Source organism: Xanthomonas vasicola, from assembly GCF_000772705.2.
Classification (GTDB): Bacteria; Pseudomonadota; Gammaproteobacteria; order Xanthomonadales; family Xanthomonadaceae; genus Xanthomonas; species Xanthomonas vasicola.
Map to the genome: position 1 here is coordinate 114931 of NZ_JSBW02000002.1, position 53855 is coordinate 168785.

General features: G+C 63.6%; 64 protein-coding genes and 2 other RNA genes (2 of these 66 only partly in view). 25 read left to right on the top strand and 41 right to left on the bottom strand.

Annotated features, from left to right (window positions below):
- From NX05_RS00595 to NX05_RS00665, 16 genes are all read right to left on the bottom strand, one after another.
- Window positions 1–1447 carry the 5' portion of a phage tail length tape measure family protein gene (locus NX05_RS00595; RefSeq protein WP_039437109.1) on the bottom strand. Its footprint begins 1232 nt before the window's first position, so only the first 1447 of its 2679 coding nucleotides appear in the window; it begins with the start codon at window positions 1445–1447; its stop codon lies off the left edge, out of view.
- On the bottom strand, window positions 1448–1612 hold the full coding sequence (locus NX05_RS24310; RefSeq protein ID WP_164520521.1) for a hypothetical protein: 165 nt from the start codon (window positions 1610–1612) through the stop codon (window positions 1448–1450).
- Window positions 1609–2082: a hypothetical protein gene (locus tag NX05_RS00600; RefSeq protein ID WP_039437112.1), complete on the bottom strand. Its 474-nt coding sequence runs from the start codon at window positions 2080–2082 to the stop codon at window positions 1609–1611. Before NX05_RS00600 ends, NX05_RS24310 begins: the two co-directional genes overlap by 4 nt.
- A complete protein-coding gene (locus NX05_RS00605) occupies window positions 2082–2837 on the bottom strand; it encodes a phage tail tube protein (protein WP_039437114.1) in 756 nt (251 codons plus the stop codon). The genes NX05_RS00600 and NX05_RS00605 overlap by 1 nt, the downstream gene beginning before the upstream one ends.
- A 30-nt stretch (window positions 2838–2867) precedes the next feature.
- The gene (locus NX05_RS00610) at window positions 2868–3302 is read right to left on the bottom strand and encodes a hypothetical protein (protein ID WP_039437116.1); all 435 of its coding nucleotides are present in this window, start codon (window positions 3300–3302) and stop codon (window positions 2868–2870) included.
- Window positions 3295–3618, bottom strand: a complete 324-nt coding sequence (locus NX05_RS00615) for a head-tail joining protein (protein WP_039437118.1) — start codon at window positions 3616–3618, stop codon at window positions 3295–3297. The genes NX05_RS00610 and NX05_RS00615 overlap by 8 nt, the downstream gene beginning before the upstream one ends.
- A complete protein-coding gene (locus NX05_RS00620; RefSeq protein ID WP_039437120.1) occupies window positions 3615–4445 on the bottom strand; it encodes a hypothetical protein in 831 nt (276 codons plus the stop codon). Before NX05_RS00620 ends, NX05_RS00615 begins: the two co-directional genes overlap by 4 nt.
- The gene (locus tag NX05_RS00625) at window positions 4442–4750 is read right to left on the bottom strand and encodes a hypothetical protein (RefSeq protein WP_038896698.1); all 309 of its coding nucleotides are present in this window, start codon (window positions 4748–4750) and stop codon (window positions 4442–4444) included. The genes NX05_RS00620 and NX05_RS00625 overlap by 4 nt, the downstream gene beginning before the upstream one ends.
- Window positions 4750–5250, bottom strand: a complete 501-nt coding sequence (locus NX05_RS00630; RefSeq protein WP_039437124.1) for a hypothetical protein — start codon at window positions 5248–5250, stop codon at window positions 4750–4752. The genes NX05_RS00625 and NX05_RS00630 overlap by 1 nt, the downstream gene beginning before the upstream one ends.
- Complete coding sequence (locus tag NX05_RS00635) at window positions 5247–5525, bottom strand: hypothetical protein (RefSeq protein WP_039437125.1); 279 nt, start codon at window positions 5523–5525, stop codon at window positions 5247–5249. Before NX05_RS00635 ends, NX05_RS00630 begins: the two co-directional genes overlap by 4 nt.
- Complete coding sequence (locus NX05_RS00640; protein WP_039437128.1) at window positions 5522–5983, bottom strand: hypothetical protein; 462 nt, start codon at window positions 5981–5983, stop codon at window positions 5522–5524. Before NX05_RS00640 ends, NX05_RS00635 begins: the two co-directional genes overlap by 4 nt.
- Window positions 5983–6411 (bottom strand): structural protein P5, encoded by a 429-nt coding sequence (locus NX05_RS00645; RefSeq protein ID WP_039437131.1) that lies wholly within the window; start codon window positions 6409–6411, stop codon window positions 5983–5985. Before NX05_RS00645 ends, NX05_RS00640 begins: the two co-directional genes overlap by 1 nt.
- 81 nt (window positions 6412–6492) lie before the next feature.
- On the bottom strand, window positions 6493–6849 hold the full coding sequence (locus NX05_RS00650; RefSeq protein WP_039437132.1) for a DUF2190 family protein: 357 nt from the start codon (window positions 6847–6849) through the stop codon (window positions 6493–6495).
- Window positions 6850–6906: 57 nt separating this feature from the next.
- Window positions 6907–9114, bottom strand: coding sequence for a ClpP-like prohead protease/major capsid protein fusion protein (locus NX05_RS00655; RefSeq protein ID WP_039437134.1), 2208 nt, complete (start codon window positions 9112–9114; stop codon window positions 6907–6909).
- Window positions 9115–9116: 2 nt separating this feature from the next.
- Window positions 9117–10673 carry a phage portal protein gene (locus NX05_RS00660; RefSeq protein WP_039437135.1) on the bottom strand — a complete coding sequence of 519 codons (1557 nt, stop codon included), beginning with the start codon at window positions 10671–10673 and terminating at the stop codon, window positions 9117–9119.
- Window positions 10673–10888 carry a hypothetical protein gene (locus NX05_RS00665; RefSeq protein WP_039437138.1) on the bottom strand — a complete coding sequence of 72 codons (216 nt, stop codon included), beginning with the start codon at window positions 10886–10888 and terminating at the stop codon, window positions 10673–10675. The genes NX05_RS00660 and NX05_RS00665 overlap by 1 nt, the downstream gene beginning before the upstream one ends.
- Before the next feature lie 182 nt (window positions 10889–11070).
- On the opposite strand from NX05_RS00665, the gene NX05_RS00670 reads away from it, so the two are divergent.
- Window positions 11071–12360 (top strand): hypothetical protein, encoded by a 1290-nt coding sequence (locus NX05_RS00670; protein ID WP_039437140.1) that lies wholly within the window; start codon window positions 11071–11073, stop codon window positions 12358–12360.
- A gap of 298 nt (window positions 12361–12658) precedes the next feature.
- Here NX05_RS00670 and NX05_RS00680 read toward each other — a convergent pair whose 3' ends face one another.
- A complete protein-coding gene (locus NX05_RS00680; protein ID WP_039437573.1) occupies window positions 12659–14587 on the bottom strand; it encodes a phage terminase large subunit family protein in 1929 nt (642 codons plus the stop codon).
- Here NX05_RS00680 and NX05_RS23420 point away from each other — a divergent pair.
- Entirely contained in the window at window positions 14586–15296 is a 711-nt protein-coding gene (locus NX05_RS23420; RefSeq protein WP_125523554.1) for a hypothetical protein, read from the top strand. The two genes, NX05_RS00680 and NX05_RS23420, sit on opposite strands and share 2 nt — an antisense overlap.
- 14 nt (window positions 15297–15310) lie before the next feature.
- Here the strand turns inward: NX05_RS23420 and NX05_RS00690 are convergent, their stop codons facing one another.
- The 5 genes from NX05_RS00690 to NX05_RS00710 form a co-directional block, all read right to left on the bottom strand.
- Window positions 15311–15904, bottom strand: coding sequence for a hypothetical protein (locus NX05_RS00690; protein WP_039437145.1), 594 nt, complete (start codon window positions 15902–15904; stop codon window positions 15311–15313).
- Between the two features lie 340 nt (window positions 15905–16244).
- Entirely contained in the window at window positions 16245–18656 is a 2412-nt protein-coding gene (locus tag NX05_RS00695; RefSeq protein ID WP_039437147.1) for a DUF5906 domain-containing protein, read from the bottom strand.
- Window positions 18657–19022, bottom strand: a complete 366-nt coding sequence (locus NX05_RS00700; protein WP_039437150.1) for a hypothetical protein — start codon at window positions 19020–19022, stop codon at window positions 18657–18659.
- A 1-nt stretch (window position 19023) separates the two neighbouring features.
- Window positions 19024–19554 (bottom strand): hypothetical protein, encoded by a 531-nt coding sequence (locus NX05_RS00705; protein WP_039437153.1) that lies wholly within the window; start codon window positions 19552–19554, stop codon window positions 19024–19026.
- Window positions 19551–19883: a hypothetical protein gene (locus NX05_RS00710; protein WP_230597767.1), complete on the bottom strand. Its 333-nt coding sequence runs from the start codon at window positions 19881–19883 to the stop codon at window positions 19551–19553. The genes NX05_RS00705 and NX05_RS00710 overlap by 4 nt, the downstream gene beginning before the upstream one ends.
- A gap of 68 nt (window positions 19884–19951) precedes the next feature.
- On the opposite strand from NX05_RS00710, the gene NX05_RS00715 reads away from it, so the two are divergent.
- Complete coding sequence (locus NX05_RS00715; RefSeq protein WP_039437155.1) at window positions 19952–20212, top strand: hypothetical protein; 261 nt, start codon at window positions 19952–19954, stop codon at window positions 20210–20212.
- A 170-nt stretch (window positions 20213–20382) separates the two neighbouring features.
- Here NX05_RS00715 and NX05_RS00720 read toward each other — a convergent pair whose 3' ends face one another.
- Both NX05_RS00720 and NX05_RS00725 read right to left on the bottom strand, forming a co-directional pair.
- Entirely contained in the window at window positions 20383–20577 is a 195-nt protein-coding gene (locus NX05_RS00720) for a hypothetical protein (RefSeq protein ID WP_039437158.1), read from the bottom strand.
- Window positions 20577–20816: a transcriptional regulator gene (locus NX05_RS00725; protein ID WP_039437161.1), complete on the bottom strand. Its 240-nt coding sequence runs from the start codon at window positions 20814–20816 to the stop codon at window positions 20577–20579. Before NX05_RS00725 ends, NX05_RS00720 begins: the two co-directional genes overlap by 1 nt.
- Before the next feature lie 58 nt (window positions 20817–20874).
- Between NX05_RS00725 and NX05_RS00730 the strand changes: the two genes are divergently transcribed.
- The 11 genes from NX05_RS00730 to NX05_RS00775 all read left to right on the top strand — a co-directional run bounded on the left by NX05_RS00730 (window position 20875) and on the right by NX05_RS00775 (window position 25612).
- Entirely contained in the window at window positions 20875–21627 is a 753-nt protein-coding gene (locus NX05_RS00730) for a LexA family transcriptional regulator (protein ID WP_230597769.1), read from the top strand.
- Between the two features lie 22 nt (window positions 21628–21649).
- On the top strand, window positions 21650–22399 hold the full coding sequence (locus tag NX05_RS00735; RefSeq protein WP_230597771.1) for a HipA family kinase: 750 nt from the start codon (window positions 21650–21652) through the stop codon (window positions 22397–22399).
- On the top strand, window positions 22396–23220 hold the full coding sequence (locus NX05_RS00740) for a DUF3037 domain-containing protein (protein WP_039437164.1): 825 nt from the start codon (window positions 22396–22398) through the stop codon (window positions 23218–23220). Before NX05_RS00735 ends, NX05_RS00740 begins: the two co-directional genes overlap by 4 nt.
- 45 nt (window positions 23221–23265) lie before the next feature.
- A complete protein-coding gene (locus tag NX05_RS23425) occupies window positions 23266–23424 on the top strand; it encodes a hypothetical protein (protein WP_155292819.1) in 159 nt (52 codons plus the stop codon).
- 458 nt (window positions 23425–23882) lie between these two features.
- A complete protein-coding gene (locus NX05_RS00745) occupies window positions 23883–24095 on the top strand; it encodes a hypothetical protein (protein WP_039437167.1) in 213 nt (70 codons plus the stop codon).
- Window positions 24092–24364, top strand: a complete 273-nt coding sequence (locus tag NX05_RS00750; RefSeq protein ID WP_039437170.1) for a hypothetical protein — start codon at window positions 24092–24094, stop codon at window positions 24362–24364. The genes NX05_RS00745 and NX05_RS00750 overlap by 4 nt, the downstream gene beginning before the upstream one ends.
- Window positions 24361–24639: a hypothetical protein gene (locus NX05_RS00755; protein ID WP_039437173.1), complete on the top strand. Its 279-nt coding sequence runs from the start codon at window positions 24361–24363 to the stop codon at window positions 24637–24639. The genes NX05_RS00750 and NX05_RS00755 overlap by 4 nt, the downstream gene beginning before the upstream one ends.
- Entirely contained in the window at window positions 24636–24824 is a 189-nt protein-coding gene (locus NX05_RS00760; protein ID WP_039437174.1) for a hypothetical protein, read from the top strand. Before NX05_RS00755 ends, NX05_RS00760 begins: the two co-directional genes overlap by 4 nt.
- Window position 24825: 1 nt before the next feature.
- A complete protein-coding gene (locus tag NX05_RS00765; protein ID WP_039437176.1) occupies window positions 24826–25125 on the top strand; it encodes a hypothetical protein in 300 nt (99 codons plus the stop codon).
- A gap of 104 nt (window positions 25126–25229) precedes the next feature.
- Window positions 25230–25436, top strand: coding sequence for a hypothetical protein (locus NX05_RS00770; protein WP_230597773.1), 207 nt, complete (start codon window positions 25230–25232; stop codon window positions 25434–25436).
- A complete protein-coding gene (locus NX05_RS00775; RefSeq protein WP_039437181.1) occupies window positions 25433–25612 on the top strand; it encodes a hypothetical protein in 180 nt (59 codons plus the stop codon). The genes NX05_RS00770 and NX05_RS00775 overlap by 4 nt, the downstream gene beginning before the upstream one ends.
- An 88-nt stretch (window positions 25613–25700) precedes the next feature.
- Here the strand turns inward: NX05_RS00775 and NX05_RS00780 are convergent, their stop codons facing one another.
- Entirely contained in the window at window positions 25701–26303 is a 603-nt protein-coding gene (locus tag NX05_RS00780) for a hypothetical protein (protein WP_039437184.1), read from the bottom strand.
- A 35-nt stretch (window positions 26304–26338) separates the two neighbouring features.
- On the opposite strand from NX05_RS00780, the gene NX05_RS23430 reads away from it, so the two are divergent.
- Genes NX05_RS23430 through NX05_RS00800 form a run of 5 tightly spaced genes read left to right on the top strand, consistent with a single transcriptional unit; the run spans window position 26339 to window position 29908 of the window.
- Window positions 26339–26494: a hypothetical protein gene (locus tag NX05_RS23430; RefSeq protein ID WP_155292820.1), complete on the top strand. Its 156-nt coding sequence runs from the start codon at window positions 26339–26341 to the stop codon at window positions 26492–26494.
- Window positions 26487–28568 carry a DNA cytosine methyltransferase gene (locus tag NX05_RS00785; protein ID WP_039437187.1) on the top strand — a complete coding sequence of 694 codons (2082 nt, stop codon included), beginning with the start codon at window positions 26487–26489 and terminating at the stop codon, window positions 28566–28568. Before NX05_RS23430 ends, NX05_RS00785 begins: the two co-directional genes overlap by 8 nt.
- Complete coding sequence (locus NX05_RS00790) at window positions 28565–29416, top strand: DNA adenine methylase (protein ID WP_039437189.1); 852 nt, start codon at window positions 28565–28567, stop codon at window positions 29414–29416. The genes NX05_RS00785 and NX05_RS00790 overlap by 4 nt, the downstream gene beginning before the upstream one ends.
- The gene (locus NX05_RS00795) at window positions 29413–29700 is read left to right on the top strand and encodes a hypothetical protein (protein WP_039437201.1); all 288 of its coding nucleotides are present in this window, start codon (window positions 29413–29415) and stop codon (window positions 29698–29700) included. Before NX05_RS00790 ends, NX05_RS00795 begins: the two co-directional genes overlap by 4 nt.
- The gene (locus tag NX05_RS00800; RefSeq protein ID WP_039437204.1) at window positions 29687–29908 is read left to right on the top strand and encodes a hypothetical protein; all 222 of its coding nucleotides are present in this window, start codon (window positions 29687–29689) and stop codon (window positions 29906–29908) included. The genes NX05_RS00795 and NX05_RS00800 overlap by 14 nt, the downstream gene beginning before the upstream one ends.
- 28 nt (window positions 29909–29936) lie before the next feature.
- On the opposite strand, the gene NX05_RS23435 is transcribed toward NX05_RS00800, so the two are convergent.
- From NX05_RS23435 to aroE, 9 genes are all read right to left on the bottom strand, one after another.
- On the bottom strand, window positions 29937–30434 hold the full coding sequence (locus tag NX05_RS23435; protein ID WP_039439251.1) for a hypothetical protein: 498 nt from the start codon (window positions 30432–30434) through the stop codon (window positions 29937–29939).
- Window positions 30435–30950: a Panacea domain-containing protein gene (locus NX05_RS00810; RefSeq protein ID WP_039437208.1), complete on the bottom strand. Its 516-nt coding sequence runs from the start codon at window positions 30948–30950 to the stop codon at window positions 30435–30437.
- Window positions 30951–31652: 702 nt separating this feature from the next.
- Window positions 31653–31877, bottom strand: coding sequence for a hypothetical protein (locus NX05_RS00815; protein ID WP_010374918.1), 225 nt, complete (start codon window positions 31875–31877; stop codon window positions 31653–31655).
- 727 nt (window positions 31878–32604) lie between these two features.
- Complete coding sequence (locus tag NX05_RS00820) at window positions 32605–33180, bottom strand: ankyrin repeat domain-containing protein (RefSeq protein ID WP_039437211.1); 576 nt, start codon at window positions 33178–33180, stop codon at window positions 32605–32607.
- Window positions 33181–33239: 59 nt separating this feature from the next.
- Window positions 33240–34745: a catalase KatB gene (gene katB / locus NX05_RS00825; protein WP_010379213.1), complete on the bottom strand. Its 1506-nt coding sequence runs from the start codon at window positions 34743–34745 to the stop codon at window positions 33240–33242.
- Window positions 34746–35316: 571 nt separating this feature from the next.
- The gene (gene dinG / locus NX05_RS00840; RefSeq protein ID WP_010374929.1) at window positions 35317–37452 is read right to left on the bottom strand and encodes an ATP-dependent DNA helicase DinG; all 2136 of its coding nucleotides are present in this window, start codon (window positions 37450–37452) and stop codon (window positions 35317–35319) included.
- Window positions 37453–37705: 253 nt separating this feature from the next.
- A complete protein-coding gene (locus NX05_RS00845; RefSeq protein ID WP_017117808.1) occupies window positions 37706–37942 on the bottom strand; it encodes a hypothetical protein in 237 nt (78 codons plus the stop codon).
- On the bottom strand, window positions 37939–38313 hold the full coding sequence (locus NX05_RS00850; protein ID WP_026112177.1) for a hypothetical protein: 375 nt from the start codon (window positions 38311–38313) through the stop codon (window positions 37939–37941). Before NX05_RS00850 ends, NX05_RS00845 begins: the two co-directional genes overlap by 4 nt.
- Window positions 38303–39154, bottom strand: coding sequence for a shikimate dehydrogenase (gene aroE / locus NX05_RS00855; protein WP_017121259.1), 852 nt, complete (start codon window positions 39152–39154; stop codon window positions 38303–38305). Before aroE ends, NX05_RS00850 begins: the two co-directional genes overlap by 11 nt.
- A 65-nt stretch (window positions 39155–39219) precedes the next feature.
- Between aroE and NX05_RS00860 the strand changes: the two genes are divergently transcribed.
- The gene (locus NX05_RS00860) at window positions 39220–40101 is read left to right on the top strand and encodes a TolB family protein (RefSeq protein WP_026112178.1); all 882 of its coding nucleotides are present in this window, start codon (window positions 39220–39222) and stop codon (window positions 40099–40101) included.
- A gap of 746 nt (window positions 40102–40847) precedes the next feature.
- On the opposite strand, the gene NX05_RS00865 is transcribed toward NX05_RS00860, so the two are convergent.
- Entirely contained in the window at window positions 40848–43382 is a 2535-nt protein-coding gene (locus NX05_RS00865; RefSeq protein WP_039437219.1) for a PepSY domain-containing protein, read from the bottom strand.
- A gap of 231 nt (window positions 43383–43613) precedes the next feature.
- On the opposite strand from NX05_RS00865, the gene NX05_RS00870 reads away from it, so the two are divergent.
- On the top strand, window positions 43614–44366 hold the full coding sequence (locus NX05_RS00870; protein ID WP_039437222.1) for a DNA/RNA non-specific endonuclease: 753 nt from the start codon (window positions 43614–43616) through the stop codon (window positions 44364–44366).
- Window positions 44367–44489: 123 nt separating this feature from the next.
- Here NX05_RS00870 and NX05_RS00875 read toward each other — a convergent pair whose 3' ends face one another.
- Complete coding sequence (locus tag NX05_RS00875; protein ID WP_039437225.1) at window positions 44490–45404, bottom strand: LysR family transcriptional regulator; 915 nt, start codon at window positions 45402–45404, stop codon at window positions 44490–44492.
- A 92-nt stretch (window positions 45405–45496) separates the two neighbouring features.
- Between NX05_RS00875 and NX05_RS00880 the strand changes: the two genes are divergently transcribed.
- Window positions 45497–46489 (top strand): SDR family oxidoreductase, encoded by a 993-nt coding sequence (locus NX05_RS00880; protein ID WP_039437226.1) that lies wholly within the window; start codon window positions 45497–45499, stop codon window positions 46487–46489.
- A 65-nt stretch (window positions 46490–46554) separates the two neighbouring features.
- A non-coding RNA gene (locus NX05_RS01275) (sX9 sRNA) lies at window positions 46555–46630 on the top strand.
- Between the two features lie 44 nt (window positions 46631–46674).
- On the opposite strand, the gene hemB is transcribed toward NX05_RS01275, so the two are convergent.
- Complete coding sequence (gene hemB / locus NX05_RS00885; RefSeq protein ID WP_010369920.1) at window positions 46675–47670, bottom strand: porphobilinogen synthase; 996 nt, start codon at window positions 47668–47670, stop codon at window positions 46675–46677.
- A gap of 222 nt (window positions 47671–47892) precedes the next feature.
- Window positions 47893–48135: a hypothetical protein gene (locus NX05_RS00890; protein WP_010369916.1), complete on the bottom strand. Its 243-nt coding sequence runs from the start codon at window positions 48133–48135 to the stop codon at window positions 47893–47895.
- Between the two features lie 210 nt (window positions 48136–48345).
- Here NX05_RS00890 and NX05_RS00895 point away from each other — a divergent pair, with 210 nt between their 5' ends.
- Window positions 48346–48807, top strand: coding sequence for a hypothetical protein (locus NX05_RS00895; protein WP_017117815.1), 462 nt, complete (start codon window positions 48346–48348; stop codon window positions 48805–48807).
- An 878-nt stretch (window positions 48808–49685) separates the two neighbouring features.
- Here the strand turns inward: NX05_RS00895 and NX05_RS00900 are convergent.
- Both NX05_RS00900 and NX05_RS00905 read right to left on the bottom strand, forming a co-directional pair.
- Window positions 49686–51470 carry a DUF885 domain-containing protein gene (locus NX05_RS00900; protein ID WP_039437230.1) on the bottom strand — a complete coding sequence of 595 codons (1785 nt, stop codon included), beginning with the start codon at window positions 51468–51470 and terminating at the stop codon, window positions 49686–49688.
- Window positions 51471–51612: 142 nt separating this feature from the next.
- Window positions 51613–51960: a cytochrome c oxidase assembly factor Coa1 family protein gene (locus NX05_RS00905; RefSeq protein WP_230597775.1), complete on the bottom strand. Its 348-nt coding sequence runs from the start codon at window positions 51958–51960 to the stop codon at window positions 51613–51615.
- Between the two features lie 173 nt (window positions 51961–52133).
- On the opposite strand from NX05_RS00905, the gene NX05_RS21365 reads away from it, so the two are divergent.
- A non-coding RNA gene (locus NX05_RS21365) (sX9 sRNA) lies at window positions 52134–52210 on the top strand.
- Between the two features lie 4 nt (window positions 52211–52214).
- On the opposite strand, the gene NX05_RS00910 is transcribed toward NX05_RS21365, so the two are convergent.
- Window positions 52215–53855, bottom strand: partial view of a S9 family peptidase gene (locus NX05_RS00910; protein WP_039437232.1) — the 3' portion only. It continues 597 nt past the right edge of the window; only the last 1641 of its 2238 coding nucleotides appear in the window; its start codon lies off the right edge, out of view; its stop codon occupies window positions 52215–52217.

Here is a 53855-nt window from a genome sequence, read left to right on the forward strand (position 1 = left end):
GCGCCTGGTATTGGGCCTGCAACACCTTGGTGCTGGTTGCGATCTGCGCCTGCTCGGTGGTCAGCGCATCCTTGAGTGTCTGCAGCCCAGCCGATCGGCCAGAAGTTGCGAGGCTCGCCGCGCCCTTTGCACCGGCTGCAGCTGCGGTGTCACGCATTGCACGCTCGCGCTGCTGTAGCACCTTGGTGTCGGTGATTCCTGCCTGCGCAGCTAGGGTGCGCATGTCCTTAATACGCTCTTCGAGCTGTGCCTGTTTGCTCAGATACTGCACACCCTCTTCTTGGAACTTGGTGCGCGCCTGCTCTTGCTTGCTGTCCACCTCTGAGTAGATGCCAGCCATGATGACCTTGACCGGCTTTTTGTTGGCCGCCTTCTGCAGGTCATCGATCTGCTGCTGGAATTGCTTGACCAGCCTGGTGCGGTTGGCATCACTCAGATCTTGATAGACCCCACTGCCGCGGTTGATGCCGTCAATGTTGGACTGCAGTTGCTTGATCTTCTCCGTTGCGGTGTCAGCCCGGCCAACGCCGAGCATGGTGTCCCACGCGTCAGAGGCCACACCTTTGACCGCGCGCCAAGCGCGTTCCATGTAGCCCAGGTTTTCCTGCACATCGGCCGCCCGATCCTTGAGCGTGTCGGCGTAGATCTTGAACGCCGCCGCGACTGCCTGGACCTGGTTGCCCTGCTCGATCAGCGTCTTGATGTTGGCCAGCTGGGTCTGGTCCAGGAAGTGCATCGTCTCGTTGAGCTCAAGCAACGCAGCGACCGGGTCGGCCTTGATCTTGGCGAACTCGGCGACCGTCTCATTCACTGCCTTGCCCGTGCCGGCGCGCATCGTCTCGGCAGCGATCGCCACTGTCTCCAGCTGCTCGGCAGTGAACTTGCCGGTTGCCGCGACCTGCGTCAGGGCAGCTGCGGCACTGGAGGTTGTCACACCGGCGATGCCATCCATCTGGGCAGCCACTTCGGCGAGGCGTGCGGCTGTCTGCCCATATTGGTTGCCCGTCAGGATCAGCGCCTGTTGGTAGGCGGTGGCCTCATCGCTACCCAGCTTCCATGCCAGCGCCACGGCTGCCACAGCCACCGCAGTGATCGAGAGCGGATTGAACATGCCCACCAAGGCAGTCGACACACCAGACAGTGCAGGCCCCACCCCACCGAAGCTGTCCTTGATCTGGCCACCTTGCTGCACAAGCACCGTGAACCAGGGCATGCCACCTTGAAGGCTAGTAAAGATGTCCGTGAACTGCGCCGGCAACTGGCGCATGGCATTGCTGGTTTGCCCGGCAGAAATACCTAGCTGCTTGATCGGGTCGTTTGCAGGCAAGGGGGTGCCCGCCTGCTTGCGCACGTCGGCCAGCTGCCCGCGCAGCAATGCGAGGCCCTGCTTGATGTCGTTGACGTCCGCACTGATGCGGACGCGCAAGTTTGCAGAAGGTTCGGCCATCTACCTGATCAGGTCGTTGAGGTACTTGGTAAAGGCGGCAGGCTCGGCGCCCATCGCCATGCGCACGGCTTCGGCCGTTGCCGCTTGTTGCTGGCGTTGCTGCGTGCGCTCATCGCGGGCGGCAGCAGCCGCGAACGCCCTGGCTTGCGCCAGGGTGTAGGTCATGACGTCTCGGCGTTGGTGGCCGCGGGCGATGAGGTAGTGGACGATGTCGGCCCACCCGGCGGTGCCTGCGTCGCCACCATCGCGGGGATCGCCTTGCCTGCCGCCTGCATCAGGCTCGGCAGGCGTTGGCCGAAAAAATCCTGGTTGAGCTCCACCACCGCCTCTATCAGCGTGGCCGCATCGGCCAAGCTGCCACCGGCAATCCAGTCTTGCGGCTTGCCGGTGACCAGCGCACCGCCCTTCGCAAACGCTTCCCCATCCTGCTCCAGCACATCCATCAGCAGCGCGGCCACCTCGATCGAGGCGCCAGCATTTGCCAGGCTTGCGGCGATCAGCACTCGGCCGATGATTGGCCGCGTAGCGTTGATAAAGGGACCAATCTGCGCCAACGTCAGTGGCGACAGCACCAGCGGCTCGCCGCGGTAGCTGATGGTCCGCGTCGGCGGGCTCAGCACGTCGAGGTCGTCCATCACTTCTCCGCATCCCAGGTGAAGTACTGCGACACGCCGGCCGGCTTGCTGGTGTCTTTGCTGAGCGTGCCGGTGACCGTGCCAGCGCCGTACTGCTCGCCGATCAACGCCAGCTCGCCGATCACCCCGCCGGACACGCGGTAGGCCTGGGCGCGCACCTTCTTGCCGCTGCGCGCTTCGTTGAAGCCCAGGAACAGCAGCTCGTACTCTTCGTTGGGGTTGACCAGCGCTTGTAGGCGCTCGGCCGCGCCGAAGCTGTAGGTGACCTTGATGTTGGCAGCGCCATCGGCCGGGATGGCGATCTTCGAATCTGCCGGCACGTAGAGCGCGCCGTTCTTGATATCCCAGTCCTTGCCTTTTTCGTACACCGCATCACCGATGACCGGCTTCACCGCGGTGATGTCGGCCGCCAGATTGGCCAGCGGGGTCACACCATCTTTGTATGCCACCACGGCCTCATCGGCTGCATTGCCGGCCACGATGGTCGTGGCGGTACCGCGCAACACGTCGGCGAAGTTCTCCGCGCTGAAATCGTGCATGGTGAAGCTCACCTGCACCTCGGTGATCCGATCGACAGAATTCCGGTTGCCACCGCCGGGCTGCGTGCTGTCGAGCAGGTTGATGCGGTTGGTCTGCGGCGAAAAGCTGAAGGCCGAGCAGTTGCCGACGCCGCGGAATGGCTTGGCCGCGCCGCGCTTACGCAGGTGCAGCTCGCCGCTACCGAGGTAGCTGTAGTCGGGGGAATTGATGGGCATGGGTGCTCCTTGTAGGTGCCGCGTGCGGCGTCAGGTAATGGGGATGTGCGTTTGGTAAGTGAGCAGCGCGCCGATCCAGCTCATGCCCGCCTCGGGCTTGACCGGCTCCATGGACACGTACTGCGGGAACTGAATGCCCGTCGGGTAGCGGAACTGCTGGTCGGCCATGGCCGCTTCGATGTCTGCCACCAGCGCGTCCAGCTGCGCCTGCGCGGTGTCCAGCGGCGCGGGCGCCTTGGCGACGATCACTACCGTGGTCAAACGATGCGTGCGCGTCAGTGCGCTCTCGCTTGCGCGCTGCTGTTTGGCCACCAATACGGTCAGCACCGCATTGGCGTCTTCGTCGACCTGGCCCGGCTCCAGCGTCAAGCTGGCGCCGGCATCGGTCTGGTAGCCGTTCGCTACGCTGATGCGCTGCAGGCAGCTGCCCACCGCAGCGCGCAGGTGTTCGCGCGGGCTAGCCATGGTCGGCCACCCACTGGCTGATGGATTCGTCCTCGCGCACCCGCTCCGCGAGCACCAGCGTCTCGCCATCCAGCAGCACGCGTCCGCGTTTGGCAGGCTGTACCTCGGCACGCTGCAGCGTCACAAGCGTGTAGACAGTGCTCACCGGTGCGAGGTCGCTACCGAAGTCGCGCACATCGCGGTCGATCTGTACCGTGCATGGCACCGCCTCTGTCGTACCGGGCGCTTGATAGCGCGCGCCATCGGCCAAGCCGACGTCGGCAAAGGCAGCAAATGCGGTCGCATCGAATGCCCGCATAAACTCGCGCTGGCTCATGCCTGCACCTTCGCGATCGCGCTGCGGATCGCTTTATCCAGCTCGCGGTGGAAGTAGAACGGCATCAGCTTGTCCCAGGTGCGCTGGGCCAGTCCGAAGATGTCGTAGCGCGGCGTGTAGCTGGCCCGCGAGGTGAACACGAACACGCTGCGCACCGCGCTGCCGAAGCCGGTACCAATGCGCTCATAGATGCCCGGCGCCAACTTGCCGCGCTGACGCTGCAGGGCGAAGTAGCGCCCACCGCGGCGCACGGTGCGCTGCATTACCGCCACAGTGTTGAGACGCGTGCGGCCCAGATATTCCGCGCGGCTGCGATCGTTGCTGCGCTGCTTGGGTTTTTCGGTGTTGGCATTCTGGTAGGCATCGCGCTGCGCGCCCAGCTGCGACAGGATTGCCGTTACCTGGCCGCCGGGCACATTGCCGTATTGGTCGATGCGCGCTCCGCGGCCGGTCACTGCGAACTGCCCCGCTGGCATCAAGCCCTTGGCCTGCAGCAGCACTTCGAAGCCTTTCTTGCGGCGCTGGCCGCCTTCCACTTCCGTGCGCAAATACTTCGCCGGCGGCGTGCCCTTGAAGGCTTCGTCGCGCAAGAAGATCTCGGCAAACAGGCGGGCTTTGGTCGCCTTGCGGTACATCGCCGCATTGATGGTCAGCGGTGCCGGCCGGTCGAACACGCGCGGCGCGGTGCGCTTCCAGACCTCACGAATTTCGTAGGCGGTGGCGTTGCACGCCTGCACGATGGCGAACGGCAGCTGCTCGCGCTCCAGCGTGGTGAACTGGCGGCCCAGCAGGTTGTCGGCGTCCACCGCGATCCGGATCTGGCTCATCGTGCGCCCTCGCCCGCCGGCGTACCCTGCACTTGCTCAATCTCGCCCAGGTTCGCTTCGTAGAACTCCAGACAGCGCTTACGCCCGCGCGAGACGTCCAGCACCTGTTCCAGCGTGCCGTTCTTCACCCATGGGCAGCGCTGCGTTAGTCGCGGCTCGATCTGCACATAGGTACGCACCGGCACTGCAACCACGGCTGGCGCCGGCGTCACGACGATTGGACGTGCCGGGTCTACCCGAGCCGCCTTGTTGCCACACCCAGCCAACGCAGCGGCCGAAATCACAGCGATTAGCAGTGCGCGCATCAGTAGCCTCCCAGGCTGGGGCATGCCGCGGCCAGCGCCTGCAGTGCGGCGATGCACTCGGCCGGGCGTTGGTCGTATTCGTGCTTGAAGGCTTTGGCGCTGCGGTCGGCAGCGGCCTTCGCGGCGTCTGTCTTGTCACGCAGCCCGGCATTGCGCTCCTGCAGCAAACGTAGCTTTTCTGCCTCGGCCTGCAACTTGGCGGCGATGGTGGCCAGCGCGGCGTCCTTGTCGGCGTTGTTGCGTTCCAGCTCCGCGCGCTTGAGCTGCGCTGCTTCCAGCGCCGCGACTTGGTCGCTCTGGCACTGCTTCACCTGGCGGGTGACCACAATCACCTGCTGGCCTTTGCGGTAGGACGTGAGCGAGGCAATCGACAGCAGCGCAGCGAGCACCGCACACACCACCTTGAGGCGACTGCCGGGCTTACGCAGCCAGGTCAGCGCGTCAGCTGCCCAGCCGAATACCAGCGCAACGAGCGCCTTGAGGAAGGCCAGGATATTCATCGCCCGCTCTCCCGCCGGCGCCACGGGTAGATCAGCAGCACCGTCAGGCACACACGCACCAGCAGCACGTACCAAGGCGCCGGTGTGTGCTGCGCCAGGTCGCGCAGAAAGATGCCCAACATGCCAACAGCCAGACCAATGAAGCAGGCGCCACGCAGCGCCCAGGCAGCGCGGTCGCGCGCACGCTCGCCGGCATGAAAGGTGTGCAGCAGCTGCCACGTCGTCGCACAAAACACGGCCAGTGTGCTGACCAGGCTCAGCAGGTAGACGCTCACGCAGCACCTCCGGCGCGCCCGGCCAGCCGGTCGGACCACTTCTGCAGCGCGGCCAAGTAGTGCGGCAGCATCGGCTTGATGATGGAGCCGCTCAGCCCGCTCACTGCAATGCCGATGCGGTGCACTGACGGAAAGTAGTTGGCCAGCGCCACCACGATCCAGCCGGCGGCCAAGGCGAAGCCCAACACAAACAGCCCCAGCAGGCCCACCCGGAGCAGCAGCGTGAGCCACTGCACGCCTGGCCCGCCGCTTGGCGCGGACACCTTGCCCACGTCGATCTCGCTGAGCAGCAGCAAGCCCACCAGCGCGCCCACCACCGCGGCCAGAAACCACGATTGCGGGATGCCGAGAAACAAATGCTCGCTGCCGGTGATCACCTCAGTGACCACCGCACTCCCCGCGCTGGTCGCCACCAGCAGCGCGGCCGACTTGAGCACCACCGTGGCGCCGCCGTCCATCACCGGGCAATCCCCGCCAGCTCAACGCCGTCCCAGATGACCGCATCGCCCCAGAAGTTGCCGCCGTTCTCGTGCTTGGCAATCGCCTTGGCCAGCTGAAATGCTGTTGCCGGCGCTTCCACGCTGATGCGCTGGTCGACTTCTACGCCCAGCGCCTTGGCGACTTCGCGCACATAGGCGCCGGTGTCGTTCTCCACCGGCGGCGCCCAGCGGTTGATGATCCCGCGCACGGTGCGCAGGTCATGCTTGCGCTGGTAGGTCAGCAGCGTTTTGACCAGGGCACGAAAGCCGTCTTCGGGCGTATCGAACACAGCAAAGCGCGCCTCGCGTGCGCGTGCGGCCACGCTACGGTCTTCGCCCTGCCAGGCCACGCCGGTGCGATCGATGTTGCCTGGATTGTTGTTGCGGACGCCGCGCGGCGGGGCCATGTGCTGATCCTTGGGGTCAGGTTGAAGAGAACCACCACCGCACGTGCCACCCGGGCATCTGCGTGCGGTGGCGGGTAAGGCTTAGGCGGCCACCGGCGTGGCGGTGCCCGGCGTCAGGCGTACCAGCACCGTTGCGACACCGTTGCCGGACGCTTCGATGGCATAGCCGATGTTGTTGGTGTCACCGGCACCGCCGGCAGCCGAGATGGCCTGCTTGGTGTCGGTATCCCAGTTGACCGAGGCGCCGCGCGCGAACACGGCGGCCGCCAACTTGGGCAGTGCAAACACGCCTTCGACGTGCGCAGCAATCGTTTCGCCAATTGCGCCGTCGGTGACGGCGACAGCCACCAATTTGCCGTCAGCGATCACACCGCCGCTGGTCACAGCGGTGGTCAAGGTCACGTCCAGCACGCGGCCGTCTTGATATGCGTTTTTCATGGGGAGTACTCCAGATGCGAAGAGACACCGCACCGCACCCGCGGTGCGGCAGGCGGCTTATTGGCCGGGGTTCTTGTAGATGCCGCGGTAGTCGGCGATGGCCGGCGCCGCGTCCATGCGCACCTTCCAGGCCACACCGTCCACGGTGAATCCCTCGTGCTGCTCCAGATACGGCGTCTGGTTGCCGTCCAGATAGCCCACCACCAGCGCATCCACGTAGGCCGAATTGGCAAGGCCGTACCACGCCTTCGGATCTGCCCCATCCAGGCGGCCGTCGCTCTCCACCTCGAAGGTGTTGCGCACGATGTTGGGTGTGGTCTGGTTGTTGGCACCGCCCACGGCAAACTCGGCAGCGCGCACGGTGAGCGCCGCGCCGGAGAGCGCCACCGGCGTCAGCAGCGTTTTCATCGGCACGCGGATGATGTTGTTGTCGGCGTCTTTCTGCAGTGCCATGCGTGCCTGCATCGCGCTGACGCTTTCGGTGGTGATGGTCGCGGCCGGCAGCAGGTTGCCGTGGTCGGCATGGAACAGCGTCTTGCCATCGGCCAGCCGCGGGTTCTTGGTGATCAGCTCGAACACCGCCTTGGCCAGCGTGCGCTTGGCGGCCTGGCCCATCTTGCGCGGCACATCGCTGAAGATGCCCAGATCGTCGTTGATGATGGCCTGGCGGGTGATGGTGAACAGCCGGCCCCAGGTGACGATCTGCATCGACTGCGACTGTTCGCTGAAGGTGCCCTGCTTGTACTCACCGCCCTCGCGTACCGGCAGCAAATCGGAGAACGCGCCCAGGCCTACCAGGTTGGTCGGCTTGAAGTCCGGCACGCTCACCGCGCGGGTGAACTCGCTGAAGCGCTCTTCCACTTCCTGATAGCCCTGCAGCACCGAGCGGCGCGCAGCATCGCCCAGCAGTGCCGGGAAATCCGAGGTGGAATGGGTGAACGCCATACCCACGATCTCGCGCCGGTCCATGCCACGAGGATTGACGCCGGCCTGCACCAGGCACTCGCGCGCCATCTCGGCCAGCGAGTGACCACGGTATGGGTTGTCGCCGGTGGCCTGGGTGAGGCCCACGCGGGCCTCAATTGCGTTGGTCATCGCCGCGCGCACGTTGTCGCGCTGGTCGCCGCCAGCGACAACCCCGGCGCGGCCGTTAAGCGGCTCACTGTTGCGGCCCATCAACGCCAGGATGTGGCGGCCCACATTGTCAGGGGTCACCGCAGGGTCTGCAGCGGCAATGACGCCGTCCACATAGGCGCGGATCTCCGCGTTGCCCATGTGCGGCTCGGCCATCGCCATGATGTCCGCATTGCGGCCGCGCATCGCGACCAGCGCCGCTTGCACGGCGGCCGTGGCGTCCGGCGCAGCAGCGACAACCGGCGCCGGAGCGGTCGCAGGCGGCGTAGCCGTGGCGGTGGAAGCACCCTGCCCGCCACCGGCGTTGGCGAGGATGCGAAGGTAGGTTTGTTGGGTCATAGGATCCTCGATGTGGCCAACGACGGCCGTTTGGGTGACCTCGGGAAGTGAGGCAAAAACGCTGGGGCTGAGCGCAGCGGCGATATGGCCGCGCAGCTGCGCGGCGACCGGCGCCGGCGCTTGGGTGATGGCCTGCAGGTAGCCGGTCAGCGCTACGACAGATGCGGCCTCGGCGCGGGCGGTGGCGGCGGTGTCCGCCACGCGGTCGGCAAAGCCGAACTCCACCGCCTGCACGCCGGTGTACCAATGGTCGGCACCGTCGGTGAGCAGCTCCTCCACCTCGGCACGCTTGCCGGTCTTGGTGGCGTACGCCTCCAACATTGCACCGGCATGTGCATCCAGCGCGGTCGCGTATTGCCGGAAAGAGGACGCATTGCCGGCAGCAACCGTGTGCGGCGCATGCACCATCAGCAGCGAGCTGGCGTACATCACCAGCTCATCGCCGGCCATGGCGATCAGCGAGGCAATTGATGCGGCCTGGCCGTCCACGAACACCACCTTGCGCGCGGCGTGCTGCTTGAGCGCGTTGTAGATGGCCATGCCGTCGGCCACCACGCCGCCACCGCTGTTGATGCGCACGTGGATCGTGCCGGCGGTGATCTGGCCGATCTGTTCGGCCAGCTGCAGCGGAGAGACAGATTCATCCCACAGGCTGTCGCCGATGGTCCCGTAGATCATCACCTCGGCCACGTCGGTGGCACGGGCTTCGATCTTGAGCAGGCACGGGCCGAGCGCCGGGCCGGCATCGGCGAGCACGCGGCCCAACGCCGCGGTCAGTGCATGGGTTCGCATAGTCAGATGTCCCTCAACATGTCGCGCGAAAGATCGGCGCGCAATTGGGCACGCGCTTCCGCAGGTGCCGGCGCTGCCGGCTGCAATTGCTGCTGCTGTTGCTGCCAGTCCTGGCGCTGGCGCAGTACTTCGTCGGGGTTGTTGCCGTACTGCAGCGTGTTCTGCTGCGGGCTCACCCAGCCGCGGTCCTCGGCCTCGCCTTTGGCGTAAGCCTCCTTGAGCGGATCGATCCACGGCATGATCGGGCGCACGTATGTGGACGCCGCCAGATGCCGCAGCGTCCAGCCGCGCGGCATGCGCACCTTGCCGGACAGCACGGCCGCCTCGATAAAGCGCTGGCGTGTCGGGCGCACGAACAAAGCAATGAAGCGCTCGGCCAGCATCAGGTAGCTGCCCCACTTCTCCACAAGCTCCTGGCGCTGCGCCGAATACGTGCCGTTGTAGTCCAGCGACAGGCTGGAGTAGCTCACGCCGATGCCGCCGGCAGCAGCGCGCAGCTGCTCCTTGCGCCAGGTTGCGGCATTCGGGTTCGGGCGGTCGGTGCCTAGGCTCTCGATGGATTCGCCGGGCAGCAGGTCGTCAAAGATGGCGCCGGGCGCCATGCGCAGTTCGCGCACCGGCACGCCCTGCTTCATCAGCGCCACGCCGCCCAATCCTTCGCCCACGGGCTGGTATAGCTCGCCCGAGCCTTTCTTGATCTGGAACGTCATCGAAGCAGCCACCTTGGCCGCGATGCGCTCGGACTCTTCGTAGTCCTTGACGTCTTCAAAGCGCGACATCGCACTGGCGAACACGCTCAAGCCGCGCACCTGATGCAAGCGCTTGAGATTGGCGATGCAGTGCATCACCTCGGCGCTCACACGCTTGGTATCGGTGGTCCAGCCCAGCGGGTCGCCTGGGTGCTGCTTGTACACGTGGTAGGCCACCGGGCGCCCCCACGCGTTGCGCTCCACACCCTGCAAGATGTTGCGGGTTGGGTCGTTGAAGTCCAGCGGCACCAGGTCAGCCTCCAGCATCTCGATGCTGTAAGGCACGCCGCCGCCATGCTCTAGATACGGCACACTGCCGCTGAGGTCCTGATAGAACGCCTCGCCATCGCGTAGCCAGCTGCGTGCCAGCAGTTGCTGGCACGCGCCGTAGTCGTGGGCACGGGTGACTTCGGGCGCGTCCCACCACACGTCCCACAGCTCATCCAGCTGCAGCGCCAGTTCGCGGTTGATCGGCTGGCCTGGCAGACGCGGTGCAGACAGTACGTCGATGCCGGAGCCGACGGTGTTTTGCACCAGCACGTTGAGGGCGTTGTCGGCCAGGTCTAGATCGCGCTCCAAGTGGCGCGCTTGGTCACGTAGCTGGCGGGAGTCCATGCCGGCAATCGCGTTGCCGCTGCCCCAATCGCGGGCCAGCTTGCGGCTGCGCGATGGGCGGGTGACTTCATGGGCACGGGCCACCACACGCAGCTGCTGTTCGCGCACTGCAGTGCGCGCCTCGATAGCGCGCACGTTGCGGTCAGTGGAGATAGCGACACCGAGGCGCTCGCGGGCGATGCGTGCGGAGGCCATCAGGTCCGACCACCAAAATCAGCAGTGGCCCAGCGGGCGCGACGCCCCGGCTGGGCCACTCTATCTACGGCGGCCTGCCACTCCTGGCGACCCTTGCGGATCTCTGCCAGATCCGCGCGGGTGAGCACGCGCTCACCTAGCCGAACGCTCTGCCCCTGCAGCACGGCGATCTCTGCCTGCTGATACGTGGTGAGCATTTCCTGAGCCGTCTTCATGACGAGTCAGGTTATTGAGAGCAGTGTCCCGCATCTATGCGAAAGTTGGCACAGCCTGAAGCGCAAACAGTTGATTTATATGAGCGTCCCTACCCGATTTGTCAATAGTTTGACCAACTTCTGGACTAATCGTCCCTCGGCGAAAGATACTTCCAACAATAACTAGCGAAAGGACGCACCGAATGCTTTCCCCACTCTATGATCTCGATGAACTTGTACTGCAATGTAGAGATGAGCGAGCCAGGAGTTACATACGCGAAGCTGTGGCAAGCTATCGAGCCGGCGCATTTCGCGCGTCAATAGTGGCAACCTGGGTCGCCGTCTGCTATGACATCATGGCGAAGCTTCATGAACTAGCCATTGCCGGCGACGCCGCTGCTGAAAAACAAGTAGTCGAACTCACACGCATTCGGACCAATGGCGACGTTCGCTCGGCGCTCGCATTCGAAAAGAAAATTTTGGAGCATGCCAGGAATCAGTTTGAGCTCATATCGCATCTTGAGGAGCTGGACTTGGCGCGACTATTAGAAGATCGCAATAGGTGCGCTCACCCTTCACTGGTGGCTGAAGGCGAGGCTTACGAACCGCCCGGCGAGCTTGCGCGTTTGCACATCCGCAACTCTGTCGATTCACTTCTCAAGCATCCGCCAGCTCAAGGCAAATACGCTTTGGAGCGACTCCTGTCCGATGTAAGGTCTAATTATTTTCCAACTAGAAGTGCCGATGCTCAGGCCTGGATGGCAAATGGGATCCTTAAGAAACCACGCCGCTCGTTGCTCGACAATTTTGTCATCTCATTGGTTAAACATTTGCTACTTGAGCAGGAATCTGCACAAAGTAGCCAAAGCCACTATTCTGCGTTGAATGCATGCTATGCCCTCCACCCGCAGCCTTGGCGTGACGTCCTAACGTCAAAGCTGTCCCACACCATGCGAAGGATAGAGGACAGAAGCCTCCACCGAGCAGTGTTATTCTTCTTCCGTTGTCCCGAAGCCTGGGACTGCATCGATACAGACGTGTCCCAGCGCATACAGAACTTCATTCAAAATCTCCCTAGTGCATCTTTCGATGTAATATATATCGCTCTAGAGATCCCAGCTCTTGTTAGTACCGCGGAGCGCCGCGCCAGACGGTCTACCCTCGAAGAAATATCCAGCACCCCTTGGTTCACGCTCCCGCGCGTCGTAGCCGACCGGCTCGTTACGCTATACCTTGAATCGCACTCATTCAATGAAGCAAACCAAATAGCCAAACAGCTATCTAGCTACGCATCCGAGTTAAAAAAAGAACATGTGTTGCGACTTATTTCAGGAGCGGCTGCCAATGCGGAAATCACTGGAAGCTTCAGCTTTTCTCCGCTTCTAGCAACTATTAAAGCAAGGGTCCCTGAAGTTACCGACCTCGGAGATTTCGACACGCTGCTACAGCAACATGGCTTGGAAAGATTCGCCGGTGACACGTCCGAATCCTAGTGCTAAACGCTTGGCCCACGCGGCAGCCCCCCTGGGAACAAGCGATGGAGTTGGGAGCGCGAGATGCCGAATTTCTTGGCCACCCTATCTGCAGACTCCCCTGTCTCCAATGCGTGCCTAATCGCGTCTATAGGGTACACCCGGGATATCGCCGGAAAATACGGACGTTCGCCAGCAAGGCAATGCATGACTACCTCTACGAGCGGCTGCGCCATTTTTTCGCTGATGCCTATCTCTTTCAGCATGGCACCTAGGATCCGGTCCCTTAGCGTTTCGGAGCTTTCGTTTTTCTTGGCCATCAGAGCACCCAGCCCTCATTAGCAAAGCCAAGTGATCTCTGTTCTTTTCCAACTGATCTCGAAGGCGCAAGAGGCTCTTGCTTAGTCAAGCTGGCCGAGGATGTTTCACGGGAATCATCGCTTACTGGCAGCGAAACTTCTTTTAAAACATGCTCATCCAAACAATCCCAGTCGACTTTGCTGTAGCGATGCAATCGAACTTCTGAGTGATGGGCCGCTGCGTAGGCATACACCCACGTATCAAGGGGCTCATTCCGCACGACTCGCTTCTCAAAGCGATTCTTCACCGGGTTGTAGACCTCCGACACCAGGCCCGGGAAGAACTCCGGCGGCAACTGGTCACTGAAGTGAACGAGCCGCGCATCCGCCTGACGTTCGGCATCGGCTGAGAGCCGGCTGTAGAGGTAGTGCTTTGCGGCTACACCGCCCACGTGATAAATCGTGATGCCGCGCTTATCGGTGCGTCCGCGCCACGTGACGTCAACCAGCTTTCCCTTCGAAAGGATTGGGGCGTTGTTCGGCACGGCGCCGAAGATGCCCATTGGCCGGTTGATCAGTCGCTGGCGAACGTAGTGCTTGACTGCCTCGGTGCGGTGGCCACCGGCATCTATAGCGGTGGCGAGGGGCCGCAGCTGCGCGCCGTCTTCGCGCTCGATTGGGCGGTTCAGAAGATCCGTCAACGCAACCCACACGGCCTCTTCGGCGGGGTCACCCGATAGCTCGACGTAATCCAGCGTCCACGCAGCCATGCCCCTGCCCCATCCCACGATGTGCACCGCCAAGCGGTTGTCTTGCGTGTCGACGCCTACAGTGATCGCCAGCACGCCGCGCGGCGCATGCCGCAGGCGGTACGGTTCCGCGCGGTCGGCGATGACGTTGTGCTTCACCGCCCGCATCGACGGGTCTTCCCACGTCTCCGCAAGCCGGTCGTTGATGAACGTCTTGAGGGAGGCGGGATCGTTCTGGGCATCGAGCCACTCGCGAGCCAGATCTGCCCAGCGCGGCCCAAGGCCGAATTGGTAGTACAGGCAGTTGATGGTGTAACCGCGCACATCAGAATCAGGGTTGGCGGCCACCCAGCGGCCTGCGGCGATCATGTCAGTCTTGTGGTGCTCTTCGATTGCGGAACCGCACTCGCTGCACCCGTACCAGGCGTGCTTGGCATCGGGTGACCACACCAGGCCGCTCCAGCTCAACGCCTGGTAATGGCCGCAATGCGGGCACGGCACATGGAAACGGCGCTGGTCGCTCTTCTCGTAGAGCTTGGCAATGCGGCTCAGCCCCGCGATCCCCGGGGTGCTGATGTAAAGGCGCTTGTAGGTGGAAGGAAATGCCGAAGTGCGCCCGTCCAGCATCTTGACCGGGTCGTCGCCGGTGATCAGCTGCTGCGGCGCCTCGTCGATCTCATCGACGCCCAGATATTTCACTGTCGTGGACTTCAGTCGCTGCGGGCTGCCCATGTGCTCCACGTAGAGCTGCCCCCCGGCGAAGTCTTTGAAGGTGCGCTGGTTGGCGCTGTCACGGCTGGCGGTACTGCTGAGCGCGCGGCGCACGGCTGGGCACACTTCGATCATGGGATTCAACTTCTGGGCAATCCATTTGTTCATGGAGGCCTCGCCCGGCAGCGCGTACATGATCGGCGCCGGTGCGTAGTCCATCCAGTAGGCGATCGCGTTAGTGGCCAGCTGGCTCTTGCCGAACTGGATCGGGAACATCGCCACCAGCTGGTGCACCGAGCTGCGCGCGGACATGGCGTCCATCGGTTCGCGTAGTGGCGGATTGCGGTCGGTGACCCAGCGCCCCGGCTTGCTGCTGCCCTTGGTCGACAGGCGCATGTGCTCGTCGCACCACTGCGAAACCGTCTGTGGCCGCCTTGGCTGCAACGCTCGGGACAGCACGGCTTTGACGCGGAGGTTAGCGGACGTCATGAGCGATTCCTCCGCTATTCTTAGTTGCGTAAATTCGTCCAGTGGATCCCATATGTGGAACCGAGTCTCTCTCACCAAAGTAACCGCCCGCATTAGGTCCGCGCTTAAATGCAGTTGGCCTGCAGCCCTTGTAGCTGCAGCCTGTGGATCTATCGTCACCATTCTTCTTATCGACCCAGCGCTTTTGTCCGGCGTGCTGTTCAACGACCTTGCTGCCAACTGGGCCAGTGCAGTCGGATCGATTTGCGCAGTAGGGGTCGCACTGCATTTGGCAGGTTCGGCTAAGCGCGATGCAAATGAGGCGGCAAGAATAAGAGCAGAAGTTGCTCTCCGACTGCTCTGGCCAGATCTGCGAAATTACCAAGCTGCCCTGAAGCGACTCAATAGAAGCACCATCACCACAGAATCGTGGTCGAAGGATATCAACACGGTTCACGTGCAACGAATACTTGGCCAGCTTGGAAGTGATTCGGAGCGCGTTTTCAGTCTGTCTCGTGACCTCCAGGGCCCTCAGCTTGCCGCGATGTCGCAAGCAGTGGCGCATATCCGCCATGCGGAGCGGCATGCTACTGAATTGCTCATGCACTGCTCCGACAACTATGTGTCTGTGAGCTCTTGGCAGAGCAAGCAGCAAGCGGCACGCAAGTCGTCTAGCACTGCCCAACAATATCTCCATCAATTGATCGACGAGGCAAAGCTGCTGGTCTAGAGCTGAGGCGCCTTTCACTTGTCTTGCCCAGTGTGGATGTCACCCGCACTTGTAGCGGCACGAAACCCTCGACTCACCTCCTCCAGCGCATGCATCAACTCGTCCCACAGCAGCTGCCGCACCTTGGCCTCGTCGGTTGCAGCGGCCAGCTGCGGCGCCAACGTGTCCGGGATGCGCTCCAGCGCCACCCGCAGCCCGGTGCCCGCCTCGGAGATGGCTTGCTCCACATCGGCACGCGGCAGCAGTTCGCCCAGCTTCTCAGCCAGCTCGATCTGCGCCATCTGCGCATCCGTCTCGGCCTTGTCCGCCAGCGCCTTGGCCTTGCGCTTTGCGTCGCTGGTCTGCGGCTCGTCGGCGTCGTCCTGGTCGTCGCTGCCCTCGCCCGCCAGCGCAGCACCACGCGCCTCGGCGTGCCGTGCAGCCACGCCGGCACGAGCGGGATCGCGCGTCTGCTCGTACAGCGCCAGGGATGCGCTCTTGAGGTAGCCCTTGCCGCCCTCGGCCTGCACCAGCCGGCCATTGCGCTTGAGCTCCACGATGTAAGACGGCCGGCAGCCGATGTAGGCTGCCAGCTCCTTGCCTGTCACCACCACATCGTTGTCCGTCATACCCAGCACTCCACTTCTTCCATTTCTTTCAAGGCCAGCAAGACAGGAAAAAACGCGCGCGCGTGAGCGTGTGCGGCCTGTGCGGGAACGTGTGCGGGACGCATATCACCCGAGACATTTGCGGCAGTAACGATGTGCGGGATGTGCGGGATGTGCGGGCACTCACACACGCGGGAAAGGCATTGCACGCATGCGAGTGACACGGCTGCCCACGCGCCCGCGCCCACGAAGGAAGCAAAAGGCCCGCACATCCCGCACATGCCTACTGCCGCATGCGTTTGCGCCCGCACATCTGCCCGCACACCGTCCCGCACATCCCGCACAGCCACAGGCGCAGTGCTCATGCGCGTCCCTTGTATTCGTTGAACGCGCCGCGGAACCCGACCACTTCGGTGCCCAGCCATGACGATTCGGTCTGGTCATCCGGGCACGCTGCATTGCCCAGCAGCAGGAATCCATGCGGGCCGTGACTGGTCTGCTCGATGAGGTAGCGCTTGCGCGCGCGATCCGGATGCGTGATGCCGCGTTTGCGCACCAGCGCGTTGATGAACTTGGGCGACGGCGCCGGCTTCACGCCCTCGCGGCCGCACCAGACCTTGTAGACCTCGTACCACTCTTTCGACGGCGCCGGCCGCGGCTTCAAGCCAGGGATGTCCTGGCCGTACAACTCGTCCAGGAAGCGCTGTGGGCTGTCCTGCCCCAGGTTGATCAGCTCGGCTTTGGCAGCGGTCATCGGTGGATTGGTGCCATTGGTGAAGTCGCCCAGGTCGACCTGCAGCAAGTGGTGGTGCAGCGCTGCGGTGCCGCCGGCGCGGATCTCTGCCAGCACCTCCTGGTAGAACTCGGCCGGCAGCTTGTCCGGCGTCCAGATCACGGCATGCCGGCGGTCATCTTCCTCGAGCACAACCGGCATCGCCTCGTTCGACAGGAACACTAGGTTGGCGTGGTTGTCTTCTTCGTAGGCCTGGATGTTCTTCGGGTTAATGCGGATGCGGTCGCCGGTGATCAGCGCCTTCAGCTTGTTCTTGAGGTGGTACACCTCGGTGCGCGCCACCACTTCGTCCGCCAGCAAGAACAGCTTGCGGCTGGCCCAGTCGTTGAACTTGTCCTCCAGCGCGGACTGGTCCAGCACGCGGCCGTATTCGCCGAACAGCTTCATGTACTCGTCGAAGAACATGTTCTTGCCGGTGCCTTGCGGCCCGTGAATCACGATCGTCGATTTCATCTTGGCGCCCGGGTGCTGCAGCGGGTAGGCCAGCCACTTGATCACCCAGTCGTAGAGCATGCGCTGGTTGGCTTCGTTGCCGCACATGTGCCACAGCAGCTGCAGCAGCTTGTCGCAGGTGCCCTCCTGCGGCACGGTCGGCCAGCCCGCGAATAGATTGCAGGTGATGCCGGGCTTGCAGCCGGATGGGTCGAAGTCCACCTCTTGCACACGCACGATGGCGCGCTGCGGGCTCTCAAGCCATGCGCGGTGCAGCTCGCGCCGCACGCAGGCATCGCGCATGTCGCCCAGCGCCACAAGCATGTGCTCCTGGTGATCGAACACCGTGCCGCCCTGCCCGTACACCAACGCAAAACGACTCAACAGTGCATCGATGCTGTCGATCGGCTTGAGGAGTGCCTTCCCCGCGCCCCCGGTGCTGGGGATGGAAGCGGCGCGTTTTTCCACCGGTGCCCGCCACGATAGCTCCGTGATGCGGGCCTCCACCTGCGCGCGCACCACGTGCAGGCCTTCGGCCAGGTGCAGATCATTGAAGTCGCTGACCTTGCGACCCTGGCCGATGTAGTTGGCACGGCGCGTGGCCTCATCGGCGAAAACCGGTAATAGCGCAGCACCGCGAACATCCAGTGCCGCGGCGCTGGCGCCGAGCATGCCGGCGTTCTCCGCCCTGTGGTCTTCACCGCAGGTGGGGCACGCCTTCGGGTGATCGGAGAGCACCAGGCGCGACTTGCACACGCGGCACTTCTGCAGCACGTCGTCATCGCCACAGATCAGCACCTTGGTGCTGCGGTAACGCTTCGCCAGCGCGCTGGCCACCGGCATCAGGTTGCCCGCGTCGAACGCCACGGCCACCGGATAGCCGGTAGCCATGTGCAGACTCGCCGCCGTGGCATAGCCCTCTGCCACCAGCAATATCCACTGCGGCGTGCCGCCGATCAGGTGGAAGTGCCCACGCTTGGCCAGGCCGGCAGGCCAGAACTCCTTCACCGGCTTGCGCTGCTGGTCGGCCTGCTTGGCGGTCCGCAGCAGCTGCAACCCGTGGATGGCGCCATTGCCATCGAGCAGCGGCACAACGGCAATTCCCGATCCGCCGTAGCGCAGGCCAAAGCCTTGCACGCCCTTGGCGGCGAGGTAGTCGGATTCGCCGTCGTGCAGGGCCTTGCCCCATGCCCGGGTGGCACGTTCGGCAGCGCGGCGGTTCTCGTCCTGCCGCGCGGCTTCTGCGCGGCGGCGGTCTTCCGCCAGCCGGCGCTTCAATGCCTCACGCTGCTCCGCGGTAAATTCGCTATCGCGCTTGCGCAACTCCACCTTGATGGCGCCGTTGTCGTTGCCGCGCCAGATGCCGTAGGTGCCAACAATCAGCACATCCGTGCCGTTGGTGTGCAGCTCGTGCAGCACGTACCAACCGCGTCGCTCGCGCGAGCCTTCGACTTTGCAGCGGACCATACGGCCGCTCGCATCAAGACCGTCGAGGATCAGACCCGCGTCGCGCAGCTGGCCAAGCACATCATCGTAATTCGCCAGCATTCAGTAACTTCCAGCCGCGCTATCTACCAAGGGAACGGGGTTCGAATTACCCGCATCGGGGGTCGGCCAGGAGGACCCATCGCCCGGAGCTGAACGCCTTGTCCGCTCGTTCAGATTCAGCGCCTCGCCATGCGCGCGCGCCCTTTCCGCCGCTTCCCGGGGAGATGGGGCGCAGGGCAGCGGCAACACGCCTTGCGCGTGCGCGCCTGCGGTATCGGCATGGCGCAACCGCTCGCGCTCGGCCAACGCGTCATCGCCAGCCAAACCAGGTGCATCGCTGTAGAGCAGGCGCAACGCTTCGGCAACGTGTTGCTGCGCGGCGGGGCTCAAGGTGCGGCGGATGTGGGAGGCGCGGTTGGTCGTCATGTCATGCACGCTTACGGCCCTTGGCTGCCGCGCGGCGCACGTTACGCTCCAGGCGGTGGCACATCGTGCGGATCGCCTGCAGCTCATCCACCATCAAGTCGGCTTCCTGCAGCGACAGATGCGCGTCGTCCAGCGCTTCGAGCGCAACACCAGACAGGCGCCCCGCGTGCTTGGCAACGTGCAGCAGCTTGGCTTGCATCGCGGCCACTTCATCCGGCCAGCCGTTCTCCGGTGCGGGCGGTACGAAATCCATGGCCAGATCGAATTGCGCGCCCAGTGATTGAATCCAGCACGTCGCCTGCGCCTGCCCGGCGCTCAGCTCCTGCATCCACTCAGTGAGCATCTCCGCCATCTCCATCGACAGCGATTCGCCCTCCAAGCCCCGCAGCTTCTTGCGCAGCGATTCTGCGGCGATGGCCTTGCCGCGACGCTCTGTCAGGTAGGCGGCGGCCGCACGCACATTCCCCGGCATCTGCGACACCGCGTTGTATAGCGCGTCGCGCCAATAGATATCTGAGCGTTGGCACGTCATCGCGCGACACCCTGAAACTTCGTGCAGTTCATCGTGGTGGCCGCCCGGCTGGACGACGCACCATGTGCGTCATGCTCACCACCACCCCACTCCTTAGGTTCACCGCCCTCCGACGCTACGAGGTCTGCACTGGCATTGGTGATGTTGTCGCTGTCTTCTTTGTTGCCGAGCAAACCGGAGCAGAACGCGAACAGTCCCGCCGCAGTCAGGGCGATCGCAGCGACATTGCGTACAAGCCCCGGAATGGTTGAGTCCGCCGACGCCTGCGCACCCTGCTCCCATCGCCGACGCGCGACATCGAGCGCCGACTCTTGGCTAGGCTTACGCATAGGTGCCACCCTCCCCGCGATATGCTGGGACCCCCACGGCACCAACAAGAGCCCGCAAGGAGGGCGACATGGACGACGACGTAAAACAGCGATTGAACGAAATTCTGGCTATCATGAAATCGCAGAACGATTTGCAAGTAGAGTTCAAGGACCAAATTGCCGCAGCGCATGTGCTGCTAATCGGTATTATTCGGGCATTCGCGGACACGCCAGGATTCAAAGAAAATGTAGAGCGAACGATCTTGGAGATCGAAGCGGGTACGATCCAGCCCGGAGCAAAAAAGCAGATTGCGGAAATCACTCGTCGCGCCCTTTACAGACACGAGTAAAACCATTCACTCGGCAATTGGCGTCTAACACGACAGGATTGGACGCCTCCGAGGGATGTATTGAACCTCTGAGAGCGGCAATCTCAGCATCAATTGCGTCCCACCTCGCCTTCTCATTTACCGTTTGGCGATTGAGCCAGTTGCGAACCCAAAGTCTTGGATTCCAGCTATCAGGCAACATCGGCCACCTCCAGAAAGTTGAGCGACCAGCCCACCCGGCGGCGGCGCTCGGTGAGCGCTGCCCAGTCATCGGCGGTCAGGCACAGATCGGCGATATCGCCGTTGTTGTGGATCGGCAGGCCCACGAGCGTGGCGAGCTCGCCCGCACTCAGGGCGTCATCCAGCGGCGTGACGTGACGAGACATCAAGCCACCTCCTGCACGTTGCCTGCCGGGCCGAAAATGTCCGGACGAAGATCGGTGCGGCGTATCGAACCGTTCGATATCCGTTCGATCAACGCGCACCGCTCTGCAGGCACCTTCACCACGCCGGTCTCCCACTGAGAAACGATTCCTTGCGTTGCAGAGGAACCTGCGTCCGTAAGCAGCGCAGCGAACGCGGCCTGCGACAGTCCTACCTCTCGGCGATATGCGGCAATGTCCATGCCCAAATATTAGCGCCACTCATCCACATGTCAATAGTGCCGCTGATGGAAAGCTGCAATGTCCTCGATTAGCGTTACTAATATGGAATCCAGCCGACGCGCCAAACCCACCATCGCTGACGCTGAAGCGGCCGAGCGCCTGAAGACAGCTTGGTCGGAGCGCGCACGTGAACGCGGGATCACACAAGACAAGATGGCGGAGGAACTGGGGATTACCCAGGGCGCTGTCAGCCAATATCTCAATGGCAAGATCCCGATGAACTATCGGACGTTGATGGCGTTCTGCCAGGCACTTGGGATAGACGCTTGCGATATCCGCACCGATCTGCCCGAGCAACGCCTCGTCAGCCACGCTGCTTCAGACGACTCTGACTGGACTGCCGTGACCGGCTACTCCCAGGCGGTAGGCCTAGGCGCTTCCGGCGCAGAAGCCACGGAGTACGCTGAGACCCACAGTCTCCACTTCAAGAAGACCAGCCTGCGCCGCCGGGGCATCCTCGGTCGGCCGCTGGCGGTGTACTACGGCAAGGGCGACAGCATGGAACCGGCTATCACCGACGGCGATGCCATCCTGTTCGACACATCCGACACCCGCATTGTGGATGGCGTGATGTACCTGATCCAGGTGCACGGCGCCGCCAATCCCGAGTACTACGTCAAGCGCGCCGAGGTACTGGATGGCACGGTGTACTTCCGCAGCGACAACCCGCACGGCGACCACGACTGGCGCAAGCCCAAGCGCATGGACTCACAACGCCAGCCCATCACCGTGGTCGGCCGCGTTCACTGGATAGGCGGCTGGGCCGACTAATGATTGAGGGAGCCACAAGGACGTGACGGGTCTAGCCAAGCAACCGGTCTGCATCGAAGAAATCCAGGGAAGAACACAACAAGGTGCTACCCGGCCATTCCTGTGCCGTGGCGATGATGGCTTGCTCTACTACGTCAAAGGGGTCGGTGCAAACCGGCGCAGCCTCATCTGCGAGTGGATGGCTGGCAGGCTTGCAACCGGATTCGGCCTCAACATTCCCCAGTTCGAGATCGCTTATGTGCCGCCAGGGCTGGCTGACCTGCATCCCGAAGGCCGTGATTTAGGATCGGGCCCCGTCTTCGCATCGCGGGTTGCCCCCAACGCTAATGAGATCGTCTTTCTGGAGGCGACCCGCGTGCCTCGGGACGTGCGGCGGGACGTAATCGCGTTCGACTGGTGGATCCGCAATGGTGATCGCTCGCTGACAGCGAAGGGTGGAAATCCCAATCTTCTGTGGGACGCTGGAAACAGTGAGCTGGTGGTGATCGACCACAACCTGGCGTTCGATCAAGACTTCGACGCTGACGCATTCCTTGCGACGCACATCTTCCAAGCTGAATTTCCTGCGTTACGCGCCGATCTCGTACTCATGGCAGAATATGCTGCTCGAATGAAAGCCACGCTGGAGTTGTGGGACCATGCTTGGCGTTCGGTTCCCGACGAATGGCTGTTCCACGACGACGAGCAGACTGTTTCGACTGACTTCGACCCTACCGCCAGTGCTGCTTTGCTGGCACGCTGCCACACCGAGGACCTGTGGAGGCTCCCATGAATATGCGAGTCCCTTGCCAATACGCCATTGTCCAATTCCTGCCCTATCCGGAAACCGGGGAGTTTGCGAACGTGGGCGTGGTGTTGGCCTGTCCTCAGATGCGCTACCTGGGAGTCCGCATCGCGCCCCACAGACGTACCAAGCGGGTCACCGATTTCTTCGAGGGACTGCAGGCTCGCGTGTATCGCGAGGCGCTCCGATACATCGAGGGCGACCTGAATCGGTTTAGTGACGCGGTGGCCCATGGACAGATCCCGGCAAACCTGGCGTTCGATGAAATCACACGTCCACGCGAGGCACTGATTCGATATGGTGCCGCGCGCACCATCATGAGCAACGGCCACCCGAACGACACATTGCAGCAGTTGTACGACAGGTTTGTCGAACGTGACTTCGCCACGAAGGAGTATCACGAGACAGCGATGCGCCAGCGAGTGGACGACTTGCTAGCTAACGCCCATCTGCGCAGCTACTTCGCGGAGGCGGCGGTAGGCGATGACAGCTACCCCGTGAAGTTTCCTTTCGTCTCCATCGCTTCGGAAGCGCCGCAGATCGTAATCAAGCCGCTCAACCTGACCCAGGACGAGCCGTGCAAGATCTTCGAACACGGCAATACGTGGCTTGGTCGTGTCATCAGGCTACGCAAGCACGGGCAGCTACCTAAGACGGTGCTTTTTGCTATCGATCAGGCGGCCGAGGGTGAGAAGCGGATCAAGGCAGCAGCCGAGGTGACCGCTGACCTGAGATCTGCAGGAGCGATTGTCGAGCCGCTCCGCCACACCGATGCGATCCTGAGGGTGGCAAAGCAGGCAAAGCCGTAATTCCGATGCAAACCCTGCTCCGGCTGGGTTTTCTATGCGGGGAGCATGCAATTCAAGCTCCAAATTACTACTCTGGAATGCGCTTTCCCATTGCCGGCTGTGGCGGTCCAGCAGTCGCGCTTTGAGAGCACCGCCGAGGACTGGATGGCCAGCCACGCCAACGACGCGAACGACCCCAGCCCTGGGATGATCGAAGCCGAGTAAAACGCCGACCTTTTCGACACAGTTTGGACATCTAGCTGGCAATAAATTAGCGCCCCTATTGACTTATAGTATTAGCGCCCCTAATCTTGTCCGGTCAGCTCTCCAGCTGACGGGCGACCGGCGGGTCGTCCCTGTCGGTCAGCCCTCCCCCTCTGCCCGGTAGCAGGCCCCTCCCCTGGCCTAATTGACCCGCCGGCGCCCTCCTTCTTCGGAGAGAGCGCCATGTCCCGGAATGCAGACCTCGAGCTCGACGAGCTCACCGCAGCAGCGACGAGCGGCCCCGCCACTCGTCGCTGCCTCAGCGCCTGTGCTGCCGCAGACCACGCTCACGCTAGTGCGCTCAAGCGCCGCGGCATGTCAAAGGGTCCAAAACGCTACCCGACGCGCAGCGATCGCATAGAACTGAGGGGCCTGCGAGCCGAAGCAGCCAGCCGCGACTTCGTCCGGGAGCTGCGCGCATGAGCGCTGTTGCAGCTTCGTTGACCGCAGAAGATCTGACGGCCGCAATCATCTGGGCCGAGGACGCTATCCGCGAGGACGCGCACACCCTCAAAACGCTAGGCGACTACGCCTCGGCGAGCTATGCAACGTGCCTGCAAAAGAGGATCGCCAAGCGTAGGGAGCAGTTGGAGCGCTTCCGCTCTGCACTCGCAGAGGTTGGTGCCGCATGAACGAGTTTCCCTCTGCCGGCTTCCGGCCGGGCCGTGGTCAAGGCACCTTGCTGCGGCTGTGCGTCAAACGCGATTCGGTGAGCGCTGCGCTGTATGGCACAGACCGCGGCAGAGAGCTTGCGGTGACTGTCTGCCGCCTCGGCGACGTGCGCCGTATGGCCGGCGCGCTGCAACTTGGCCAGACCGCGTACACCGCAGGCGATGACGCTCTGCAGGCTATGTGCGAGTGGATGGCGGCGCACGGCGTGCCGGTACGGGTGACTCCATGAGCGACCATCCATTGGAAGCCTTCTTCCCCACCGGGCATGCCAGCCAAACACTTGCGCTGATGATCTGCAGCGACTGGATCTGGGCTGGCCTGTACGACGGCAAGGTCACGCCATCTCTAGACGGCTGCGCAGTTGCGCCGTGCCTGCGCGCACGCGCCACCACCCGCCATCTGTCCATTGGCCCCGACTCCTTCGCACTGGCACCGCGCGTCCTGCTGCGGGCCACACGCTGGTTGCGCCAGCACGGCGTGCATGTCCAGGAGCAGCGCGCATGAGCCGCCTTTATGAGCGTGCCATCGCCCTTGGCTGGACATTGGTGGCCATCGCCGCCGCCGTCTGTGTGCCGCTGCGCCTGGCCGAAATCCACGCCGCGCAACGCAGCGCAGTTGCACAGCCGGCAGTGGTCACAGAGCAAAAGGCGTCCCTTCCCCACGTGCGGCTGGCGCGAGCAGAGGACTGACATGCGCCAGGAAGCCAAACCATTACCGCCCACTGTTTCTACATGCCAGCCAGGCCATCGCCCGCAGCTGGTCACCACGCACGGCGCACCGCATCGCTATCGCATTGGCGGCCCCGCACCGACCACGTTCCACATCGAGTGCTGCCGCTGCGGCAAGGCCACCGCGCCCAGCCCCAGCCGCGCGCTCACCGAAAGCCGCTGGACCGAACCCACCGGCCAGCATCGCATCCCGCTTTCCCACCTAAGCCGAGCACGCGAGCAGCTATTCGCCGTGCTGGCGCTTGCGGCCCACGCCGCCTGACCGAGGTCACCATGCATCTACAACCCAAAGCACAAGCCGCGCTCAAGGCGGCATACACCTCACAGGGCCGTACCCTGCGACGAACCCGCGGAGGCTTCGCCGCCATGCCCGCACAAGTAAAAACCAGCGGCCCCGTGCAGATCCAAGCGTTCACCCGCCGCTGCATCAACTGGCTCGACGAAGCCGGCCTGGTGCAGTTCGACGACCCGCAATTCCCGAACGTCATCACCCTCAACCCGCGCGGCATCGCCTACGCCGAACAGCTGCTGCGCGACGAACCCGCTGCGCGTGGCAAGGCAGGTGTGCAATGAGCGCCTTTGCCCTCTCGACCGTCCGTCACAAGGACCGCGAACGTGCCGATCTTGCCGCGCATCTCAAGGCATTCGCTAAGTGCGGCGGCAAAATCGAGAAGCTCGGCGCGACACCTTTGCGCAGGAGCCTGTCGCGGCGCGAGGTTAACGATGGGCGTGTTCGCACAAATGTTTAGTCGAAAACGTGGCGACTTTATTCCTCAGGGCCGCAGATCGAGTGGGATGGGCATGAACACTATCTTCGCAGCAAGACCAATCGCTCGATTACTCGAGGGGAACGCTCGCTCTCCTGTCGTCCGTTGTCCAAGCTTCAACGGCGTGTATTGCCTCATTCAACTCCCTCTGCGCTTCTTTCAGAGCCCAGTAGTACAGCCCCCAGAAATCCGACCAATTCCCGTCGCTCTTGATTGTGTTTCCGATCTGCGCGCCGTGCTCAAAACGTACAACGGCGTGCAAGGCGCTTGCAACTTTGTAAGCAAGAGTGATGCTGACGGATGGCCATTTAGAAAGGTCAACGTCGTATCCCGTAGTCATAGCGAGTTGCTCTGTAAGAGCTTGAAAATCAGCCCTGCTCGTGAGGTCGAATCCAAAGGACATCTCCGCCTCTCGTTGGAAAACGCTCCCACTTCCATAGGGAAACGCAGTCTCAAAATTATGCAGGACTGCTGCGACGCGTTTGAGCTCATGTATATAGGCCAGAGAAAAAATCGCATTAGCTTTTCTCCGAAAGGCCATGTCTCTAAGCCAAGGAGCGGCGAGAGCAGTGCAGACCCCAACGGCAGTAGCTATGGCCGCCCAGGCATCCCAATTCACTATGCAGTACCTGCTCAGCCACCAGCACTGGCTGACGCCATCCAGCATGCCCATCCGTTGATCTCCCTGAGTCAGGAGGCGATTCTGCCATGACCAATCTCCATCCGAACGACAGGCTCGCGGCGCTGGATTGGGCGCTGAGCCGAGCGCGGGAAGCAGCCGCCAGCGATCAGCTTATCCACCTCACACACTTGCCAGCTCTCCAACATTTGCGCGATCAAGCGCATGAGGTGCGCGGTGGCTGACGGCTCGCACTCTTTCAACTTTCCCGCTCCGCAGGTTTCGTACCTGCGCCCGGGCGAGATCGTGGTCGACCTGTTCGCTGGCGGCGGCGGCGCGAGCGAGGCGCTCAAGCAGGCGCTGGGCGTCGATCCCGCGCTGGCCTACAACCACGACGAGTGGGCGATCGGCATGCATGCGGCCAACCACCCGCTGACGATCCACCACCGCGAGGACATCTGGCACGCCGACCCACGCAAGGACGTCGCCGGCCGGTCAATCGGTTGGTTCCATGCATCGCCGGACTGCACGCACTTCAGCCAGGCCAAGGGTGGCCAACCGCGCAACCACAAGACCCGCGCGCTCTCATGGGTCGCGCTGAAGTGGATCGGTCAGCTGCTACGTGCCGACTTGCGAGACGGCACGAACACCGCGCCGCGCATTCTGTCGTTGGAAAACGTGTGGCAGATCCTGACCTGGGGTCCGCTGGTGGCCAAGCGCTGCAAGATGACCGGCCGCGTCCTGAAGATGGGCGGCACCGTGGCGGCCCGCGGCGAGCGGGTTCCGGTGGCGAACCAGCAGCTGGTGCCGGACAAGCGCCACAGCGGCCGCACCTGGCGCCAGTTCGTCGCAGCGCTGGAGTCGAAGGGCTACCGCGTGGAATGGCGCAAGCTGACGGCTAGCGACTATGGCGCCGGCACCAGTCACGAACGACTGTTCCTGCTGGCGCGCCGCGACGGCGAGCCGATCGTATGGCCGGCCCCGACACACGGCACCGCGCCCGGCCTGCCGCGCGTGCGCGCAGCCGACTGCTTGGACTTCTCCCTGCCCTGCCCGTCGATCTTCACCCGCAAACGCCCGCTGGCAGATGCCACGTTGCGCCGCATTGCCAAGGGCGTGATGCGTCACGTGCTGCAGTCGGCCGACCCCTTCATCGTGCCGGCCACGCACCATGGCTCCGACTGCGTAAACGACGTGCGGGCGCCGCTGCCGACAATCACCGCAGCCCACCGCGGCGAGCTGATGCTCGTTGCGCCTGAGCTGGCGCCCTTCATCACCGAGCACTCGAATGCCAGCAATCAGCGCACGATGAGTGGTGACGAGCCGCTGCGCACGATCTGCGCCGGGGTTAAGGACGGGCATTTCTCGGCAGTCGCGCCGGTCCTGGCGAAGTTCCGCGGCGAGAGCGACGGGCGCGCGGTGACGCAGCCGGTGCCAACAATTACCGCCGGCGGCGCTCTGGGTCTAATTGCGCCGACGCTGGTGCAGACTGGCTACAGCGAGCGCGAAGGTCAGGCGCCGCGCGCACTGGTCCTGCAGCAGCCTCTCGGCACCATTGTCGCCGGCGGCGTGAAGCATGCGGTGGTTGCCCCGATCATGGTGCAGGCTGGCCATGGTGAGGGGCGCCCCGGCGGCGTGCAGCGCTGGGGTGCTGGTGGCAAAGATGCCCGTACACCTGTCGGCACTGTCACTGCCAGCGGCAGCGGCGGCCAAGCTGTCGCGTGTGCGTTCCTCGAGCAGGCAAACGGTGGCTTTTACGAAGGCGGCGGCCGCGATGCGCGTGAGCCAATGAGTACCATCACCGCGACAGGCAGCCAGCAGCAGCTCGCGACCGCGCACCTGATCACCATGCGCAAGAACCCACACGGACAGGATGCTGCCGACCCGCTGGGCACGGTGTGCGCCGGCGCCGTACACCACGGGATGATCGAGTGCACGCTGAGCGCCGAGCAGCAGGCCGGCGCGCTGAAGGTCGCCGCGTTCCTGGTGAAGTACTACGGCACTGGCATCGGCGTCGACCTGCGCGAGCCGCTGGATACCGCGACAACGCGCGATCGCATGGCGCTAGTAACGGTGGTGATCCAGGGCACGCCCTACGTCATCGTCGACATCGGCCTGCGCATGCTCAAGCCGCACGAGCTGTTCCGCGCGCAGGGCTTCCCCACCGGCTACCGGATCACGCACACCGCTGACGGCCGGGCGATCAGCACCAGCGCCGCCGTGCGCATGTGCGGCAACAGCGTCAGCCCACCGCCACTGGTCGCGCTGGCGCGCGCCAACCTCGACAAGAAGCCGCTGCCACTGCAGGTGGCAGCATGATCACGTCGCCTGCGTTCCGCTACCACGGTGGGAAGTTCAGGCTGTCGCCATGGGTGCAGCGCCACCTGCCGCCGCACCGGACGTATGTCGAGCCTTTCGGTGGCGCGGCCGGCGTGCTGCTGACTAAGCCACGCAGCTATGCGGAGGTTTACAACGACCTCGACGGCGACGTGGTGAACTTCTTCCGCGTGCTGCAGTCACCTGCCGATCGCGATCGTCTGGTCGAACTGTGCCAGCTGACGCCGTACGCCCGCGCTGAGTTCGACATTGCTTGGGATCCGACCGACGACGCTGTCGAGCGTGCACGCCGCCTGCTCATCCGCGCCCAGATGGGTTTCGGATCCGCAGGTGCCACCAAGGGCAAAACCGGCTTCCGGATCGATTCACAGCGTGCCTACGGCACTGCGCAGCATCTGTGGAATCGATTCCCCGCTGGCCTGGCCGAAATAGCGGAGCGCTTCGCCGGCGTGCTGATCGAAAACCGATCCGCGATCGATGTAATGCAGCAACACGATACGCCGCAGACGCTTCATTACGTGGATCCGCCGTACGTCCATAGCACGCGCGTCATGCAAGCAGGCAAAGCCGGCTACTACCGCCACGAGATGACCGAGGCGGATCACAAGCAGCTGCTAGATTGCATTGGCAGCCTTACGGGCATGGTGGTGGTGTCTGGCTACCGCACTGACCTCTACGACTCCGCTCTCGCAGGCTGGCGCCGCGAGGAGACACAGGCGCGGATCAGCGCAGGCCGTGGCTGCAAGCTCCGGACTGAATGCCTGTGGATCAGTCCCGCATGCGCATTAACAGGGCACCAGCATGGCCTGCCGCTGGGAGACGTCGCATGACCCTCACCCTCCTCGGCCGCGGCCTGGACGCCATCCTGCAGCACGACCTCACCGGCATGCCGCGCCAGATCACCAACGCCGCGCGCCTGCACCGCTACGAGCGCGCCCAGCAGCTGCGCCGCGCCACCCAGTCGCCCGAAGCCCGCGAGATCGAACAGCTCCGCGAGCAGTTCGGCCACAACTACCAGACCGCCTGGCGCAACGGCCAGCGCCCAGACCTCACACAGCTACCGCAGCACTTCGCGGCGATCAACAAGGAGCAGCAACATAATGGGCGCCGCTGAGCACTCAACTTTCTGGCTGCTATACGGCCACTACGGCCCGACGATGAGCGTCGAGCAGTTCCGGGCCGAGTTCATGCCCAAGCTGACCATGAAGACGTTGCAGAATTGGATCGCGCGGGGTGACGCACCCAAGCCAATCAATGGCGTTGTAGATGTGCGGGACGTTGCCACTTGGTGGGACGGGCAGCGGAAACAGAAGACCGGGTAGGCCCAGAGGGCCTGGCTCGTTTCGGCCGTTACTTAGCCGCTTTAACCATATCTAACATGGCCTTGACAAGTTCAATTTGCGGAGTCGTTATGCCGGGATTGCGATTACCTTCGTCGTTATCTTGCTTCCCTGAACTAATCATCCGCACTAATGCGAGCGTCAAGGAGAGCGGCACCGCGGCCAGGATTACTAGAACTAGACCTGTCAGCAAGATGACGTGCCAGCCGGCACCGCGAGCGGATGCCAAGATAGCAAGCGAATTGTCATCAACTACGAAAAAAATGGCGATAGGCAACATGACAAGATAAGCCAAGGATGCAACGCCAACGGCATAGAACGCCCAACGACGAAACGAACGATGCGCTTCCTCGCTTAGCTCGTACTGATCTAGATAAACCTCGCGCTTCGCTTTGGGAGGCGCGGGCGAATTCGAGGAGCCTCTACCTTGTGCAGCCCCAGCAGCTTCTCGGGCTGCCGGGGCTATCTCCGGAAACGCTTTATCAGGCTCAGGCGGCGAATCGGTCATTTATGCGACGCTCGCAGCATTTGCTGCTTGCGCCTTCATCTCCCTGATCTTTGCCTGGTAGTGCTCTTTGATCAGCGCATTGTCGATCGGAGCGAAGTACATGTTTCGACCGCCTTGCTGATGCCACGCGATCGACCAAGGTGTCTCCTCCATGTGAGTCATGGCGGAAAGCTGCACACCACTGAATCCAGCATAGCTCTTCCAAACAGACTCCAGAAGGCTGGCTGCATTCGCGTCAACCTTCGTTTCCGACAGCCAGGGGAATGGGCTCGGGGACAATAGCCCCTGGACAGCACCACTACCAAATTGCCTAACACGGTCGTACAAGGACTTAATCACAGGGCCGTACTTCCAAGCTTGCACCTGCTCGTTGATGAGCGGTTGACCCATGTAGCCAAGATGCCAGCCATGTGCGATGTACACCAACTTGATCAGTTGCATCGGCGTAAGCGCCCGTCCCTCTTGCGAGGCCTTTTCAAGGAAGTAATTCGCGATGGTGGAGGGCGAGTAGGCCATGAGATGAGCTCCCGTCCGGAGGCAGTGCAGGATCTGGGAAAAAGGTCGAACGCGAATATCACACAATCCAGTCTCACAAATTGAGAGACAAACATAGTGCGGCTGCGACCACCGCAATACCGTTACTGCACCAGGATTGTACCAATGGGTACGCAAGCTATTGTTTTCAAGAGGAATGCGACCAATCCATCATCGGAGCGACGGACAGGCGCAGGGAGGCGGCGTAGCGATCGGCGGAAGCGGTCATCGACGAAGTGGCCGCAGCGAGCAGCCATTAGAATGCGAAGCAGGATCAACAGCTTACACGGGCGTCGATGAATCTGCGGCGGTGCGGAGTGGCAGGCTGGGGCGGCTGCCTTTTGGAGTTAGCTGCGGGATCGCCCACTCGCTGCGCCAGGTGATCGACCCTATCAGTCGGCCGAATGCGAGCATTGCGCGCGATTGTGGATGGTGCTGGTGACGCGCTTCAGCCGCCAGCATCGCGGTTGCGTCCTACTGTCGGAAGAGGCGAACAGCATCGCGTTGACGCTGTTTTCGTTTCACTCACTCGCCAAGCGCGAGTGGTAACGGGAGGCATCGCTGCAGGATGCGCGGTGCCTGTCTGCGTTCGCCTCTGCGGCGAACGCGGTGCATCGTCAATGACACGTGGAGCTTTCCAAGTCCAGCGCCGCAGTCACCGCTGCGCCTGGACGAACCCGGAACTTATGGGTTACGGACACCAACACGCTCTTCGGCGCTCAGCGGCTTGCCGAGGGCGTGGTACGAGGCGACCAGCGTGATCAGGGCAGTGCCCATGACCGTGTAGAAGCTCCACGACTTGGCCAGTACGTGCACCTGGCCGAAGACCAGTGCGACCACGGCAGTAGCGGTGCACAGCACCATGGCCAGCAGAGACATCAAAAAAGGGATGGAAGGATCGAGCTTCATGGTCCGGGGGTTCCAGGGTGCGATGCGATAGCTGCAGCATCGGCGTTCCCGGCGCTTTCTTGAACTGTTTTCTGCGCTTTTTTTCAGGCAATTTCGAGCAGGTCAGCAAGCACTCAGTTTTCTGTCAAAGCCTTGGCGCGCAAGGGGTTGCGTGTCGGAAAACTCCCGACGCAATGGTAGAAAAATCGCCACCCGCGCCAGAGTTACAACGCGGCTGTGGCGGAAAACCGGCGGGGCTGCACGAGGCGATTTGTGGCCTGCCGCAGGTGCGGCCTCTGACGTTGTGTCGGTTGCGGTTCTTCTGGGCGATGCAGTGGGGTGCGTTAGCGAAAGAGAGCGGTAAAGCTCGGAAGTCGTCGCCAGGCTCAGGCAAGAAACGTGCAGGTCACCAGCTTGGCGCCGCGCTTCCAGGCGCTTGCCGGGACTAGGCTGTCCTTGGGCTGTCTTGACGATGGCTGGGGCCGCCGATGTGGAGAGAAGCCGGGGATGCGCTGCCAGGCAATGGCTCAACCTGCAGAAGACCTGGAAGGTGCACCTGGGTCTGCCAACGCTGAGCTAAGTCCGACAAGAGCTCTTGAGCGACAGCCTATGCCGCGCAGCGGGCAGCAGCGGCCATACGGGTCTGGCGCCGGCATGGACCAACGCGAAGCGGAACACCGGGGCGCTTGTAGGCCGATGACCAGCGCACGAAGCACGCGGACCTAGCCAGCAAGCGAGATCGGCACGCTCAGCGCGCCGGAGCGGTGGCGAATTCGCCGCGTTGCAGCTTGGTCACGTCGTTGCCCTGCCCGTCCTTGAGGCTGAGGTCTGCGCCCTTAGCAGCCAGGTCCTTGAGCACGTCGGTACGTTGGAACAGCGCCGCATACATCGCGGCGGTCTGGCCGGCGTTGTTGCGCTGGTCGGGCGCACAGTCGGCCTGCATCAGGCGCTTGGCGATGCCCAGCTCGCCCTTGAAGATGGCGCCCATCAGCGCGGTATTGCCACGCTTGTCCTGCGCACAGGGGTCGGCACCGGCGCTGAGCAGTTGCTCCACTGCCGGGCGCTGGCCGTGGTACGCGGCGAGGATCAAGGCGGTATAGCCCTTCTCGTCGCGGGTATTGAGGTCGTAATGCGAGCGAATGAATTCCGCCAGCATGTCCTGGCGACCTTCGCGCGCAGCGTCGAAGAAATACTCACGCAGTTGCAGTTTGATCTGCTCAGGTGTGGCGGTAGCCGTCGCGTTGACGGCGGGTGTGGATGCCGGCGAAGCAGCATTGGCAACTGCAGACAGGCTGCCAAGCATCAAAAGCAATACGGTGCGCATGGGGATCTCCCGAAACTAACGACGACATCGCGGCGCAGACTGCGATGTCGTCGGGCGGATCAGTCCTGCAGGCTGGAGGCCAGCTGCTTGACGCGCGACAGGTCGCCCCTGGCCACGCGGGTAACGCCGGTGCCGTACTCGGGGTCGGCCTTGTACAGGAACGACAGCATCAGGTGCTTGCTTTCGGTATCGGTGGTGGCCAGAGACTCGCCGAAACTCTGCACCAGATCAGCACGATCCTTCTTGCTGTAGGAGCGGTACAACTCGCCGGCCTGCTTGAAGTTCTGCTCGCGGGTGATCTTGGCCTGCTGGGTGGTGCCCGACAGCGGCAGTTCGCTATAGCGCGCAGCGGTGTCCTGCGGACGCGGCTGCAGACGGCTCGGCTCGTAGTTCACTCCGCTGGTGGTCTGGCCGATATTGCCCTGCCCATCCTGGTTGCCGTTGTTGACCGCCACACGTGGACGGTTAACCGGCAGGCTCAGGCCATTGGCACCGATGCGATACAGCTGCGTATCGGCATAGGAGAAAATACGGCCCTGCAACAAACGATCTTCAGACGGCTCGATACCCGGCACCAGATTGGCCGGGGCCATCGCGACCTGCTCGGTCTCCTGGAAGAAGTTGTCGACGTTCTTGTTCAACACCATCTGGCCGACCTTCTGCTCCGGCACGTCCGGCCAGATCTTGGTGGCGTCGAGCGGGTCGAAATCGAACTTGGACAGGTCTTCCGGCTTGAGCACCTGTACGTACAGGTCCCACTTCGGGTAATTGCCCTTCTTGATCGCATCAACCAGATCGTTGGTCAGGTGACTGTAGTCCTTGGCCTGCACGGCGGCGACCTGCTTGGGATCGAGATTCTTGATGCCTTGCAGCGTCTTCCAATGGAACTTGACGTAATGCACTTCGCCCTGCGCATTGACCAGCTTGTAGGCATGCACGCCATTGCCGTCCATGAAGCGATAGCCAGCCGGCGTGCCCTCGTTGGAGTACAGCAGCGTCAGCGTGCGGGTTGCTTCGGGCACGTGCGAGAAGAAATCGAAGCGACGCGAATCGTCGTCCAGGTTGGTGCGCGGGTCTGGCTTGAACGCATGCACCATGTCAGGAAACTTGATTGCATCGCGAATGAAGAACGTGGGGAAGTTGTTGCCGACCAGATCCCAATTGCCTTCGCTGGTATAGAACTTGGTGGCGAAACCATGCGGGTCGCGCAGCGTTTCCGGCGAATGATTGCCGTGCACCACCGAGGAAAAGCGCACGAAGACCGGAGTTTTTTCGCCAGCGCTGAAGACCTTGGCTTTGGTCAGGTTGGACAGATCGGCGGTGGCAGTGAACTCGCCTTTGACGCCGGTGCCGCGCGCATGCACCACCCGCTCCGGGATGCGCTCGCGATCGAAGCGCTGCAGCTTCTGAATCAGCTGGACGTCTTGCAGCAGGGTCGGGCCGTTGGGGCCTGCCGTCTGCGAATTCTGGTTATCACCGACCTTGGCGCCATTGTCGCGGGTCAGAACGGATTGGGCGAAGACCGGCGGGGCGATCAACGTCGGGGCTAGCAGGGCTAGCACCATGAGGTGTCCAGGGCGCATGGCGTCAGCTCGTTTGGGGGAGCCTGAATCATGGCGAGCAGGCAGAAGCGTGAGAAGTCGTTAGTTATGATCGCTGCGATAGGGGAACGTAATGATGACTGCGTTGCGTGATATGCATCGCCAAATTTGCGGGCAGTGGGTTGCAGATAGCTCCAGCAATGGGCGTCTGCATGCAGCATCCGCATTTGGTTTTGCATGATCTGAGTTCCGATCGCTCTCAGCGAATGCGGCGCTGCAAGGACGATGCCCAGCATGAATGATGCAGGTCACCTCTTACACGCATGCGCGATGCAGTCCTGGTCAATGCATGAAGCAATCAGCTGCGGGGCATGCAATGCGTGGGATCATCGAATGGTGCAGCTGCGCCATCGCGTGGTGCAGATGTGGAGCGACCAGCCACGCTCTTTGTGTTGCTGCACAACGCGGCGCTGGATTGCACCGCGCAGCAATCGCACCGGGCGCGCTACACGCGTATCGGCTGCGCCAGCGCACACCGCCGCACGCGCCATCGTCCGGCGCGATAGTGGTGGCACCGCAGATCGTCAGGCAATACTCAACGCCCAATCACCCGCTTGAACGGCGGCAGTGCATCGATGATGCGTTTGCCGTAGCGGCGGGTGAGCAGGCGCGAGTCGAGAATGATCACGCGGCCATGGTCGTTGGAGCTGCGAATCAAGCGGCCGGCGAACTGCGTGAGCGTGCGCAGCGCATGCGGGATGGCGATCAGGTTGAAGGCGTTATGACCGCGACTTTCCAACCATTCGCTCAGGGTAGATGTTTGCGGATCGGTGGGCACGGCGAACGGCACCTGGGTGATGACCACGGTGGTGCAGGCTTCGCCCGGCAGATCCAACCCTTCGCCGAAAGAATTCAAACCGAACAACACCGAGCCTTCGCCAGCAGCGATGCGGCGCAAATGTTCGGTGATCAATTGCGACTTGTTGCCCTCGCCTTGCACCAACACGCGATTGCGCTGCGCCAACGGCATCAGGTCGGCCACCTTTTCCATCTTCCAGCGCGAGGTGAACAACACGATGCTGCCCTTGGCGCTCCAATCCAGTTCGCGCACCAGATATTTGGCCACTTCCTTGGGATGGCCTTCGCGGTCGTCGGGTGTCACCGGGAAATTGGGCACGATCAATTCGGCTTGATTGGGCAGGTCGAACGGCGAGGCCAGCGAGGCCATTTCTGCGTGATCGGGCAAGCCATTGTCGATGGCGAAGGATTGGAAATCGCCGCCGCCGGTGAGCGTGGCCGAGGTCATCACCACCGAATCCACTTCGTTCCAGATCATCGTGCGCAACACCTGCGCAGCCGACACCGGCGAGCAATGGCAAATCAAATCGCCATCGCGTGAGAGGGTGATCCAGCGCGCCATCGGCGGCTGGCCTTCCTTGTCTTCGCGGCGCCAGCCACTCCACAGATTGTGCTGCTGCTCGGCCATTTCCAGCGCCAGGCCAAGGCTACGCTGCAAACGTTCGCGCGCGGAGTCGTCTTGTTTTCCCTTCGCAATCGCGCTATGTGCGGCATGCACCCAATTGAACAGCGCGCGAGTTTCTTCGCCGAGTTCTTCGATGGCCGGGCCCCATTGCGGCGGCAACTTGCCATTGGCCGCACGCCACAACGGATCGCGCTCGCCGGGCTCCGGCTTCCACACGCGTTCGACCTCGGCGTGGAAGGCCTTGAGCAGCTTGGACACGCGCGCAGCCACCTCAATGGCTTCGTTGGGCAGCAAATTGCCCAGCTTGTCCTTGTCCACTGCGCGATAAGCGGCCGCGATGAGGATCTGCATGCGCCCGGTACGCCTGGCCATGTCGTCCAGCGGCAGATTGGCTGCGCCCTGATCGATCGCTACGCCGGCGATGTGATGACCTTCGTCGAGCACCAGCAGCATGTCCGATGGCGGGGCGATGAGTGGCTGGCCGTTTTCGGCATCGCCCAGTGACAACGACGACAGCAGCAAGGCGTGGTTGGTGACCACGATCTGCGCCTCGCGCACATCGGTGCGTGCCTTGAGCACCGGGCATTGCGCGGCGTAGCTGCAGCGGCGCCCCGCACAGCCGGAGGCCGGCGTGGTGATGCGCATGCGCAGCGGCACCGAAACCTGCTCGGGTGCGTCGTCCAGGTCGCCGTTCCAGGTGCGTGCGGCGTAGGCCTTGGCCAGGCGCTTGGCCAGATCCGCATCGACCGGGCTGAGCGGGCGGTCGTAGAGCGCCTGCTCGTCTTCGAACATGGCGTTCTGGCTGGTGTCGCCTTCCAGCTCGGCGGCGTTGCGGGTGCACAGGTAGCGGGTGCGGCCCTTGGCCAGCGCCACGCTGGCGTCCAGCCCGGTGGCCTTGAGGAAGGCCGGGATGTCGCGTTCCACCAGCTGCGATTGCAATGCCACGGTGCCAGTGCTGATGACCAGTTTTTTCTTGGTGGCCAGGGCGATCGGCACGCCGGCGGTGAGATAGCCCAGGCTCTTGCCTACGCCGGTGGGTGCCTCGGCAATGCCGATGCCGCCGGAGGTGGCCAGCGCACGCGACACCAGGCCGATCATCTGGCTCTGCGCACGGCGCGTGGCAAAGCCCGGCGTATTGGCCTGCAACTTGGCGTAGGCGTCGCGGATGCTGGCCTTGATCGGGTCGGTCAGGGTGCGCTGGGTGGGAACGGGCGCCGACGGCGCGGCCGGTGGGGCAACTTCACTCATCGCACTATTTTCGCACGGACCGGCGCAGCGCCTGCGACCGGCGTGGTACGCGGCTGAACGTGTTTGCTTGCGCGGGGACGTAGTGCGGCCAACCTATACGCCGGGAGCGAACGCTGCACAGCCAGCCATATGGTTCGGATGCTCGATTAGCGCCTGCAAGCACTGGCTGCCTGCTTGGACCCGGAAGCTCGCGCGATGGATGCCGACCGAGGCCCCCGCTGCCTGCAATGCGCAGGCAGCGTCTATTTGTTCGTCAGCCGCGCTGCGTCCGCGACGGCCACGCATAGCGCGCCCACACCAAGCCGATGACTGCCATTGCGATGCCCATCAACACCATGCCGACGCCCACGCCATTCGGCCCGAAACGTTCGTACAGCAGGCCGCCGCGATTGACTGCGGCCAGCGCCTGCGGATGCAGCAGCGTCCACACGCCCTGCCCGGTGCAGACCAGCCCAACGATCACCAGCAAGATGGCTTTGAGCGGGATCATGAGCGCGGACCAGTGGCGGGCGCCAAGCGTTGCAGGCTGGCCGCCAGCGTCCACACCAGCACGCCGATGCCGACGGCCTGCACGGCCATCAGCACGAAGTGGGCGATGCTGACAACCATGCTGATCTGACGCACATTGCCTTGCTGCAGCAACAGCATCGGAATCGCCTGGAACGCGACCTCGGCGAACAGGCAGCCCAGCAGCAACCAGAGCGCGGCCAGGCCGGCACGCCGCAGCGGGCTCTGCGGGGCGCGCCATAGCAAGACCAACCCAAGCAGCACCGCAATCAGCATCGGCACGCGCGACAGCAGGCTGGTGACCAGGGTCAGCAGGATAGCGGTGACATCGGGGCTGCCCATGTCAGTCGGCACTGACCAGCACGGCTTCGCGCGCGCGCAGCGCGGCGTAGACCGGGTCGGTGTCCGGGCGCACGCCGTGCCATAGCGCGAAGCTTTCTGCAGCCTGCTCTACCAGCATGCCCAGGCCGTCGATGGCATATCGGCATTGCGCCGCACGCGCCCAGGCCAGGAACGCGATGGCGGTGTCGCCGTAATTCAGATCGACCGCAGCGGTGAGGCTGTTGACCAGGCCCAGTGGCAGCGCGAACGCGCCGGCATCGCGATCGCGGCCGGCGGCAGTGGCATTGACGATCAGTTCGAAGTCGCCCAGCTCGCGCAGGTCTTCGATGTAACGCGAGGTCACCCGCGCCGGCTCGCCCAGTGCATCGCACAAGGCATCGGCGCGCTCGGGCGAGCGGTTCACCACCACCATTGCGGTGATACCCGCCTCCAGCAGTGCCGGCGCCACACCGCGCGCAGCACCACCGGCGCCCAGCAGCAGCACGCGGCGGCCACGCAGATCCAGGCCCTGGCGCTCGGTGAGATCACGCACCAGGCCGGCGCCATCGGTGTTGTCGCCCTGCCACTGGTCGTCGTTACGCACCAAGGTGTTCACTGCCCCCGCCAGCCGCGCGCGATCGCTCAGGCTACTGGCCAGCGCATAGGCGGCTTCCTTCAACGGCAGGGTGACGTTGGCGCCCTTGCCGCCCTCATCGGCGAAACGTTGCAGCGCGGCAGTGAAGTCCTCCGGCGGCGCGTCGATGGCGGTGTAGTCCAGCGCAATGCCGGTCTGCTTCCCGAAGTCGGCATGGATGGCCGGCGACAGCGAATGGGCGACGGGGTGACCGAACACGGCATAACGGGATACGGGCATGAAACGCTCTCTGGTTGACTAGACTGTGCGCGACTTTAGAGCCGCTCTTGAGGCAGGAACACCGCATGCAATATCGATGGACCCTGCTCACGCTGGCGGCAAGTTTACTCTGCGTCCCGTCTGCTTCGGGGCTTGCCGAATTCGGCATCGAGGGGATGGGTGTGGTCTCCACGCCAGCCAACGAGGCACGCGCCACACTCAGCCCGGACGGGCAGCGCATCGTTTGGGCCAGCGACCGCGCCGGTGGCGCTGGCGGCTGGGATCTGTGGCAGGCGCAGCTACGCGGCGGGCGCTGGCAAGACGCGCGGCCATTACCGATCAACACCGCACAGGACGAGACCACCCCATTGTTCAGTGCCGACGGCCGCTGGCTGCTGTTCGCCTCCACCCGACCCGCCGGCGCGGGCGGCAGCGACCTGTACCGTGCGCCGGTGGATGCGCAAGGCGCCGTGGGTGCGGCGCAATCGTTGGGTACGGCGATCAACAGCGCCGGCAACGAGCGCGCGCCAACGCTGTCGCTGGACGGGACGCGCTTGCTGTTCGCCAGCGACGGGCATGGTGGCGCCGGCGGCATGGATCTGTTCGTGGCGCGCTGGGATGGGAAAGCCTTTAGTGCGCCGGCGGCCTTGGTCGACATCAACAGTGCAGCCGACGAACTGGACGCGGCCTGGCTCGGCGACGGACGCGCGCTGGTGTGGGCCCGCGGGAAGACCGATGGCCCCAGCCAATTGCTACTGGCGGTCTGCAAGGACGGCCATTTCGCCCAGGGCGCGCCGCTGCCGCTGTCGTTCAACGGGCCGCAGGAGCGCACCTTCGGTGCGGTCGTGGATACGGCAAAGCCCGGCGAATTGTTGGTGACCGGCAGTGCCCGTGCGCCACGTGCAGGGCAGCTGGACATCTACCGAATGAAGGCACCGGCAGCCGATGGCGATGCGAATTGCCGTTGAGGGGGATGGAGGCACCAGGTCAGAGCCAGATCGGCTGGCTTCCATTTATGGCACGCCGGTTTGTTGAAGGGCGAATGGTCTGACCTTTGCTGCAGGCTGACTTACTCTGAGTTCTGGCTGCAGGCAGCTGATCTGCGACTTGGCTGCAGGGTCCTTGCCCGCCCACCATCGCAGGACACGCTGCAAGTACGTCCTTGTAAGCTCCTTGGCTGCATCCATGCCGCCAAGGGTCCCGCGATGGTGAGCGGGCAAGGACCAGTGACGTCGGTCGGTGTGCATGGCGTACGAACTGCATTGCGCGATTCGTTAAACGAATAACGCGTTGGCTCAGTTGATGTCCTGTCGCAGCCGCTGGCTGCTGTCATGACCATGCGATTCGCAGCAGCAACCAAATCGACACATGCAGCAATCGGTTCGTAGCATTGAGTTGCTTTAGTTAGATGGCAGCCAACTCTCTGTCGCGGTGCCCTCGCCGCTTGCGGGTTTACGGCGTGTCCAGCAAGCGGTGAGGACACCGCGCACTCGACGGAGCAGACTTTCGACTGCATCAACAAGATGCAGCCAACAAACCGCCGCGCAGATGCTAAGCAAGCGGCGCGCAGGTAATGCTCGAACTAGGAGTCGGCATATATCAGCCGCGTGTTGCGATTCTCCAGCCTACGGCTCTGCGCTTGCAGCTGCCTAACGCTCACCAGCTACGTTCTGTTAGCCGAGGTAAGGCCGCAATCCCGCAGCCATCACCGCACTCAATACACATCGCGCCGATAACGGCCCGCCGCGGTCAATGATTCCAACCGCGTGTCACCGAGCAGTTCTCGCAAGGTTGTATCGACTTCGCGCGCCATGCTGTCCAGACTGCCGCAGACGTAAATCACGGCGCCGCGGTCGATCCAGTGCCGCAACGTGTCGCCGGCTTCGCGCAAGTGATGTTGCACGTAGCGCTTGTGCGGTTGGTCGCGCGAGAACACCCACTCCAGTTGTTGTAGATGCCCACTTGACTGCCAGGCCTGCAACTCGCCGGCGAACAAGCGGTCGTGCGCGGCATGCCGTTCGCCGAACAACAACCAGTGCCCATGCACGCCGGTCAGCTCGGCTTCGCGTAGCAGCGCGCGCAGGCCGGCAATGCCGGTGCCATTGCCGATCAAGACCATCGGCATTTTTTCCACCCGATGAAACCCGGGATTGGTGCGCAACCGTGCGCGCACCGGCGTGCCGGTCGCCGCATGGCAGATCAGCCAACCCGAACCCAGACCGGGGCTGCCATCGGCACGCGCGGTCAGCCGCACCACGACCGTCGCCGTCCCGTCGGCCGGCACGCTGGCGAGTGAGTAATCGCGCGTGGGCAGCCAGGCGCAGGCATCCAGCCAGCCTTGCGGATCCACAGCATGGGCAAGCGGCGTTGCAGGCGGTTCCGGCAGCACGCGCTCGGCGGCGGCCTGCTGCAGCTGCAGTAATTGTGCGTCCACATGCACCAGCGCGTCTGGCGACAGACCCCAGGCAGCCAGAAAAGCACGCACCTGTGCTTCGGCATGCGCGGGTTGCACTTCGAGGATGTCGCCAGCCTGCCACTGTGCTTCGGCCGGTGGCTGCAGATCGATGCGCCAGATCGGTGCCCCTTCGCTGCCCGGATTCACATGGGTGCGCGAGGACAGCATCCATTCGGTCAAGGTGGGCCGTGCCAGGGGCACAGCAACCACCGGTGCACCGGCGATCTGGCCCAGCTGCGCATGCCACTGCGCCAGCGCTTGCGGATCGACGTTATCCATTTCCACCGCAGGAAACAGCGCGCGCGCGCCCTGCGCATCCAGCCACTGTTCGACACGCCGCGAGAACCCGCAGAACTGTGCGTATTGGCGGTCGCCCAGTGCCAGCACCGCATAAGTCAGTTGCGGTAATTCCAAGCGTTGCCGCAGCAGTCCACGCTCGAAACCGCGCGCCGCATCCGGTGGCTCGCCATCGCCAAACGTACTGATCACGAACAGCGCGTGCCGGGTGCGTTGCAGTTCCTGCGCATCCAGTTGCGCCAACGAACGCACCTGCACCGGCAAGCCGACCGCCTGCAGATGCCCGGCGGCCTGCCACGCCAGGCGCTCGGCAAAACCGCTCTGGCTGGCAAACGCAATCAACCATGGCGCCGCTTGCGAGGCCGGTGCTGCGCCTTGCAATACCTTGCGCGCAGCGCGCAGTTCGCTTTTTTTGCCGCGCCGATCCAGATACAGCATCCAACCAGTGACGAAGAATACCGACATGCCCAGGCTGGCCAGCATCACCACGATGCGCCCGGGCAACCCGAAGAAGCTGCCCGAATGCAGCGGGAACATGCTCACCGCTATCTGTTGCCCGCGCGGCAACAGCGCGTAGTCCTGGCGCTGCAGCAGTGCTCCGCTGTCCGGCGCGATATCAAGACTGTCGTAGGCGCGATCGTGCGCGGGATTGTCAGGCAAGAACCGCACGTTCAACGGCTGCCCGGCGCGCGTGGGAATGCGCAGATCCAAGGCAGCGCTGCGGGTGGCGGGAATGCCATCGAGCGTACGTTGCACGCCTGCGAAATCGATGGTGGCCGGGCGGTTATCGCCTCGGTCGCCGCGTATCGCAGGCGTGGCGCCGAGCAAGGCCACCATGCCATCGCGATACCAGGGGTAGGACCAGGTCAGCCCGGTCAGCGCGACCAGCAGATACACCAGCAAGCACCAGGTACCGAACACCGCGTGCAGGCTCCACAAAAAACTGCGCCCCTGCCGTCGCCATTCCACCACCCACCAGGTGCGCGGGCTCCACCACCGTCGCGGCCAGCGCAGATACAGCCCCGATGCGCAGAAGAACAGCAAGATGAAGGCGCTCGCACCGGTCACCGGCTGCCCGCGCTTGCCGGCGGTCAGATTGCGGTGCAGGTCTTCGATGAAGGCAAACGCAGCGCTCAGCCGCGGCGGCGCAACCCGCTCCCCCGTGTAGGGATCGAAGTACACCCGGCCACCGCCCTTGCCGGAGAGGCGAGCGGCCGAGGGCCGCGCGCCGGTGGGGTCGATCAACAGGCGCGTGACCGTGTGTTTTTGCACTGCATTGGTCGGCGCCAGATCGAGCCGTTGCAGCAACACATCCACCGGCAAGGGCTGCTCGCCCGCCGCATGCCGTTGCGCCAGTTGCGCAATGGCCGGGTTGGCCATGCGCACGATCTCGTTTTCAAACGACATCGCCGCACCGGTCAACCCCATGACCGACAGCACCAGCCCGGCAGTGATGCCGAGCAGCCAATGCAGCTGGAACAAGAGCGTCTTGATCAAGACCTGGGCACGAAACAGGACGGCCGGCCATTGTAGATGAGAATGAGTCTCGCATCCGATCGGCATCGGCTGATGGCGTTCTGCCGCAGCCTGTCATGCAGTCCCTCGGAAACGGCCAGCCTTGCTTCATGCGCGCTGCGGCACGCCGTCATCTGCCGAACATAACGCGGTCATCGTTTGGACATCGCGCGTTGCCACCTTTCTCACTCCTCCTGGCAAGCGAGCTCTGCAATGCCTTTCTTCTTGCGCAGTTGTGTGGTGCTGGCAGCGTTGTGCACGACCTCGGCGGCGGTTGCCGCCACCAGTTGCCCCACGCTTTACGCAAACGGCACCCCGCCTGCCGTGAGCAGTTCCACCACCCGCACCACCGAGGTGTGCCACACCGAATACGTGCTGCTGGCCTCGGGCGTGACCAAGGACCCGGTGTACTCGGCCGAGCACCTGACCGACCAGCAGGTTGCCGGCGCCGAGGCGACCGGCCGGGTCGGCTCCTTCCACGACGAAACCGGTCTCCCGGCCGCTGATCGCTCGAAAAGTTCCGACTACACCAACACCGGCTACGACCGCGGGCACATGACGCCGGCCGGCGATGCATCGACCGAAAGTTCGGAAAAAGAGACCTTTTCCATGGCCAACGTCGTCCCGCAGGACCACAAGCTCAACACCGGCGAGTGGGCGTACATCGAACAACAGGTGCGTCAGCTGGCCAAGCAACACGGCGAGTTGTACGTGGTGACTGGCCCGGCCTTCGACAGCGGCACCGCAGCGACCATCGGCACCGACAAGGTCGCCGTCCCGGCGTATGTGTGGAAGGCGATCTACGAACCGGGCGTGGGCGCGGGCGCGTATCTGTGCGTCAACGACAGCAGCATCAACTGCGACGTGGTGTCGATCAACGATCTGGTCATGATGACCAACGTGGACCCGTTTCCCTCGCTCAGCGCGAGCGTCAAGTCGCAGGCGATCGCGCTGGTACTGCCGTAACGTCCAGGTTTGCGCGCGTAATTCAGCTGCATGTGCGTGACGCGGGCGGACGTCGCGCGTAAACGGCAAGCGGGATCGCTCATCGCAGCGGCTGTTGCCATGCAGGTGCATACACCGCCGCTGTCAGTTGCTGCCGGCGCCCGCCTCCGGCGCGGCGCAGTGCGCGGCCAATCCCGCTGCCAAAGCCGCGAACACCGCACTGCAGGCCGCACTGGCGCGCAGGTCTTGATGCATCGTGACCCAGACGTCCAGGGCAACGCCGACCTGCTGCGGCAACACCGGCAGCAGGCGTGGGGTCCGCCGCGCCAGCGCCGCCTGGCAGAAGCCGATGCCGCATCCGGCACGGATCAGCGCCAACTGGGCCAAATCGCTATCGGCACGTAGCGCGAAGGCCGCATGTTCCCAAAACGGCAAGCCCTTGCGCGCGCTGCGCAGGAACGGCGTGTCGGTGTCGAAGCCCACCAGCGCGTGCTGCGCCAGATCGTCCGGGCGCTGCGGCACGCCATGCCGGTCTACATAATCCGGATGGGCGTGTAGCCCGATTGCGATCTCACCAACGCGGCGCGCCACCAGCAGGTCCTGCTGCGGCCGGATCATGCGCACCGCCACATCGGCTTCGCGATGCAGCAGATCCTGCACCCGATTGCTCAACACCAGTTCCATGCGCAGCTGCGCATGCGCGTTCCGTAACGCCGCCAGGATCGGCGGCAGGATTTCAGCGCCCACCACTTCGCTCGCGGAGATTCTGACCGTGCCTTGCAACGCGTCGCCATGCCGGCCAGCTGCGCGCTGCAATGCCGCGGCCATATCGGCCATGGCGCGCGCATGAAGACGCAACGCCTGCGCAGCATCGGTGGGCAGCAGTCCGGTTTGCGAACGTACAAACAGCGGCACTGCCAGCAGTTCCTCCAACGCCGCCACATGCCGCCCGACCGTCGGCTGGGTGAGACCCAGCGCGCGTGCCGCCGCAGACAGCGAACCCTCTTCCAGCACCGCGAGGAAGGATCGGTGGAGCTCCCAACTGATCGTATCGGCCATACATAAATGTATAGCTGCGCGCGCATCTTCGCCAATTTATTCGTAGCGACGACCTCTCCACACTGGCCGCATCTCGACAGCGGAGCAGACTCATGAGACAGACAGCGAGCGCCCTGGTACTGGGTGCCAGCGGCGGTATCGGCGGCGAAGTGGCGCGGCAACTGCGCGATGCAGGCTGGCAGGTGCGCGCGCTGCAGCGCGGATTTGCGGCTAATGCGGAGCACCGCGACGGCATCGACTGGCGTCGCGGCGACGCCATGCAGCAACAGGATGTCTTGCAGGCAGCGCGCGGTTGCGCGGTGATCGTGCACGCGGTCAACCCGCCCGGCTACCGGCGCTGGTCCGAGCTGGTGCTGCCGATGCTCGACAACAGCATCGCGGCGGCCCGCGCCGAGGGCGCCACCATCGTGTTGCCCGGCACCGTCTACAACTACGGCCCCGACGCCTATCCGTCGCCGGACGAGGATGCGCCGCAAACGCCGACCAGCCGCAAAGGCGCGATCCGGGTCGAGATGGAGCGCCGCCTGCAGGCCGCCACCGCAGATGGCGCGCGGGCGCTGATCGTGCGCGCCGGCGACTACTTTGGCCCGCGTGCGCGCAATAGCTGGTTCGCACAAGGGCTGGTCACCCCAGGGCGCCCGGTCACCACGGTGACCCTGCCAGGCGCGCAAGGCGTTGGCCATCAATGGGCCTACCTGCCCGACGTTGCGCAGTGTGTGCTGCGGCTACTGCAGCGCCGCGACACGCTACCGGCGTTCGCCCGCCTGCACATGGCCGGACACTGGGATGCCGACGGCACGCAGATGGCAGCGGCGATCGGCAGGGTGGTGGTACGCCATGGCGGCGCACAGCCGAAGCTGCGCCGCTTTCCGTGGTGGGCGATCCCGCTGGCCAGTCCGTTCGTGCCACTGGCACGCGAACTGCGCGAGATCCGGCCGCTGTGGAGCAACCCACTGCGCCTGCGCAACACACGCCTGCTCGAGGTGCTGGGCGAAGAACCGCACACGCCTCTGGACGCGGCCGTCGAGGCAACGCTCAGCGGATTGGGTTGCCTGCCGACACCGTTGCTGGCACCAGCGCACTGACATAAGAGCAGCTAGCAATACGACTGCGCAGCCGCCAGGCGGGCGCGGCCGGTGCTCGCTGCGGCATGTACCACTCGTACACTCCGGTTCCTGTGCGCCGTCCGCACCCACCTGACGACTGCTCGCTACGTTTTGTTAGCCGCTCTAAGATGCGCCTGCGGCGACATGGCCGCAGGCGCTCGCGCTCAGCGTGTTTCCTCGCGCAACCAGCGCGCCACTTGCGGGGCGAAATAGGTCAACACGCCGTCGGCGCCGGCACGCTTGAAGGCCATCAGCGCCTCGAGCACGCACTTGCGCTCATCCAGCCAGCCATTGGCCGCTGCCGCCTTGAGCATCGCGTACTCGCCACTGACCTGATACGCAAAGGTCGGCACGCGGAATTCTTCCTTCACCCGGCGCACCACATCCAGATACGGCATGCCCGGCTTGACCATCACCATGTCTGCGCCTTCTTCCAGATCCAGGGCGATCTCGCGCAAGGCTTCATCGCCGTTGGCCGGGTCCATCTGATACGTGGTCTTGTCGGCCTTGCCCAGATTGCCGGCGCTGCCCACCGCATCGCGGAACGGGCCGTAAAACGCCGAGGCGTACTTGGCCGAATACGCCATGATGCGCACGTTGAGATGATCGTCGGCATCGAGCGCGCGGCGGATCGCGCCGATGCGGCCATCCATCATGTCCGAAGGCGAAATGATGTCCACGCCCGCCTGCGCATGCGACAACGATTGCCTGACCAGCGCTTCGACCGTGATCTCGTTGAGCACATAACCCTTGGCGTCGATGATGCCGTCCTGGCCGTGGGTGGTGTACGGGTCCAGCGCCACGTCGGTCATGACGCCCAGCTCCGGAAAGCGCGACTTCAATGCACGCACCGCGCGCTGCGCCAGGCCGTCCGGGTTCCAGGCCTCGGCAGCGTCCAGGCTCTTGCCGGCCGGGTCGATCACCGGGAACAGGTCGATCACCGGGATACCCAGTTCCAGCGCGTTTTCCGCTTCGCGCAGCAACTCGTCCAGCGACAAGCGTTCCACGCCCGGCATCGACGCAATCGGCGCGCGGCCGGGCAACGCGTGCACGAACACCGGCCAGATCAGGTCATCGGTGGTCAGCGTGTTCTCGCGCATCAACCGACGCGAAAACGCATCGTGGCGCATGCGGCGGGGGCGATAGTGCGGGTGGGCCATGACAAGGCTCCTGTAGACAGCGCATCAGTTTACGCTCGCCATCCCGCGCAGGACGCGCTGCGACGCAGTGTCGCAGCGCTGCAACGGCACGCAGGCTCTTGCTTGCATGCTGCTGGCGGCAGGTCGGGCAAGGCACCGAAGTCTAACGATGCAGACCCTGCCCGACGCGCGCACCCGACATCTGCACACGCAGGTGCGCATCGCCGCCTTATCGAAGGCGCTCTAGATAATCCCGCCGCCCAATGTCAGGCGCATCGCCCCGACCACGATCACCAGGCCGTTGAGCACCAGGCCGGTCTTGGCACGGCCGCGGTTGCCTGCCGAGGTGAACAACAGCGCGATGGCGGCGATCAGTGCGCCCACCGCCGCAAACGGAATCAGGAACCAGTTGCCCCAGCCCAGCAGCGGGATGAAAGCCAGGACCATCCAGAGCAGCGCCACGATGCCCCACAACAGACTGATCAATCCCACGGGCCACCTCATCTTGAAGAAAGCACGAGCTTACCGGCGCGACCGTCCGCGCGCCGTGGGCGGGTGGTCATCATGACCAATGGCGGTTTGGCAGCAGCCTCACACCGGCATGGCTAGGGTGCGCCGAAGTGCGGCGCGATTCAGTCCAAGCGCCGGATCATCGCTGCCACTACCCGGCTTTCATTACCCAAAGGGGGGTCCACCATGCACAAGCAATCGCTGATCAGGAACGTTGCCATCGCCGCGGCCACCGCCGCCTTGCTGGTCGGCTGCGCCAGCAGCTCCAAGGTGATGCTGGGCCAGGCGCGCGCGCCGATCGACCCGGCACAAGTGCGGGTGTATTCCAACGCCCCGGTCGGCTCGGTAGAGATCGCCCAGCTCGAATCGACCAGCGCGGCCGGATTCGGCACCCAGGGCCAGACCGACGCTGCTGTGCAACGCCTCAAGCGCGAAGCCGCCAAGCTCGGCGCCAACGGCGTGGTCATCGTCGGCGTGGGCTCAGAACGCTCCGGCGGCGGCCTGTCGGTCGGCGGTGGCAGCTACGGCGGCCGCGTCGGCGGCGGCCTGGGCATCGGCATCCCAACCACCCAGAAGCGTGCGGCGGGCGTGGCGATCTGGGTGCCGGCGGGGGCAAGCGATGCGGCACGCCCGCCACTTGGTCAATAAGCCATTTGACTCGGATTCGTATGTCTTCGACCAGTAAGACGCCAGTCTCGAGAGATACTGGGCGTCTTGTCGACGCTTCTTGCAACGAACGGCCTAAGCCGGCTTGTAATGAAACCCCAAATCGGATGCAGTATCCTCTGGCGGCGACAAGATTGGGACCGCCTTAGCCGTACATACCAGGTTTCCTGTCTACTGCGCTTTAGCCACTTGATCCTGGCAACGCGTAGCTGTTGGCCTCAGTCATCTAAGGAATAGTCATGAAAAGCTGGATATGGATGTTGATGTTGGCGATGTGTTTCGTTGGACAAGCTGCGGCTCAAACTAAGGGGGTAAAGCTTGTCTGCCGCTCCGATGATCCATTTGTCTTCTGTACGCAGGGTTGCAAAGATCAAGACAAGAATTGGATACCGGTGGATCCAATTAGCGCGACCTGGGTCGCCGTGCCCGGATATTGTCTGTTCCCTAGCCCGACACCTTGCTGTGCCGGCCCAGTGTGCCTCCAGGCGTGGACACCGACTGCCATTACTGCGCTTGCGCAGTATCAGAGCGTTTGTCCGCAAGCAAAGAAACAGGGAAAGTGGACAGGTCAGCAGCGACCTGAGAATGTTCCATTCGCTCATTGAGCGCACCCGCTCGATGAAGCTTCATACAACAGGCCACCGTCCAGATCATTAATCGCGCGGCGGCTTATCAGTGTGGCCTGCTCGCCAGCACGCAGGTCACGCTCTTTTGTATTTCCAATGAAGCTGTATCGCCTTAATCAGCTTCAACTTCAGCTTCGAATAGTGTTCATTAAATCGACGCGGCCTGCAGGGCCGCGCCTTAGTTTCAGTATTTGAATTGCCGAGAAGAACCAGCTAGGCCAACCCCGGCTGAATTTACTTCTGTTGCGCCGGAATGAACTGCGTCTCCACCGCCTTGGCCAGCTGATCCGGTGGGAGCAGGCCTTGGTCGAGCAAGAAGTTATTGAAAGCCAGGCGATCGAACTTCTTGCCCAGGGCCAATTCGGTGCGCATGCGCAGTTCGAGGATGCGGGTGTAGCCGTAGAAGTAGCTGCCGGCCTGGCCGGGGGCGCGGACGGTGTAGCGGTCCAGTTCCTGGCGGGTCATGGCCGGCGAAAGGCCGACGTCGTCTTCCAGCACCTGGCGTGCGCGGTCGCGATCGATCAGGCCCAGGTTGAGCATGGGGTCGAGCATGGCGCGGGCGGCGCGCAACAGGCGGAACTGCAGGGCGATCAGTTGGCCGTCGAGCGGTTCGTACGGCACCATTTCCGCTTCCGCATACAACGCCCAGCCTTCGACGTTGACCGAATTGAAGGCGAACAAGCTGCGCGCCAGCGAGACGCCGCGTTCGACCATGGCGGTGAACTGCAGTTCGTGGCCGGGGCGGCCTTCGTGGGCGCTGAGCGTCCAGGCGGCCGAGCCGAAGTTGAAATCGTCGTACTGCTCTTTCTTGGCGCCATCGGCGGTCGGGTTGCCCAGCGGCAGCACGAACTGGCCCTGCTGGCCGGTATTGCCGATCAACGGCGCCGGCAGAAAGTGCGGGGCCGGTTGCGCAGCGCTTTCAGCGGCGCTACCCAGGCGCATCTGCATCGGGCGGTTGGGCACATCGACGATGCGCTGCTTGCGGATGATCGGGTCGATCTGATCGATCACGCCGCGGTAGTGGGTTTCCAGCTGGTCGTCGGCAATCTTGTTGCCCTTGAGCGCGCGGATCACCTGCACATAATCGCCGCCCTGTACGCCCTTGGCCTTGGCCACCAGCGGCGCCAGCTGGCGCATGGCCGAGCGGGTTTCCATGAACTCCAGTTGCGCGCGCTGAATCAGCTGCTGCGGGGCAATGTCGATACCGACCTGCTTGAGTTGAAAGGCGTACAGCGGCTCGGGCAGGCGGGTGTCCTTGCGTGCCTTGGGCAGCACGGTGGTGCGGGTCCAGGTGGCGTAGTCCTTCAGTTGCGTGGACATCGCCTTGAGCGCTTCGTCGGCGCCCGCGATCTTGTACTTGGCGAAGAGCTCGCCGATGCCGGTCACGTACGTGTCCACATTGACCAGGGCCTGCTCCACCTCGCGCTGGGTGGGCTGCAGCAAGGACTTGTTGCCCAGCTTTTCCTCATAGCGCTGGCGCGCCAGCGTGGTGGTGGGCGTGCTTCCCGGCACCAGGCCAACATAACGCTTGAGGCGGTCCAGCGCCTTGGCGCGGCGCTCGGGCACGGTCTGGTCGGAGAGCAAACCGTTGAGGCCACTGAAGACCAGTTCCGGGGCGTCGTTCCACGGCAGCAGGTAGCGCTCGTTGAGCTCGCTGCCTTCGATGTTCTGCTCGGCCGCGCCGATCATGATCTGCAGGTCCTGGCGCACGTTGGCATCGCGCTCGGTGGCCAGCTTGGTCTGCAGCGTGGCGCGCGCCTTGCGCATGGCATCGCGATAGCGCGCGGCGTTGTCCGGGCCCAGGTCGACGACCTGATCGTCATAGCCGGGCACACCGAAAAAGCTGGCGTATTCGGGCTGGAACGGCGCCTGCGCGTTGAGCAGGATCTGCGCGTACCCATTGCTGGTCTGCACCCAGGCCGGACTGGCAGGCAGCGTCGGCGCAGCCTTACCGGTCTGTGCCTGCAACGGCAACGAAGAACCGAGCGCCAGCGCAACGGCGAGAACAAGTGGCTTCATGAGGCATATCCGCAGATTGAGTAGCGCGACCCTACCCATCTGCAACGGCCGCGGCAATCTGCCTTAGGTCATGGCAGGCAGGGCTACGGTGGCGATGCTGGCCGTAGCACAATGATCTGGTCGCCATCAATGCCGGCGAAGGTCAGTGTCTGGTAGGTCCAACGTCCATGCCTGCGTGTGCATCCACCTGCACGCTGCCTTCGCCACGCGGGCCCTGCAGCCCAACGCTGAAATGCGCCTCACCGGTTGGGGCGGAATAGTGAATGCTGGCATTCGGCAGGAAGGCTTCGGTGATCGGTGTGCCGAGTTGTTGCACAACCCGCGCATCGGTCTTGGCAATCTGCAATGCATCGCGATACACATCGCTGGATTTCACCGCTGCATTAATTACGTAGAGCACCCCACCGATCAGCAGCGCCGGCAGCAAAAACAGCGCCACACCGATGCCGGGGACAATCCAACTCCAATGCCGGCTCCAAACATCAGCCACGCGCTGGGGCTGCGGTGTGATGCTAGAGGAATCGGTAGCGGCAGGGACATGGCACTCCTTGTGCAAACACTAAGAATGGCGGGCGAGTGGTGCGACGCATGCGCGTGTGACTTGAAGCAGATTACAAAACAACTGCAGCACCGCCGGGCGGGCGCGGCCGGTGCTCGGACGGCATGTACCTCGCGTACACCGCGGTTCCTGTGCGCTGTCCACGCCCACCTGACGACTGCTCGCCAGGTTTTGGCTAGCCACGCTTAGTCGTGCATCGGCATCAGGCAACGCTGCAAAAACGCTTCGGCGGTCTTGTAACGATGCAGTGCTGTGGCACCCGACAACCCGTGCTTCGCGCCGGGATACATCATCAATTCGAATGCGGTGCCGCGTTGCTGCAGCTCGCTCATCAGCGCAGTGGAGTTGGTGAACAGCACGTTGTCGTCGGCCATGCCGTGGATCAGCAGCAGCTTGGCGTGCAGGCCGTCCAGATGCGTGGTGATGCGTGCGTTACGATAGCCTGCGGCGTTGCGAGCCGGCAGGTCCATGTAGCGCTCGGTGTAATGCGTGTCGTACAGGCCCCAATCGGTGACCGGTGCGCCAGCCACGCCGCACGCATAAGCGTCGCTGTGTTTGGCCAGCAGCATCAAGGTCATGTAACCGCCGTTGGACCAGCCCTGCACGCCAATGCGCTTGGCATCCACCCAGGGTTGTTGCTTGAGCCAAGCCACACCTTGCAGCTGGTCGTCCACTTCCACCGTGCCCTGCTTGCCGTACAGCGCGCCACCGAAGTCACGCCCGCGCCGCGGAGTACCGCGATTGTCCAGCGAAAACACCACGTAGCCACGCTGGGCCAGGTATTGATCGAACAAGGCATCGCCGCGGCTGGGCCAGGCATCGAGCACGGTCTGCGCGGCCGGGCCGCCATACACATACACAATCACCGGGTAGCGCTTGGCCGGGTCGAAGTTGTCTGGCTTGGTCAGGCGGTAATGCAGTGGTGTCTTGCCGTCGGCAGCGCTGAGCGTGCCGAATTCGATCGGACGCTGCGCGTCGCGGTAGTGGGCGTACGGATGCTGCGGGTCGCTCAAGTCGTTCTTCAGCAGCGTGGTGATTTTTTCGCCATTGGCGCGAAACAACTCGATCTGCGGCGGCGTGGTGGTGTTGGACCAGGTATCGACGTACACGCTGGCGTTGTTCGCAAAACTCGCCGCGTGCGTCCCGTTGGTGCTGGAGCGCTTTTCGATCGCGCCGCCGGCCAGCGGCACGGCGTAAATGTGAGTTTGCGTGGGCGCGTCTTTGCTTGCGGCGAAATACACCATGCCGGCCTGCTCGTCGACGGCGAGCACGCCATCGACCACCCAGTTGCCAGAGGTCAGCGGCGTCAACGTGCGGCCGTCTTCGGACGCCAGATACAAATGCTCGTAGCCGCTGCGTTCGGAGTTCCAGAGAAAGCGGCCGTCCTTGAGAAATCGCAGGTCGTTGCTGAGCGGTACCCAGGTGGGCGAGGTTTCGGTGATGAGCGTGCGCTGCGCGCCGCTGGCCAGCGTGGTTTCGATCAGCTCAAGGGTTTTCTGGTCGCGCGACTGGCGCTGGAAGGTCAGGCGCTGCGCATCGCGCCAATCCACACGCGCCAGATAGATGTCCGGATGCTTGCCCAGATCGATCCAGCGTGGGGTCGCCTTGGCGCGCGGTGCAATGACGCCCAGCCGCACCGCCACATTCGTCTGCCCTGCCTGCGGATAGCGTTGGCTGATCACCTCGGTGTGGTCGGCATACACTTCTGGGCGCTTTTGCACGGGCACTTGCGATTCGTCGATGCGCGCGAAGGCAATGGCCGAATCATCCGGCGCCCACCAATAGCCGGTGTGGCGATCCATTTCTTCGTCGGCGACGAATTCGGC

What these genes read in the sequence shown, in the direction of transcription:
- NX05_RS24310 (WP_164520521.1), bottom strand. Translation starts at nt 1,612, where the DNA reads ATGACCTACACCCTGGCGCAAGCCAGGGCGTTCGCGGCTGCTGCCGCC.
- NX05_RS00600 (WP_039437112.1), bottom strand. Translation starts at nt 2,082, where the DNA reads ATGGACGACCTCGACGTGCTGAGCCCGCCGACGCGGACCATCAGCTAC.
- NX05_RS00605 (WP_039437114.1), bottom strand. Translation starts at nt 2,837, where the DNA reads ATGCCCATCAATTCCCCCGACTACAGCTACCTCGGTAGCGGCGAGCTG.
- NX05_RS00610 (WP_039437116.1), bottom strand. Translation starts at nt 3,302, where the DNA reads ATGGCTAGCCCGCGCGAACACCTGCGCGCTGCGGTGGGCAGCTGCCTG.
- NX05_RS00615 (WP_039437118.1), bottom strand. Translation starts at nt 3,618, where the DNA reads ATGAGCCAGCGCGAGTTTATGCGGGCATTCGATGCGACCGCATTTGCT.
- NX05_RS00620 (WP_039437120.1), bottom strand. Translation starts at nt 4,445, where the DNA reads ATGAGCCAGATCCGGATCGCGGTGGACGCCGACAACCTGCTGGGCCGC.
- NX05_RS00625 (WP_038896698.1), bottom strand. Translation starts at nt 4,750, where the DNA reads ATGCGCGCACTGCTAATCGCTGTGATTTCGGCCGCTGCGTTGGCTGGG.
- NX05_RS00630 (WP_039437124.1), bottom strand. Translation starts at nt 5,250, where the DNA reads ATGAATATCCTGGCCTTCCTCAAGGCGCTCGTTGCGCTGGTATTCGGC.
- NX05_RS00640 (WP_039437128.1), bottom strand. Translation starts at nt 5,983, where the DNA reads ATGGACGGCGGCGCCACGGTGGTGCTCAAGTCGGCCGCGCTGCTGGTG.
- NX05_RS00645 (WP_039437131.1), bottom strand. Translation starts at nt 6,411, where the DNA reads ATGGCCCCGCCGCGCGGCGTCCGCAACAACAATCCAGGCAACATCGAT.
- NX05_RS00650 (WP_039437132.1), bottom strand. Translation starts at nt 6,849, where the DNA reads ATGAAAAACGCATATCAAGACGGCCGCGTGCTGGACGTGACCTTGACC.
- NX05_RS00655 (WP_039437134.1), bottom strand. Translation starts at nt 9,114, where the DNA reads ATGCGAACCCATGCACTGACCGCGGCGTTGGGCCGCGTGCTCGCCGAT.
- NX05_RS00660 (WP_039437135.1), bottom strand. Translation starts at nt 10,673, where the DNA reads ATGGCCTCCGCACGCATCGCCCGCGAGCGCCTCGGTGTCGCTATCTCC.
- NX05_RS00665 (WP_039437138.1), bottom strand. Translation starts at nt 10,888, where the DNA reads ATGAAGACGGCTCAGGAAATGCTCACCACGTATCAGCAGGCAGAGATC.
- NX05_RS00670 (WP_039437140.1), top strand. Translation starts at nt 11,071, where the DNA reads ATGCTTTCCCCACTCTATGATCTCGATGAACTTGTACTGCAATGTAGA.
- NX05_RS23420 (WP_125523554.1), top strand. Translation starts at nt 14,586, where the DNA reads ATGAGCGATTCCTCCGCTATTCTTAGTTGCGTAAATTCGTCCAGTGGA.
- NX05_RS00680 (WP_039437573.1), bottom strand. Translation starts at nt 14,587, where the DNA reads ATGACGTCCGCTAACCTCCGCGTCAAAGCCGTGCTGTCCCGAGCGTTG.
- NX05_RS00690 (WP_039437145.1), bottom strand. Translation starts at nt 15,904, where the DNA reads ATGACGGACAACGATGTGGTGGTGACAGGCAAGGAGCTGGCAGCCTAC.
- NX05_RS00695 (WP_039437147.1), bottom strand. Translation starts at nt 18,656, where the DNA reads ATGCTGGCGAATTACGATGATGTGCTTGGCCAGCTGCGCGACGCGGGT.
- NX05_RS00700 (WP_039437150.1), bottom strand. Translation starts at nt 19,022, where the DNA reads ATGACGACCAACCGCGCCTCCCACATCCGCCGCACCTTGAGCCCCGCC.
- NX05_RS00705 (WP_039437153.1), bottom strand. Translation starts at nt 19,554, where the DNA reads ATGACGTGCCAACGCTCAGATATCTATTGGCGCGACGCGCTATACAAC.
- NX05_RS00710 (WP_230597767.1), bottom strand. Translation starts at nt 19,883, where the DNA reads ATGCGTAAGCCTAGCCAAGAGTCGGCGCTCGATGTCGCGCGTCGGCGA.
- NX05_RS00715 (WP_039437155.1), top strand. Translation starts at nt 19,952, where the DNA reads ATGGACGACGACGTAAAACAGCGATTGAACGAAATTCTGGCTATCATG.
- NX05_RS00720 (WP_039437158.1), bottom strand. Translation starts at nt 20,577, where the DNA reads ATGTCTCGTCACGTCACGCCGCTGGATGACGCCCTGAGTGCGGGCGAG.
- NX05_RS00725 (WP_039437161.1), bottom strand. Translation starts at nt 20,816, where the DNA reads ATGGACATTGCCGCATATCGCCGAGAGGTAGGACTGTCGCAGGCCGCG.
- NX05_RS00730 (WP_230597769.1), top strand. Translation starts at nt 20,875, where the DNA reads ATGTCCTCGATTAGCGTTACTAATATGGAATCCAGCCGACGCGCCAAA.
- NX05_RS00740 (WP_039437164.1), top strand. Translation starts at nt 22,396, where the DNA reads ATGAATATGCGAGTCCCTTGCCAATACGCCATTGTCCAATTCCTGCCC.
- NX05_RS23425 (WP_155292819.1), top strand. Translation starts at nt 23,266, where the DNA reads ATGCAATTCAAGCTCCAAATTACTACTCTGGAATGCGCTTTCCCATTG.
- NX05_RS00745 (WP_039437167.1), top strand. Translation starts at nt 23,883, where the DNA reads ATGAGCGCTGTTGCAGCTTCGTTGACCGCAGAAGATCTGACGGCCGCA.
- NX05_RS00750 (WP_039437170.1), top strand. Translation starts at nt 24,092, where the DNA reads ATGAACGAGTTTCCCTCTGCCGGCTTCCGGCCGGGCCGTGGTCAAGGC.
- NX05_RS00755 (WP_039437173.1), top strand. Translation starts at nt 24,361, where the DNA reads ATGAGCGACCATCCATTGGAAGCCTTCTTCCCCACCGGGCATGCCAGC.
- NX05_RS00760 (WP_039437174.1), top strand. Translation starts at nt 24,636, where the DNA reads ATGAGCCGCCTTTATGAGCGTGCCATCGCCCTTGGCTGGACATTGGTG.
- NX05_RS00765 (WP_039437176.1), top strand. Translation starts at nt 24,826, where the DNA reads ATGCGCCAGGAAGCCAAACCATTACCGCCCACTGTTTCTACATGCCAG.
- NX05_RS00770 (WP_230597773.1), top strand. Translation starts at nt 25,230, where the DNA reads ATGCCCGCACAAGTAAAAACCAGCGGCCCCGTGCAGATCCAAGCGTTC.
- NX05_RS00775 (WP_039437181.1), top strand. Translation starts at nt 25,433, where the DNA reads ATGAGCGCCTTTGCCCTCTCGACCGTCCGTCACAAGGACCGCGAACGT.
- NX05_RS00780 (WP_039437184.1), bottom strand. Translation starts at nt 26,303, where the DNA reads ATGGGCATGCTGGATGGCGTCAGCCAGTGCTGGTGGCTGAGCAGGTAC.
- NX05_RS23430 (WP_155292820.1), top strand. Translation starts at nt 26,339, where the DNA reads ATGACCAATCTCCATCCGAACGACAGGCTCGCGGCGCTGGATTGGGCG.
- NX05_RS00790 (WP_039437189.1), top strand. Translation starts at nt 28,565, where the DNA reads ATGATCACGTCGCCTGCGTTCCGCTACCACGGTGGGAAGTTCAGGCTG.
- NX05_RS00795 (WP_039437201.1), top strand. Translation starts at nt 29,413, where the DNA reads ATGACCCTCACCCTCCTCGGCCGCGGCCTGGACGCCATCCTGCAGCAC.
- NX05_RS00800 (WP_039437204.1), top strand. Translation starts at nt 29,687, where the DNA reads ATGGGCGCCGCTGAGCACTCAACTTTCTGGCTGCTATACGGCCACTAC.
- NX05_RS23435 (WP_039439251.1), bottom strand. Translation starts at nt 30,434, where the DNA reads ATGACCGATTCGCCGCCTGAGCCTGATAAAGCGTTTCCGGAGATAGCC.
- NX05_RS00810 (WP_039437208.1), bottom strand. Translation starts at nt 30,950, where the DNA reads ATGGCCTACTCGCCCTCCACCATCGCGAATTACTTCCTTGAAAAGGCC.
- NX05_RS00815 (WP_010374918.1), bottom strand. Translation starts at nt 31,877, where the DNA reads ATGAAGCTCGATCCTTCCATCCCTTTTTTGATGTCTCTGCTGGCCATG.
- NX05_RS00820 (WP_039437211.1), bottom strand. Translation starts at nt 33,180, where the DNA reads ATGCGCACCGTATTGCTTTTGATGCTTGGCAGCCTGTCTGCAGTTGCC.
- katB (WP_010379213.1), bottom strand. Translation starts at nt 34,745, where the DNA reads ATGGTGCTAGCCCTGCTAGCCCCGACGTTGATCGCCCCGCCGGTCTTC.
- dinG (WP_010374929.1), bottom strand. Translation starts at nt 37,452, where the DNA reads ATGAGTGAAGTTGCCCCACCGGCCGCGCCGTCGGCGCCCGTTCCCACC.
- NX05_RS00845 (WP_017117808.1), bottom strand. Translation starts at nt 37,942, where the DNA reads ATGATCCCGCTCAAAGCCATCTTGCTGGTGATCGTTGGGCTGGTCTGC.
- aroE (WP_017121259.1), bottom strand. Translation starts at nt 39,154, where the DNA reads ATGCCCGTATCCCGTTATGCCGTGTTCGGTCACCCCGTCGCCCATTCG.
- NX05_RS00860 (WP_026112178.1), top strand. Translation starts at nt 39,220, where the DNA reads ATGCAATATCGATGGACCCTGCTCACGCTGGCGGCAAGTTTACTCTGC.
- NX05_RS00870 (WP_039437222.1), top strand. Translation starts at nt 43,614, where the DNA reads ATGCCTTTCTTCTTGCGCAGTTGTGTGGTGCTGGCAGCGTTGTGCACG.
- NX05_RS00875 (WP_039437225.1), bottom strand. Translation starts at nt 45,404, where the DNA reads ATGGCCGATACGATCAGTTGGGAGCTCCACCGATCCTTCCTCGCGGTG.
- NX05_RS00880 (WP_039437226.1), top strand. Translation starts at nt 45,497, where the DNA reads ATGAGACAGACAGCGAGCGCCCTGGTACTGGGTGCCAGCGGCGGTATC.
- hemB (WP_010369920.1), bottom strand. Translation starts at nt 47,670, where the DNA reads ATGGCCCACCCGCACTATCGCCCCCGCCGCATGCGCCACGATGCGTTT.
- NX05_RS00895 (WP_017117815.1), top strand. Translation starts at nt 48,346, where the DNA reads ATGCACAAGCAATCGCTGATCAGGAACGTTGCCATCGCCGCGGCCACC.
- NX05_RS00900 (WP_039437230.1), bottom strand. Translation starts at nt 51,470, where the DNA reads ATGAAGCCACTTGTTCTCGCCGTTGCGCTGGCGCTCGGTTCTTCGTTG.